The organism is Ferrovibrio sp. MS7 (assembly GCF_038404985.1).
Lineage (GTDB): Bacteria > Pseudomonadota > Alphaproteobacteria > Ferrovibrionales > Ferrovibrionaceae > Ferrovibrio > Ferrovibrio plantarum.
Window position 1 is genome coordinate 57,672 of the sequence record NZ_JBBKBA010000001.1, and the last position, 56,459, is coordinate 114,130.

General features: G+C 64.4%; 54 protein-coding genes. 21 read left to right on the forward strand and 33 right to left on the reverse strand.

What is annotated here, in order from left to right:
* Positions 1-90: 90 nt before the first annotated feature.
* The 6 genes from V6B08_RS00220 to V6B08_RS00245 form a co-directional block, all read right to left on the reverse strand.
* Positions 91-882: a succinate dehydrogenase iron-sulfur subunit gene (locus V6B08_RS00220; protein ID WP_341976886.1), complete on the reverse strand. Its 792-nt coding sequence runs from the start codon at positions 880-882 to the stop codon at positions 91-93.
* A gap of 12 nt (positions 883-894) precedes the next feature.
* Complete coding sequence (gene sdhA / locus V6B08_RS00225) at positions 895-2,682, reverse strand: succinate dehydrogenase flavoprotein subunit (RefSeq protein WP_341976887.1); 1,788 nt, start codon at positions 2,680-2,682, stop codon at positions 895-897.
* A 4-nt stretch (positions 2,683-2,686) separates the two neighbouring features.
* Positions 2,687-3,082, reverse strand: a complete 396-nt coding sequence (sdhD, locus tag V6B08_RS00230) for a succinate dehydrogenase, hydrophobic membrane anchor protein (protein ID WP_341976888.1) — start codon at positions 3,080-3,082, stop codon at positions 2,687-2,689.
* 10 nt (positions 3,083-3,092) lie between these two features.
* Positions 3,093-3,479, reverse strand: a complete 387-nt coding sequence (gene sdhC, locus V6B08_RS00235) for a succinate dehydrogenase, cytochrome b556 subunit (protein ID WP_341976889.1) — start codon at positions 3,477-3,479, stop codon at positions 3,093-3,095.
* Positions 3,480-3,733: 254 nt separating this feature from the next.
* Positions 3,734-4,789 (reverse strand): MaoC family dehydratase, encoded by a 1,056-nt coding sequence (locus V6B08_RS00240; protein WP_341976891.1) that lies wholly within the window; start codon positions 4,787-4,789, stop codon positions 3,734-3,736.
* A gap of 23 nt (positions 4,790-4,812) precedes the next feature.
* Positions 4,813-5,706 carry an HpcH/HpaI aldolase/citrate lyase family protein gene (locus V6B08_RS00245; RefSeq protein WP_341976892.1) on the reverse strand — a complete coding sequence of 298 codons (894 nt, stop codon included), beginning with the start codon at positions 5,704-5,706 and terminating at the stop codon, positions 4,813-4,815.
* 108 nt (positions 5,707-5,814) lie between these two features.
* Between V6B08_RS00245 and pdxY the strand changes: the two genes are divergently transcribed.
* Positions 5,815-6,696: a pyridoxal kinase gene (pdxY, locus tag V6B08_RS00250; RefSeq protein WP_341976894.1), complete on the forward strand. Its 882-nt coding sequence runs from the start codon at positions 5,815-5,817 to the stop codon at positions 6,694-6,696.
* Positions 6,697-6,939: 243 nt separating this feature from the next.
* Here the strand turns inward: pdxY and V6B08_RS00255 are convergent, their stop codons facing one another.
* Positions 6,940-13,710 carry a calcium-binding protein gene (locus V6B08_RS00255; RefSeq protein WP_341976895.1) on the reverse strand — a complete coding sequence of 2,257 codons (6,771 nt, stop codon included), beginning with the start codon at positions 13,708-13,710 and terminating at the stop codon, positions 6,940-6,942.
* Between the two features lie 251 nt (positions 13,711-13,961).
* On the opposite strand from V6B08_RS00255, the gene V6B08_RS00260 reads away from it, so the two are divergent.
* Positions 13,962-14,237, forward strand: coding sequence for a ribbon-helix-helix domain-containing protein (locus V6B08_RS00260; RefSeq protein WP_341976896.1), 276 nt, complete (start codon positions 13,962-13,964; stop codon positions 14,235-14,237).
* Positions 14,221-14,574 carry a type II toxin-antitoxin system RelE/ParE family toxin gene (locus V6B08_RS00265; protein WP_341976898.1) on the forward strand — a complete coding sequence of 118 codons (354 nt, stop codon included), beginning with the start codon at positions 14,221-14,223 and terminating at the stop codon, positions 14,572-14,574. The genes V6B08_RS00260 and V6B08_RS00265 overlap by 17 nt, the downstream gene beginning before the upstream one ends.
* A gap of 67 nt (positions 14,575-14,641) precedes the next feature.
* Here V6B08_RS00265 and V6B08_RS00270 read toward each other — a convergent pair whose 3' ends face one another.
* The 13 genes from V6B08_RS00270 to V6B08_RS00330 form a co-directional block, all read right to left on the reverse strand.
* Positions 14,642-15,667: an aspartate-semialdehyde dehydrogenase gene (locus V6B08_RS00270; protein ID WP_341976900.1), complete on the reverse strand. Its 1,026-nt coding sequence runs from the start codon at positions 15,665-15,667 to the stop codon at positions 14,642-14,644.
* A 181-nt stretch (positions 15,668-15,848) separates the two neighbouring features.
* Positions 15,849-17,558: an amino acid adenylation domain-containing protein gene (locus V6B08_RS00275; protein ID WP_341976902.1), complete on the reverse strand. Its 1,710-nt coding sequence runs from the start codon at positions 17,556-17,558 to the stop codon at positions 15,849-15,851.
* 21 nt (positions 17,559-17,579) lie between these two features.
* Positions 17,580-18,419: a MinD/ParA family protein gene (locus tag V6B08_RS00280; RefSeq protein ID WP_341976904.1), complete on the reverse strand. Its 840-nt coding sequence runs from the start codon at positions 18,417-18,419 to the stop codon at positions 17,580-17,582.
* A complete protein-coding gene (locus V6B08_RS00285; protein WP_341976906.1) occupies positions 18,416-19,468 on the reverse strand; it encodes a flagellar biosynthesis protein FlhF in 1,053 nt (350 codons plus the stop codon). Before V6B08_RS00285 ends, V6B08_RS00280 begins: the two co-directional genes overlap by 4 nt.
* An 18-nt stretch (positions 19,469-19,486) precedes the next feature.
* Positions 19,487-21,607 (reverse strand): flagellar biosynthesis protein FlhA, encoded by a 2,121-nt coding sequence (gene flhA / locus V6B08_RS00290; RefSeq protein ID WP_440588807.1) that lies wholly within the window; start codon positions 21,605-21,607, stop codon positions 19,487-19,489.
* Positions 21,608-21,663: 56 nt separating this feature from the next.
* Positions 21,664-23,061 (reverse strand): sigma-54-dependent transcriptional regulator FlbD, encoded by a 1,398-nt coding sequence (flbD, locus tag V6B08_RS00295; protein WP_341976908.1) that lies wholly within the window; start codon positions 23,059-23,061, stop codon positions 21,664-21,666.
* Between the two features lie 11 nt (positions 23,062-23,072).
* Positions 23,073-23,354: a flagellar motor switch protein FliN gene (gene fliN / locus V6B08_RS00300; RefSeq protein WP_341981549.1), complete on the reverse strand. Its 282-nt coding sequence runs from the start codon at positions 23,352-23,354 to the stop codon at positions 23,073-23,075.
* A gap of 57 nt (positions 23,355-23,411) precedes the next feature.
* Complete coding sequence (locus tag V6B08_RS00305) at positions 23,412-24,068, reverse strand: FliH/SctL family protein (RefSeq protein WP_341976910.1); 657 nt, start codon at positions 24,066-24,068, stop codon at positions 23,412-23,414.
* 61 nt (positions 24,069-24,129) lie between these two features.
* Complete coding sequence (fliG, locus tag V6B08_RS00310) at positions 24,130-25,143, reverse strand: flagellar motor switch protein FliG (protein WP_341976912.1); 1,014 nt, start codon at positions 25,141-25,143, stop codon at positions 24,130-24,132.
* Positions 25,144-25,160: 17 nt separating this feature from the next.
* Positions 25,161-26,858 carry a flagellar basal-body MS-ring/collar protein FliF gene (fliF, locus tag V6B08_RS00315; RefSeq protein WP_341976915.1) on the reverse strand — a complete coding sequence of 566 codons (1,698 nt, stop codon included), beginning with the start codon at positions 26,856-26,858 and terminating at the stop codon, positions 25,161-25,163.
* Positions 26,859-27,016: 158 nt separating this feature from the next.
* Entirely contained in the window at positions 27,017-27,367 is a 351-nt protein-coding gene (gene sciP, locus V6B08_RS00320) for a CtrA inhibitor SciP (RefSeq protein ID WP_440588782.1), read from the reverse strand.
* A 51-nt stretch (positions 27,368-27,418) separates the two neighbouring features.
* Entirely contained in the window at positions 27,419-28,102 is a 684-nt protein-coding gene (locus V6B08_RS00325; RefSeq protein WP_341976917.1) for a flagellar hook assembly protein FlgD, read from the reverse strand.
* Positions 28,103-28,123: 21 nt separating this feature from the next.
* Positions 28,124-29,665, reverse strand: a complete 1,542-nt coding sequence (locus V6B08_RS00330) for a flagellar hook-length control protein FliK (RefSeq protein ID WP_341976919.1) — start codon at positions 29,663-29,665, stop codon at positions 28,124-28,126.
* A gap of 262 nt (positions 29,666-29,927) precedes the next feature.
* Here V6B08_RS00330 and V6B08_RS00335 point away from each other — a divergent pair, with 262 nt between their 5' ends.
* Entirely contained in the window at positions 29,928-30,302 is a 375-nt protein-coding gene (locus tag V6B08_RS00335) for a hypothetical protein (RefSeq protein ID WP_341976921.1), read from the forward strand.
* Between the two features lie 47 nt (positions 30,303-30,349).
* On the opposite strand, the gene V6B08_RS00340 is transcribed toward V6B08_RS00335, so the two are convergent.
* Both V6B08_RS00340 and V6B08_RS00345 read right to left on the reverse strand, forming a co-directional pair.
* On the reverse strand, positions 30,350-33,169 hold the full coding sequence (locus V6B08_RS00340) for a [protein-PII] uridylyltransferase (RefSeq protein ID WP_341976923.1): 2,820 nt from the start codon (positions 33,167-33,169) through the stop codon (positions 30,350-30,352).
* Between the two features lie 29 nt (positions 33,170-33,198).
* Positions 33,199-33,978 carry an SDR family NAD(P)-dependent oxidoreductase gene (locus V6B08_RS00345; RefSeq protein ID WP_341976925.1) on the reverse strand — a complete coding sequence of 260 codons (780 nt, stop codon included), beginning with the start codon at positions 33,976-33,978 and terminating at the stop codon, positions 33,199-33,201.
* A gap of 38 nt (positions 33,979-34,016) precedes the next feature.
* Here V6B08_RS00345 and V6B08_RS00350 point away from each other — a divergent pair, with 38 nt between their 5' ends.
* Together V6B08_RS00350 and V6B08_RS00355 are read left to right on the forward strand one after the other, a co-directional pair.
* Positions 34,017-34,601 (forward strand): hypothetical protein, encoded by a 585-nt coding sequence (locus V6B08_RS00350; RefSeq protein WP_341976927.1) that lies wholly within the window; start codon positions 34,017-34,019, stop codon positions 34,599-34,601.
* 115 nt (positions 34,602-34,716) lie between these two features.
* Positions 34,717-35,178, forward strand: a complete 462-nt coding sequence (locus V6B08_RS00355) for a hypothetical protein (protein WP_341976929.1) — start codon at positions 34,717-34,719, stop codon at positions 35,176-35,178.
* Between the two features lie 2 nt (positions 35,179-35,180).
* Here the strand turns inward: V6B08_RS00355 and V6B08_RS00360 are convergent, their stop codons facing one another.
* From V6B08_RS00360 to V6B08_RS00370, 3 genes are read right to left on the reverse strand one after another with little or no spacing between them, the layout of a single operon-like run.
* The gene (locus tag V6B08_RS00360; protein WP_341976931.1) at positions 35,181-35,813 is read right to left on the reverse strand and encodes a LysE family translocator; all 633 of its coding nucleotides are present in this window, start codon (positions 35,811-35,813) and stop codon (positions 35,181-35,183) included.
* Positions 35,814-36,443 (reverse strand): LysE family translocator, encoded by a 630-nt coding sequence (locus tag V6B08_RS00365; RefSeq protein WP_341976932.1) that lies wholly within the window; start codon positions 36,441-36,443, stop codon positions 35,814-35,816.
* A 35-nt stretch (positions 36,444-36,478) separates the two neighbouring features.
* On the reverse strand, positions 36,479-37,054 hold the full coding sequence (locus V6B08_RS00370) for a dioxygenase family protein (protein ID WP_341976934.1): 576 nt from the start codon (positions 37,052-37,054) through the stop codon (positions 36,479-36,481).
* 121 nt (positions 37,055-37,175) lie between these two features.
* Here V6B08_RS00370 and V6B08_RS00375 point away from each other — a divergent pair, with 121 nt between their 5' ends.
* The 7 genes from V6B08_RS00375 (at position 37,176) to V6B08_RS00405 (ending at position 43,593) form a co-directional block, all read left to right on the forward strand.
* Complete coding sequence (locus V6B08_RS00375) at positions 37,176-37,796, forward strand: TetR/AcrR family transcriptional regulator (protein ID WP_341976937.1); 621 nt, start codon at positions 37,176-37,178, stop codon at positions 37,794-37,796.
* Between the two features lie 85 nt (positions 37,797-37,881).
* Positions 37,882-38,220 carry a DUF1127 domain-containing protein gene (locus tag V6B08_RS00380; RefSeq protein ID WP_341976939.1) on the forward strand — a complete coding sequence of 113 codons (339 nt, stop codon included), beginning with the start codon at positions 37,882-37,884 and terminating at the stop codon, positions 38,218-38,220.
* Positions 38,221-38,326: 106 nt separating this feature from the next.
* A complete protein-coding gene (locus tag V6B08_RS00385; RefSeq protein ID WP_341976941.1) occupies positions 38,327-40,348 on the forward strand; it encodes a TRAP transporter permease in 2,022 nt (673 codons plus the stop codon).
* A 22-nt stretch (positions 40,349-40,370) separates the two neighbouring features.
* A complete protein-coding gene (locus V6B08_RS00390) occupies positions 40,371-41,525 on the forward strand; it encodes a TAXI family TRAP transporter solute-binding subunit (RefSeq protein ID WP_341976943.1) in 1,155 nt (384 codons plus the stop codon).
* Between the two features lie 68 nt (positions 41,526-41,593).
* Positions 41,594-41,974, forward strand: coding sequence for a bleomycin resistance protein (locus tag V6B08_RS00395; protein WP_341976945.1), 381 nt, complete (start codon positions 41,594-41,596; stop codon positions 41,972-41,974).
* Between the two features lie 73 nt (positions 41,975-42,047).
* A complete protein-coding gene (locus V6B08_RS00400; RefSeq protein WP_341976947.1) occupies positions 42,048-42,563 on the forward strand; it encodes a DinB family protein in 516 nt (171 codons plus the stop codon).
* Between the two features lie 34 nt (positions 42,564-42,597).
* The gene (locus V6B08_RS00405) at positions 42,598-43,593 is read left to right on the forward strand and encodes a dienelactone hydrolase family protein (protein WP_341976949.1); all 996 of its coding nucleotides are present in this window, start codon (positions 42,598-42,600) and stop codon (positions 43,591-43,593) included.
* A gap of 1 nt (position 43,594) precedes the next feature.
* On the opposite strand, the gene V6B08_RS00410 is transcribed toward V6B08_RS00405, so the two are convergent.
* From V6B08_RS00410 to V6B08_RS00425, 4 genes are all read right to left on the reverse strand, one after another.
* Entirely contained in the window at positions 43,595-44,149 is a 555-nt protein-coding gene (locus tag V6B08_RS00410) for a PAS domain-containing protein (RefSeq protein WP_341976951.1), read from the reverse strand.
* Between the two features lie 182 nt (positions 44,150-44,331).
* Entirely contained in the window at positions 44,332-45,561 is a 1,230-nt protein-coding gene (locus tag V6B08_RS00415; RefSeq protein ID WP_341976953.1) for a threonine synthase, read from the reverse strand.
* Between the two features lie 14 nt (positions 45,562-45,575).
* Entirely contained in the window at positions 45,576-46,634 is a 1,059-nt protein-coding gene (locus tag V6B08_RS00420; protein WP_341976955.1) for a WD40 repeat domain-containing protein, read from the reverse strand.
* The gene (locus tag V6B08_RS00425) at positions 46,627-47,730 is read right to left on the reverse strand and encodes a CobW family GTP-binding protein (RefSeq protein ID WP_341976958.1); all 1,104 of its coding nucleotides are present in this window, start codon (positions 47,728-47,730) and stop codon (positions 46,627-46,629) included. Before V6B08_RS00425 ends, V6B08_RS00420 begins: the two co-directional genes overlap by 8 nt.
* Positions 47,731-47,859: 129 nt before the next feature.
* On the opposite strand from V6B08_RS00425, the gene V6B08_RS00430 reads away from it, so the two are divergent.
* The 8 genes from V6B08_RS00430 to V6B08_RS00465 all read left to right on the forward strand — a co-directional run bounded on the left by V6B08_RS00430 (position 47,860) and on the right by V6B08_RS00465 (position 53,177).
* Positions 47,860-48,090 carry an AbrB/MazE/SpoVT family DNA-binding domain-containing protein gene (locus V6B08_RS00430; protein WP_341976961.1) on the forward strand — a complete coding sequence of 77 codons (231 nt, stop codon included), beginning with the start codon at positions 47,860-47,862 and terminating at the stop codon, positions 48,088-48,090.
* Complete coding sequence (locus V6B08_RS00435; RefSeq protein WP_341976963.1) at positions 48,080-48,490, forward strand: PIN domain-containing protein; 411 nt, start codon at positions 48,080-48,082, stop codon at positions 48,488-48,490. Before V6B08_RS00430 ends, V6B08_RS00435 begins: the two co-directional genes overlap by 11 nt.
* A 61-nt stretch (positions 48,491-48,551) precedes the next feature.
* The gene (locus V6B08_RS00440) at positions 48,552-49,079 is read left to right on the forward strand and encodes a methylated-DNA--[protein]-cysteine S-methyltransferase (RefSeq protein WP_341976965.1); all 528 of its coding nucleotides are present in this window, start codon (positions 48,552-48,554) and stop codon (positions 49,077-49,079) included.
* A 105-nt stretch (positions 49,080-49,184) separates the two neighbouring features.
* Positions 49,185-49,883: a dienelactone hydrolase family protein gene (locus V6B08_RS00445; RefSeq protein ID WP_341976967.1), complete on the forward strand. Its 699-nt coding sequence runs from the start codon at positions 49,185-49,187 to the stop codon at positions 49,881-49,883.
* Between the two features lie 25 nt (positions 49,884-49,908).
* Entirely contained in the window at positions 49,909-50,880 is a 972-nt protein-coding gene (locus V6B08_RS00450; protein WP_341976970.1) for a quinone oxidoreductase family protein, read from the forward strand.
* Between the two features lie 124 nt (positions 50,881-51,004).
* A complete protein-coding gene (locus tag V6B08_RS00455) occupies positions 51,005-51,991 on the forward strand; it encodes a sodium-dependent bicarbonate transport family permease (RefSeq protein ID WP_341976971.1) in 987 nt (328 codons plus the stop codon).
* Position 51,992: 1 nt separating this feature from the next.
* Positions 51,993-52,307: a P-II family nitrogen regulator gene (locus tag V6B08_RS00460; protein WP_341976973.1), complete on the forward strand. Its 315-nt coding sequence runs from the start codon at positions 51,993-51,995 to the stop codon at positions 52,305-52,307.
* Between the two features lie 120 nt (positions 52,308-52,427).
* Positions 52,428-53,177, forward strand: coding sequence for a HugZ family pyridoxamine 5'-phosphate oxidase (locus V6B08_RS00465; protein ID WP_341976976.1), 750 nt, complete (start codon positions 52,428-52,430; stop codon positions 53,175-53,177).
* Positions 53,178-53,326: 149 nt separating this feature from the next.
* Here the strand turns inward: V6B08_RS00465 and V6B08_RS00470 are convergent, their stop codons facing one another.
* From V6B08_RS00470 to V6B08_RS00485, 4 genes are all read right to left on the reverse strand, one after another.
* Positions 53,327-54,127: a MetQ/NlpA family ABC transporter substrate-binding protein gene (locus V6B08_RS00470; protein ID WP_341976978.1), complete on the reverse strand. Its 801-nt coding sequence runs from the start codon at positions 54,125-54,127 to the stop codon at positions 53,327-53,329.
* A 70-nt stretch (positions 54,128-54,197) separates the two neighbouring features.
* Positions 54,198-54,851: a methionine ABC transporter permease gene (locus tag V6B08_RS00475; protein WP_341976980.1), complete on the reverse strand. Its 654-nt coding sequence runs from the start codon at positions 54,849-54,851 to the stop codon at positions 54,198-54,200.
* Positions 54,820-55,902: a methionine ABC transporter ATP-binding protein gene (locus tag V6B08_RS00480; RefSeq protein WP_341976983.1), complete on the reverse strand. Its 1,083-nt coding sequence runs from the start codon at positions 55,900-55,902 to the stop codon at positions 54,820-54,822. Before V6B08_RS00480 ends, V6B08_RS00475 begins: the two co-directional genes overlap by 32 nt.
* 75 nt (positions 55,903-55,977) lie before the next feature.
* Positions 55,978-56,349, reverse strand: a complete 372-nt coding sequence (locus V6B08_RS00485; protein ID WP_341976985.1) for a hypothetical protein — start codon at positions 56,347-56,349, stop codon at positions 55,978-55,980.
* Positions 56,350-56,459 lie beyond the last annotated feature (110 nt).

Genomic DNA, 56,459 nt, shown 5'->3' on the forward strand with positions numbered 1-56,459 from the left:
ATAAACCCAAATGTGACCAAAGCTGCAGCACCCACCCTATAAGTTGCCTCACCTCGGGCAACCTGCCCGATTGCGTGCATTAACCGTTGCTCAGCCCCGGCGCTCCACCATCTTCTGCTTGATTTCACCGATTGCCTTGGCCGGATTCAGGCCCTTCGGACAGGTATCAGTGCAATTCATGATAGTGTGGCAGCGATAGAGTCGGAACGGATCTTCCAGGTTATCCAGGCGCTCGCCGGTCATTTCATCGCGGCTATCGGCGATCCAGCGATAGGCCTGCAGCAGCACGGCAGGACCGAGATAACGGTCCGAGTTCCACCAGTAGCTGGGGCATGACGTGGAGCAGCAGGCGCAGAGGATGCACTCATAGAGGCCGTCGAGCTTCTTGCGGTCCTCGGCCGATTGCAGGCGCTCGCGCGCCGGCGCCGGGCTCTCGGACTGCAGCCACGGCTTGATCGAGGCATACTGGGCATAGAAGTTGGTGAGATCCGGCACCAGATCCTTCACCACCGGCATATGCGGCAGCGGGTAGATCTTCACCTCACCGTCCACATCCTCGCAGGCCTTGGTGCAGGCCAGCGTGTTGCGGCCATCGATATTCATGGCGCAGGAACCGCAGACACCTTCGCGGCAGGAGCGGCGGAAGGTGAGCGACGGATCGACCTCGTTCTTGATCTTGATCAGGGCGTCGAGAACCATCGGGCCGCAATCGTTCATGTCGACGGTGTAGGTGTCGACACGCGGATTCTGGCCGTCATCGGGATTCCAGCGGTAGACCTTGAAGGTCTTGAGATTCTGCTGGTGTCCGCCTTCGGCTTTCGGCGCGGGATGCGTCTTGCCTTGGGTGACGCGGGATTTGGTCGGCAGATTGAAAGCAACCATTGGGGTGGCCCTTCAGTAAACGCGCTTCTTGGGTTCGATATACTGGATCTCGTTGGTCAGCGTGTAGGTGTGCACCGGCCGGAAGTCGATGGTCACCTTGCCGCTGCGGTCGAGCCAGCTCAGCGTATGCTTCATCCAGTTTTCGTCGTCGCGGTCCGCGTAATCCTCGCGGGCATGGGCGCCACGGCTTTCCTTGCGGTTGGCGGCGCCATGCATGGTAACCACGGCCTGACCGATCAGGTTGTCCAGCTCCAGCGTTTCCACCAGATCCGAATTCCAGATCATGCCGCGATCGCTGACGGCGATATCCGACATCTGGCTGTTCACGACATCGATCAGCTTCACGCCTTCCTCCAGCACCTCGCCGGTGCGGTAGACGGCGCAGTTATTCTGCATCGTGCGCTGCATCTTGTCGCGGATCACCGCCGTGGGCGAACCGCCCTTGGCATGGCGGAAATGATCCAGGCGGGCCAGGGCTTCATCGCCGGCATTCTTGAGGTCGCGATGCTTGGCGTCCTTCTCCACCACCTTGGCGGCGCGGATGCCGGCAGCACGACCGAACACCACGAGGTCGATCAGCGAATTGGAGCCAAGGCGGTTGGCACCATGCACCGACACGCAGGCCGCCTCGCCAATCGCCATCAGGCCGGGCACCACGGTATCCGGGTTGCCGTCCTTCAGGGTCAGCACTTCGCCATGATAGTTGGTCGGGATGCCGCCCATATTGTAGTGCACGGTGGGCAGCACCGGGATCGGCTGCTTGGTCACGTCGACGCCCGCAAAGATCTTGGCGCTTTCCGAAATGCCCGGCAGGCGGTCTTCCAGCACCTTCGGATCGAGGTGATCGAGATGCAGGAAGATGTGGTCCTTGTTCTTGCCGACGCCGCGGCCCTCGCGGATTTCCATGGTCATGGCACGGCTGACAACGTCGCGCGAAGCCAGGTCCTTGGCCGAAGGCGCGTAGCGCTCCATGAAGCGCTCGCCGGCGGAATTCACCAGATAGCCGCCTTCGCCACGCGCGCCCTCGGTGATCAGACAGCCGGAGCCGTAGATGCCGGTGGGGTGGAACTGCACGAATTCCATATCCTGCAACGGCAGGCCGGCGCGCAGCACCATGCCGCCGCCGTCGCCGGTGCAGGTATGGGCCGAGGTGCAGGAGAAATAGGCGCGGCCATAGCCGCCGGTGGCCAGCACCACCATATGGGCGCGGAAACGGTGGATCGTGCCATCGGCCAGGTTCCAGGCCATCACGCCACGGCAGGCGCCCTCATCGTCCATGATCAGGTCGAGGGCGAAATACTCGATGAAGAACTCGGTCTCGTATTTCAGCGACTGCTGGTACAGCGTGTGCAGGATGGCATGGCCGGTACGGTCGGCCGCCGCGCAGGTGCGCTGCGCCGGGCCCTTGCCGTATTCCTTGGTCATGCCGCCGAAGGCGCGCTGATAGATCTTGCCTTCTTCGGTGCGCGAGAACGGCACGCCGAAATGCTCCAGCTCGATCACCGCCGGCACGGCCTCGCGGCACATGTATTCGATGGCATCCTGGTCGCCGAGCCAGTCCGACCCCTTCACGGTGTCGTACATATGCCAGCGCCAATTGTCCTCGCCCATGTTGCCGAGTGCGGCGGAGATGCCGCCCTGCGCCGCGACCGTGTGGCTGCGGGTGGGGAAAACCTTGGAGATGCAGGCGGTCTTGAGGCCGGCAGCGGCCAGGCCCATGGTGGCGCGCAGACCGGCGCCGCCGGCGCCGACCACCACCACATCGTAGAAATGTTCGGTGACGTTATAAGAGGCGGGCATGGGGTCAGGCTCCGAAAAACAGCTTCAGGATCGACAGGGCACAGAGCGCGCCGACCAGGAACACGGCAAAGGTGGTGCCGAGCTGCACAAGCAGCTTGGTGCCTTCGGTGTGGATGTAATCTTCGATCACCACCTGCAGGCCGAGCTTGAGATGCCAGAACACCGCCAGCACGCCGAGCAGGGCGATCACCGCCAGCAGCGGATGCTTGAAGGCGGCGGCGACAGCGGCGTGATCGGCAGTGCCGAGTTTCAGCAATGCGACCGCGAGGATCAGCACCAGCGGCACCAGGGCAACGGCGGTCACGCGCTGCAGCCACCAATGCTGCACGCCTTCCTTGGCCGAACCGAGGCCGCGCACACGCTTGAGCGGGCTGCGCATGGTATTCTTGCTATTGCTCATGATGCGCTCCTCACTTCCAGGCGTAGGCCAGGATCCAGGCCAGCAGGGTCAGCGCCACGGAGGCGATGATGACGATCCAGGCCGAGCGACCGGCAACGGCCTTCTCAAAACCATGGCCGAGATCCCAGGCGAGGTGCCGGATGCCATTGCAGAGGTGATAGAACAGCGCCCAGGTGAAGCCGAGTATGATCAGGCGGCCAAGCCAGGAGCCGAGCACCGCCTGGACCAGGGCGAAGTAATTCGGGCCGGCAGCGGCGGCGACCAGCCACCAGGCCAGCAGCAGGGTGCCGAGGCCGAGGCCGACACCGGTGATACGGTGCAGGATCGAGGTGATCGCCGTGATCGGCAACCGGTAGACCTGCAGATGCGGAGAAAGCGGTCGTTCGATATTCGCCATTTCATGCCTTCGATCTGGGGCGCGTGCCGGAGCGGCCGCAGGAGGCGGCAGGCCCGGCACCCGGAAAGCTGGGGGGATTGTAGGTTCCACCCCTGTCTAGTCAACGATTCCAGGGAGTTCTTACTCCCCACCCCCGCCAGTCGCAAGGGCATAAGCTATACGAATAAGACCGCGTTCTGGATGGCCTGACCGGGGCAGCTGGGCAAGGCTGCGGCCAAACCACAGCGGGAAGTGGTCCAATCCGTCGGAGCCGGCTATTTACGCGGCATCAGCACCCAATAATCGAGGTCCAGGACGACGCTGTCGAGGTATTTGCCCTCGGCATCCTTCTCCGGGAAGCCGTCAGCTGGGCGGTCCTTGAGCGCCACGGTGCGGACCCGGAGCGCGCCGACATCGGCGCGGCCGGGGATGCGGGCCTTGTCGAGAATTTCCGACCAGGCATAGACGGTGTGGCCGGCCAGCGTCGGGTTGACATGGCGGCCGCCATTGATGGCGGCGAGGAAAGCGCCATTGCCGAGCCCGTTGAAACTGAGCGAGCGGGCCAGCGAGATGATATGGCCGCCATAGATCAGGCGCCGGCCAAGCCGGTCCTGACCCTGGCGATACTGGTCGAAATGCACCTTGGCGGTGTTCTGGTACAACCGGGTGGCAAGCTGGTGCTCGGCCTCCTCGATGGTCATGCCATCGACATGGTCGATCTTTTCGCCGACGGCGTAGTCTTCCCAGCCATGCGGGCTGCCGGCGAGCGTCCAGTCATACTGGGTGAAATCCATGCCGGCGGGGATGCGGAGCTGGTCGGCGCGCACGGCAACGGCCGGCTGCGGCACACGCTCGGCGACCAGCGGCGCGTTCTCGTCGCGCTTCTTCACCATCACCCAGCGGACATAGTCGAGCACCAGTTCGTCGCCATCCTTGTAGCCCTGGCTGCGGACATAGACGACGCCGCTCTTGCGGTTGGAATTCTCCTTGATGCCGATGATGCGGCTGACGGCGGAGAGCGAGTCGCCGGGATAGACCGGGCTGAGCCAGCGGCATTCGGCATAGCCGAGATTGGCCACCGCGTTGAGCGAGATATCCGGCACGGTCTTGCCGAACACGACATGGAAGGTGAGCAGGTCATCCACCGGGGCGCGCTTGAGGCCGAGCTTGCGCGAGAAGCTGTCGGCCGAGGGCACCGGGAAGCGGCTGCCATACAGCGCGGTGTAGAGCGCCACATCGCCCCAGCCGACAGTGCGCGGCGTGGCATGGCGGATTTCCTGGTCGAGGCGGAAATCCTCAAGGAAATTGCCCAGATTGGTCTTGCTCGCCATGGTCCCTACCCCTTCCCCAACGCCTAAGCCTGACGCAGCTTGTCGATCGCGGCGGCCAGCGCGGTGAGCTTCTTGGCCTGCGCCACATGCAGATTCTCGATCAGCTTGCCATCCACCAGCACCACGCCCTTGCCTTCCGCCGTGGCGGCCTCGAAGGCGGCGATGATCTTGTGGGCATACTCGACCTCGGCGGCCGAAGGCGCATACACCGCATTGCAGGGCTCGACCTGCTTCGGGTGAATCAGCGTCTTGCCGTCGAAACCATATTCCAGACCCTGCTCGCAGGAGGCCTTGAAGCCGGCATCGTCATCGAGGTTGAGATTGACGCCATCGAGGATGGCCAGGCCATAGGCGCGCGCCGCCAGCAGGCAGAGCGACAGCGAGGCGGCGACGGGCAGGCGCAGCGGCGTGTGCCGGGCATTGAGGTCCTTGACCAGATCCGACGTGCCCATCACCAGGCATTCGAGGCGCGGATGCGAGGCGGCGATGGCTTCGGCGTGAAGAATGCCCTTGGGCGTTTCCATCATCGCCCAGAGCCGGGTGCGCGCCGGCGCGCCATGCTTGGTCAGCAAGTCAGCGGCTTGCTGGATCAGCGCCGCATTCTCCACCTTGGGCAACAGCACGGCATCGGGCCCGGCAGCGGCAGCGGCGGCCAGATCGTCCAGCCCCCAGGGGGTATCGAGGCCATTGGTGCGGATGATCAGCTCGCGACCGCCATAGCCGCCGGCCTTCACCGCATCGCAGACCTGCTGGCGCGCCACCGCCTTGGCATCGGGCGCCACGGCATCTTCCAGATCGAGGATCAGGCCATCAGCCGGCAGGGTCTTGGCCTTGTCCAGCGCGCGGGCATTGGAGCCCGGCATGTAGAGCACCGAGCGGCGCGGCCTGACACTGGTTTCCGAAAGGCTGCCCTGCATCGTCGATCCCCCATGCTGCACTGCGAAATGATTGCCGGCCACTATAATCCCCGGCCCACCCGTGGCAAGCTCCGGCACGACCTGCACGGGAAAGAGAAAGCCAGCGGCGTGACCATACTCGCCATCCAGAGCCAGGTGATTCATGGCCATGTCGGCAACAGCGCCGCCATGCTGCCGCTGCAGCGCCAGGGTTTCGAGGTGCTGGCGATACCGACCGCCGTGCTGGCCTTCCATCCCGGCAAGCTTTATCCCGGCCAGAGCGGCCCCGCCCCGGTGCTGACCGAGCCGGCCGCCATCGATGCCTGGGCCGGGGCGCTGGCCAGCCTGCCGCATTGGGGCCGGCTAAAGGGTGGCATCACCGGCTGGCTCGGCCGCCCGGCCATCGCCGAGGCCGCCGCCCGCGCCATGCTGGCAGCCAAGGCGGCCAGCCCGCATTTCCATTGGCTCTGCGATCCCGTGCTGGGCGACAACGATACCGGCCTCTATGTCGATGCCGGCCTGGCGGCGATGCTGCGCGATGAGCTGCTGCCCCATGCTACCAGCGCTACGCCGAACCGCTTCGAGCTGGAATACCTCACCAACCAGCCGGCCCAGACACTGCCGGAAGCGCTGGCGGCGGTGGATGCACTGCGCCGCCGCCTTGATCCCGGCGGCCCGCGTATCGTGGTGGCGACCAGCCTGGGCCGGCGCGATGGCGGCCAGGGCAAGGTGGAGGCGCTGGCGGTGAATGACGAAGGCGCCTGGCTGCTGGCCGTGCCCGATCTGGGCCCGGCTGTACCGAAAGGCGCCGGCGACCTGTTCGCCGCCCTGTTCCTGGCCCGGCTGCTGCGCGGCAAGAGCCTGAAGAAGGCCGCCGCCTTCGCCATGGCCGGCTGTCATGGGGTGTTGCGCCAGGCGGTGATGGCGGGCAGCCCGGACATGCTCTACGCCCAGGCCCAGGACGAAATGCACAACCCGAGCCGCGAACCGGCCATCGAGCGGCTGCGCTGAAATCGCCGATAACCCCGGTATTTCGCACTAAATCGTCTTATCCCGTGCTTATTCCGGCTTATTTCTTCTTATTTTTCCTTATTTCTTCTTATTTTTGCTTATTTCGCCTTAAATGAACGCCATTTTCCATAATAGTTCTGAATAAATTGGCACAATCAAAGACTTGAGCGAAAATTCAATTTCCGCCAGCCTAGTCGAAAAAAAAGAACATGTAAAGAACAAAGGCGGTGACGGGAGGCAGCCCTAGAGGCTGTAGATGAAGTCACCCGATTGCAGGTCTTCCAGCACCTGACCGACCAGGGTGATGGTGAAGCCGCTGCCGAAATCCAGCACCACGTCGGTATCCACCTGGGCGGCCACGGCCAGCACACCATCGAAATCCATTACGCCGACGGCATTGAGGTCGACGCGGTCGCCATCGCCGGCACCGCCGGAGAAATCCGTGATGCGGTCGGCGCCGCCTTCATAGACGAAAACATCGCTGGAGGCGCCGCCGGTCATGGTGTTGTTGCCGGCACCACCATAGATGCGGTTCTCGCCATCGCTGCCGATGATCCTGTCGTCGCCATCGCCGCCATAGATCTCGGCGGTGGTGATATCGCCAGTGGCGAGCGTGATGGTGTCGTTGCCGCCGCTGCCCTGCACGGTCTCGACATTGCTGATGGTGACAGTGTTGTTGCCGCCGACCAGCACCACGGTGTCGTTGCCATCGCCAAGATCGATACTGGCAACGCTGGCGCCGGAATTGAGCGTGACCGTATCGGTGCCGACACCGCCGAGAATGGTCTCGACATTCGACACCGTGACGCTATTGCCGCCATCGGCGAGCTGCAGCGTATCGAGGCCGGAGCCAAGATTGATCACCGCCTGCGGCGTGGCACCGATCAGGGTGATGCTGTCGGCGCCGCTGGAACTGGTGATGCTTTCGACATTGGCAACCGTGACCAGGTTGTTGCCTGCCGCCAGTACCAGCTTGTCGGCACCGATGCCGAGATCGATCACGGCGCCCTCGGCGCGGGTGAAGAAGGTGATGGTGTCGTTGTTGGTGCCGCCGACCAGCGATTCGACATTGCCGACGGTGACATTGTTGATGTAGTTGCCGAGCTTCAGCGTGTCGTCGCCATCGACGAGATCGACGCGGATATTGGTGGCGGCATTGGTGAAGGAAATGATGTCGTTGCCGTTGCCGCCAACAACCGTTTCGATATTGACGATGGAAACGATATTGCCGCCATCGGCCAGCACCAGCTTGTCCTGGCCGGCGGCAAGATCGAGCGTCTCGCCGTTGCTGAAGACGTTGGTGAAAACCACACTGTCGTTGCCACTGGCGCCAACCACGGTCTCGACATTGCCGATGGTGATGGTGTTGCCGCCGGTGGGCAGCACCAGGATATCGGCGCCACCGCCAAGATCGACCGCATAGGGCGAAGCCATCGGCGACAGCGTAACGATATCGGCACCAGCACCACCCTGCACGCTTTCGACATTGCCGATGGTAAGCTGGTTATCCTGATCCGCCAGCACCAGAGCGTCGCTGCCGCCCGCAAGATTCACCACCACGCCGGTGACACCTTCGGCGAAATACAACGTATCGGCGCCGGTACCGCCCTGCACCGTCTCGACATTGCCGACGGTCAAGCTGTTAGCGCCGGCCGCCAGTGTCAGCTTGTCATTGCCGGCACCGAGATCGACGCTGGCATCGGTTAGCACACTTGCAAAAGTGATAGTGTCATCGCCGCTGCCGGCGCTGAGTACCTCGACATTGGTCAACGTGACATTGTTGGTGAAATCGCCGAGCGTGACACTATCCTCGCCGGCACCGAGATCGATATTCATGCCAGCGGCGGCGGCGGTCAGCGTGATCACATCGTAGCCACTGCCGCCGACCAGGATTTCGATATTGGTCGCCGACAGCACATTGTCGCCATTGGCCAGGATCAGCTTGTCGGCGCCGTCGCCAAGATCGATGAATTCATCGCCGGTAAGCACGCTGCCGAGCGTGACGGTATCGGCGCCACGGCCACCCAGGATGGTCTCGAAATTGCTCACCGTGACGAAATTGCTGCCCGAGATCAGGATCAGCGAATCGCTGCCGGCGCCAAGATCGACGGTGACATTGGTCGAGGCGGCGGCCAGCGTCACCTGATCGTCGCCGCTGCCACCGTAGACAATTTCGGTATTGGCGATGGTCAGGCTGTTGTCGCCGGCAGCCAGCACCACCTTGTCGGTGCCGGCGGCCAGGTTGACCAGGATGCCGCTGACCGTGGTGTCAAGGTAGAGCGTATCGGCGCCGCTGCCACCGGTAATGGTCTCGATATTGGTGACGCTGAGGGTGTTGCCGCCATCGGCCAGGATCAGGCGGTCATTGCCATCGGCGAGATCGACGCTGCCATTGGTGAGCTTGGAGCCGAAAGTGATGGTATCGGCACCGCTGCCGGCGGTGAGTGTCTCGACATTGGTGACGGTGAGCGAATTGGTGAAGTCGCCGAGCGTCAGGCTGTCATTGCCGGCGCCGAGGTCGATGCGCAGGTTGTTGGCAGCATTGGCCAGCGTCACGTCATCGTCGCCGCTGCCGCCTTGCAAGGTCTCGACATTGGCCACCAGCAGCGTGTTACCGCCATTGGCCAGCACCAGCTTGTCGCTGCCGCTGCCAAGATCGACCTTGCTGCCAGCAGCCATGGTGGTGGCGAGCGTGATGCTGTCGGTGCCGGCAGCGCCGGTCACGGTCTCGACATTGCTGACCGTCAGGTTGTTACCGCCGGTGGCGAGCTGCAGCACGTCATCGCCATCGCCGAGGTCGATGGCAACACCGGTAGCGGCCACGCCGAGCGTGATGCTGTCATTGCCGATGCCGCCGGTAATGGTCTCGACATTGGCGACCGTGAGGCTGTTATCGCCATCGGCCAGGATCAGCTTGTCCAGCCCCAGCGCCAGATTGACCAGGACGCCGGTAACGGTTTCGGACAGCGTCACCGTATCGGCACCGCTGCCACCCTGCACGGTTTCGATATTCACCACCGTGACAGTGTTGCCGCCATCGGCCAGCGTCAGGCGATCATTGCCGGCACCAAGATCAACGGTGCCATCGGTGAGCTTGCTGCCGAAGGTGACGACATCGGCGCCGGTGCCGGCGGTCAGTGTCTCGACATTGGAAACAGTGACGTTATTGGCGAAATTGCCGAGCGTCAGGCTGTCATTGCCGCCGCCGAGATTGATCACCATGGCCGAGGTGGAAGCCGCCAGCGTGACATCATCGGCCCCGGCGCCACCAATTACGGTTTCGACATTGGCGATGGTGAGCACATTGCCGCCATCGGCCAGTTTCAACTGGTCGGCGCCGGCACCGAGATTGATCACCTCGCTGCCGGACAATTCGGTGAGCAGCGTGATGTTGTCGGCACCTGCGCCGCCGGTGATGGTCTCGACATTGGCCAGCGACACGGTATTTGTGCCGCCAGCGAAGATGATGGTGTCGGCACCATCACCAAGATCCAACGTCATGCCGGTGGAGCCGGCAGCCAGCGTGACGGTATCGGCATCGCTGCCGCCGGTCACGGTCTCGACATTGGCGACCGTGAGGCTGTTTACGGCATTGGCCAGCGTCAGCTTATCCTGGCCGAGGGCGAGATTGACGCTGGCATTGGTGACGGCGCCATCCAGCGCCACCACGTCGCTGCCGCTGCCGCCGATGATATTCTCGACATTGGCGAAGGTGACGGTGTTGTTGGCTGAAGCCAGCACGGCCTTGTCGCTGCCGGCGCCAAGATCGATGAAGGCATCGGAAAGCCGGGTGCCGAAGGTGATCTGGTCGGCCTGGTTGCCGGCGGTAAGCACCTCGACATTCGACACCGTGATCGTGTTGGCGTAGTTGCCGAGCGTCAGGCTGTCGGTGCCGGCACCAAGATCGATGCGGTATCCGGCGGCGGCGGCGCTGAGGGTGACGTAATCATCGCCCGAACCACCGGTGATGCTTTCGATATTGGCCAGCGACACGGCATTGCCGCCATCGGCAAGCGTCAGGCGGTCGATGCCGGCGCCAAGGTCGATGCTCTCGCTGTTGGTCATGGCGCTTTTCAGCACCACGGTATCGGTGCCGGCGGCGCCGGTCACCGATTCCACATTGGTCAGGGTGACGGTGTTGATGCCGGTGCCGAGAATGACCGTATCGGTGCCGTCGCCAAGGTCGATGCCGGCGGCGGAAGCGGCCGCGCCGAGTGAGATCACGTCATCGCCGGTGCCGCCAAGAATGGTCTCGGTATTGCCGATGGTGAGATTGTTGCCGCCATCGGCAAGCGTGATGCTATCAAGCCCGGTGCCAAGATTGACCAGGATGCCACTCACCGTATCGGCCAGCGTGATGCTGTCGGCGCCGGTGCCGCCATACAGCGTTTCGATATTGGCGGCAGTGAGACTGTTGCTGCCATTGGCAAGCGTCAGCTTGTCGTTGCCCTTGCCGAGATCGATCGCCGCATCGCTAATCGCCGAACCGAAGGTGACGGCATCGTCGCCGGTACCGGCCACCAGGGTCTCGACATTGGAAATCGACAGCGTGTTGTTGACATTGGCGAGCGTCAGGCTGTCGTTGCCGGCGCCAAGATCCATGCGCAGGTTCACTGCCGCGGCGCTGAGCGTGATGTAATCGTCGCCGCTGCCGCCAGTTACGGTTTCGGCATTGGCGATGGTGGCAATATTGCCGCCATTGGCAAGCGTCAGCTTGTCGCTGCCGCCGCCGAGATCGACCAGTTCGGTGCCCGACAGGGTGGTCAGCAGCGTGACGCTATCAGCACCGGAGCCGCCCTGGATGGTCTCGGCATTGGCCACCGTGACGGCATTGGTGCCGCTGATCAGGGTCAGCGCATCGTTGCCATCGCCAAGATCGAGGCTGTTGGTTGTGCTGATGGCGGCGAGGTAGACGATATCGTCGCCGGCACCGCCGGTAATGGTCTCGGTATTGCCGATGGTGAGGCTGTTGCCGCCATCGGCCAGCGTGACGCTATCGGCGCCAAGGCCGAGCAGCACCTGCACATTGGTGACTGAGGAGACGAAGGTGACAATATCGGCGCCGCTGCCGCCGATCACGGTTTCGATATTCGCCGCCGTCAGCGTGTTGCCACCATTGGCCAGCACCAGCTTATCAAGGCCATCGTTCAAATCGATGGTGCTGCCGGTAACCTGAGAGCCAAGCGTGACGGTATCCGCCAGCGTGCCGGCGATCAGCGTCTCGACATTGGTGGCAGTGATGTTGTTGACGAAATCCGACAGCACCAGGATATCGTTGCCGCCGCCGAGGTCGACGCGCATGTTGAACGCAGCGCCACCAAGCGTGACTTCGTCCGCGCCATTGCCGCCGATCACGGTTTCGGTATTCGCCACCGTGATGGCATTGCCGCCATTGGCCAGCACCAGCCGGTCGGCCCCGGTGGAGAGATCGATGGTCTGGTTCACCAGCGTGGTGAGGAAGGTGACGCTATCGGCGCCAAGGCCGCCGGTGAGCGATTCGACATTGCTCACCGTGACATTGTTGATGCCGGACGAAAGCACCAGGGTGTCGCTGCCATCGCCAAGGTCGATGCTGACATTGCTGGCGCCCGGATTGAGCACGATGTAATCGTCGCCGGTGCCGCCGGTGATGGTCTCGATGTTGGCCAGCGTCAATTCATTGCCGCCATCGGCCAAGGTCAGGCGATCAAGGCCGACGCCGAGATTGATCAGCGTGCCCATGCGGGTTTCGGCCAGCGTCACCACATCGTTGCCGCTGCCGCCGGTGATGGTTTCGATATTCGCCGCCGTCAGCGTGTTGCCGCCGGCGGAAAGCGTCAGGCGGTCTGCGCCATCGCCGAGGTCGATGGTGCTGTTGGTCTGCTTGGTCAGCAGCGTGATGTTGTCGTTGCCCTTGCCGGCAACCAGGGTTTCGACATTGCTGAGGGTGATGGTGTTTTCGACATCGTCCAGCACCAGCACATCGTTGCCGGCGCCCAGGTCAATGCGCATATAGCCGTTGGTGCCGGCCAGCGACACGGTATCGTTGCCACTGCCGCCATTGATGGTTTCGATATTGGTGACGGTGACGGTGTTGCCGCCGGCAGCGAGCGTCAGCTTGTCGGCGCCCTGGCCGAGATCGATGGTGGTGCCATCCAGCGTATTGCCGAAGGTGATCGAGTCAGCGCCCTTGCCGGCGGTGATGGTCTCGACATTGGTGATGGTGATCGAATTGGTGGTGGCGTTCAGGATGACGGTATCGTCGCCATCGCCGAGGTCGATCTTGACATTCACCGCCGAGACATTGATCGCCACGGTATCGTCGCCGGTACCGCCGGTAACGGTCTCGATATTGCCGATGGTGACGGTGTTGCCACCATCCAGCAGCACGAGCTTGTCGGTGCCGGAGCCAAGATCGACGACGACATCGGCGACCGTGTCGTTGAAGGTGACGGTATCGGCGCCGGTGCCGCCGGTGACGCTCTCGACATTGCTGAAGGTGACGGTGTTGGAGCCGTTGCCCAGCGTCACCTTGTCGGCGCCGGTGCCGCCGGCCACACTTTCGACGCCGGTGGCGGTGACGCGGTTGGTGCCATCGGCCAGCACCAGCGTGTCGCTGCCGCCGCCGAGATCGACGCTGACATTGGTCGCCGGGGCGGACAGCACCACGATATCGGCGCCAAGCCCGGCGGAAACCGTCTCGACATTGACGATGGTGACGGTGTTGCCGCCGGAGGCCAGCGTCAGGCGGTCGAGACCGCCGCCGAGATCCACCGAGGCGGCGCTGATCGGCTGGCTGTAGGTGACCAGGTCGGCGCCGGAGCCGCCGGTGACGGTCTCGATATTGGTGATGGTGAGGCGGTTGCCGCCATTGGCCAGCGTCAGGCTGTCTTCGCCCGCGCCGAGGTCGATCCTGCCGCCGTTATGGGTATTGGCGAGCGTGAGGACATCGTCACCAGTGCCGCCGATGATCGAATCAAGGGTGGCATAGGTGTGCGTGTAGCTGCCGCCGCTATCGCCGAGATTGACGGGCATTCTGCCAAGCGCCTCTGAAGCCCGCGGATTTCCGCAGGCTGGTGTGAAATTTCTACGGGCAAACTAGCCCAAATCCGGCGTCCCGGCACGTGAAATTTTACACATGGTTAACCCTGGGCAGGGGGTTAACCCGTTGACGTTGCATCATGGGCAATTGACCAGAGTATGACTGAGTAGTACCGTAATGAGATAGATTTCCTTCGCCACACCCAGGCAACCCCTGGTTGGCAAAAAGGTATGACGGCAAAAGCATGACGGTAAAATCCTCGATCTCCCTGACCGACGATCAGCATTCATTCGCCAAGACCCTGGTGGATGCCGGCCATTTCCCGAGCGTCAGCGCCGTGCTGCAACAGGGCGTCGAACTGCTGCGCCGGCAGATCGAGAGCGAGGCCATGCAGCGCGATGCCCTCGCGGCGGTGCTGGCGCAGCGCCGGACCGGGGAGTTCGTTTCAGGCACGGCAATGGATGATCGCCTCGCCCGGATGCTGAAGCAGAAACGCCGGGTACATGCCGTTCGCGGTTGAGTTCTCAGCCGAGAGTGAGCGCGATTTCGAGCTGATTTTCGACCATCTTCTCGAAAGCTATATCGGCTTTGGTGAAAACCCCAAGCTGGCGCTTGAGCATGCCGCGCAACGCATCATGGCCATCCGCCGGGCGGCAGACCGCCTAGCAATTTTTCCAATTCGAGGAACGCCCCGCGACGACATCTTACCGGGCGTGCGATATCTCGCCGTGGATCGCGCCATCTACTGGTTCGATGTTGATGAGTCAGCAGGAAAAGTCCGTGTGCTGGCCATCTTCTTTGGCGGCCAGGACCATGTCCGCCACATGCTGATCCGCCTGCTGCGGCAAAATGACTGAATAAAGAACTGAACGAAAAAGGGCGTCGGCGGGTGGCCGGCGCCCCTTGATGCGATCAGAGGATGGCTCAGGCGGCCTGCTTCTTCAGGAAGCGGGCGGCCAGCACCTCGGCGATCTGCACGGCGTTCAGTGCCGCGCCCTTGCGCAGGTTGTCGGAGACCACCCACATCGCCAGGCCGTTCTCCACCGTGATGTCCTCGCGGATGCGCGACACGAAGGTGTTGTAATCGCCGGCCGATTCCAGCGGCGTGATGTAGCCGCCGGGCTCGCGGCGGTCGAGCACCTGGATGCCCGGGGCGTCCGACAGGATGTCGCGGGCTTCCTCGGCCGAGAGCGGCTGCTCGAACTCGATATTGACCGATTCCGAATGGCCGATGAACACCGGCACGCGCACGCAGGTGGCGGTCAGCTTGATCTTCGGGTCGAGAATCTTCTTGGTCTCGGCCGTCATCTTCCACTCTTCCTTGGTAAAGCCGTCTTCCATGAAGACGTCGATATGCGGAATGACGTTGAAGGCGATCTGCTTGGTGAACTTCTGCTTCTCGATCGGATCGTTGACGAAGATCGCCTTGGTCTGGCGCTCCAGTTCCGTCACGCCGTCGTTGCCGGCACCCGACACCGACTGGTAGGTCGAGACCACCACGCGCTGAATCCTGGCGCGGTCATGCAGCGGCTTCAGCGCCACGACAAGCTGCGCCGTCGAGCAATTCGGGTTGGCGATGATGCCCTTCTTGGTGTAGCCGGCAATGGCATCGGCATTCACCTCGGGCACGATCAGCGGCACATCCGGATCCATGCGCCACTGGCTGGAATTGTCGATCACGATGGCGCCCTGAGCCGCCACGCGGGGCGCCCATTCCTTCGAGGTGGCGCCGCCGGCCGAGAACAGCGCGATATCGGTGCCACGGAAGTCGAAGTCTTCCAGCGCCTTCACCTTGATCCTCTGGTCGCCGAAATGGGCGTCCTTGCCGACGCTGCGGCGCGAGGCGAGCGCAACCACTTCCGAGACCGGAAACTTGCGCTCATGCAGGATGTTGAGCATTTCGCGGCCGACCACACCCGTGGCGCCGACCACAGCTACCTTGTAGCTCATCGTTGTTGCCTTTCAGTTGCCCCGGCAGGTCGACACCCGGCGGGATACGAACACATGGACTTCTCTTTGCCCGGCAGGTCAGCACCCGGCAGGCGGCGTGACATTTAGCGCCCTATTTCACGCCTGGCAAGGGCGGAATTGTCAGGGTGCAACCCCAGGTGAGTTGAAATGGGGGGCGTATTCAGACTTCCAGCGTCTGGTGCGGGCCGGGGCCAAGATCGAGGCCGGATTCGGCCGGCCAGGGGATCGGCGGCTCTCGGTCGTGGAAGCGCAAGCTGCCGGTCATGCCGGTGAGCGACAGCGCCTCGTCGAAAATCGCCTGCACGTCGAGTTTGAAGGCCGGGCCGAATTCATGCAGCGAACGCAGCACTAGGTCGAGGCGCTTATCGGCCATGTAGCCATCGAACTGCACCGGGCCGGTGCTTTCCAGGTTGAAATCCAGGATGAAGCGCGACTGGGTCTGGTTCTTCTTGCGGTCGCGGCGGCGGCGCATGAAGATCTGCACCGGCTCCACCCGGCCCTGCACCATCATCGGCAGGGTCAGCGCCTGCCAGTCGCTGTCGCCGCCGCGCTGGTTGAGCTTGCCGAGATCACGGAAATCATCATCCAGCTTGGCCAGCAGGTCGCCCTTGCCGGCCTCGCGCAAAGCCCGGCTCGCCTCGGCGCCGAGCCAGGCCTGGGCGCTGCCCATGGCGGCGGCGGCCATGAATTGCAGCGCATTGGAGGCCAGCCGGGCATTGGCCTGGGGCATCGCCTGAGCCAGCTTTGCGGCCAGATCGGGATGGCTCTGGCGCAGCGCGTCGATGGTGCTCTGCAACAGCGGCCAGCCGCCCTGCAGCCGCTGCAGGATGCCAGCCGCCGGCAATGGCGATAGCTGCGTCACGCTGGGCGCTGCCGGCCGCACCAGGGCGGTGAGTTCCAATGCAAGCTGGCTGCCGGCCGGCAAGGCTTGCGGCAAGTCCAGCGCCAGCATGCCCTGGGTGGTGCGCAGCAGGGTCTGGCCGGCGGCATTCTGGCCCGTCACCACACCGGCCAGCACGCTGCTGGCGCCCTGCGGCAACTGCGCCGCCAAGGTTGGCGGCAAGGCGGCCTTGGCGGCAGCGGCTGCCGTCGCCGTGGCTGGCAATTGCGCCCCGGGTTCGGCCGTGGCGCGCACCACGAGCTGCGCCTGGCTGCCCGGCGGCAGCGGGTTGCCGGCATTGGCCTCGACATGCAGCGCCGGCGTGGCGCCGGCCACCGCCTGCACCTGGCCCGCCCCCTGCACCACCGTGGCAGACAGTATCTGACCCTTGCCGGGCAGGGTGGCGGCCTGCGCCGCGGCACCAAGCGGCGCCACCGCCATGGCCAATTGCGCCGGGGTGGGATTTTGCAGCAGCACCGCCAGCGGCGGGGTGAGCGGCGTGCCATTGGCGGCAAGCACAGCGGCGGAGGGCGGCGTGCCGGGCTGCACCGCCAGGCGTAAGGCACTGCCCTGGCTCAGCACCGCCGCGAGCGTCGGGTTGGCGGCAATCACGAAAGTAGTGCCGCCCTGGCTGCGCAGCACGAAGGCATTGCCATCGCGCGCCACCACATTGGCATCCAGCGCCGAGCCGGACCGTGCCGCCTGGGCAAGATCGGTGGTGCGCACCTGATCGGCCGCAGGCTGCGGCGCCGGCGCGGTATTCGCCTGCTGCGGCCTGGTGGCACCAGGCTGCTGTGCTGGGCGGGCATCGAGGATGGTATTGGCGGCGCTGGCGCGATCAGCCGTCGATGTGGGCGCCGGTGTGGGCGCCGGGGTGGACGCTGGGGCTGGGGCAGGCGTCGCAGCCGGAGTAGAAGCCGGGGCCGGAGTCGAAGCCGGTGCCGGCGCTGGTGCCGGAACAGCAGGCGGGATGCGGCCGATTTCGCTCATCGGAGCCGCATGCCCATGGCATCAGCCGCGATGCGCCGCCATGCCGACCAGGCTGCCGGCGATGGCTTCGACATCGGCGGCGGCATCGCTCATCGGATGACGCGCCAGGATCGGCATCTGGTTGCGGATGGCGTCGCGCACCTTCTCGTCGCGGCGGATCACGCCGGCCAGCGGTGGCGTGTATTTCAGGAAATTCTCCGCCGCCTTGGCCAGCTTGGCATGGGTCCGCTCGCCCTCGCGGGTGGTCGGCGCAATATTCACCACCACGCGCACATCGGCATTGCGGTCGGCCATGCGGGCCAGCTTGATGAAGGCATAGGCATCGGTCAGCGCGGTCGGCTCGTCGTTGGTGACGACCAGCGTGACACCGGCGGCCTGCGACAGGGTGCGCACCACGGCATCGACGCCGGCACCGAGATCGATCACCACCTTGTCGTAGCTGCGCGCGAGCTGGCAGAGTTCATCGCGCAGACCATTCAGCGCCGCCTGATCCAGCGTCGCCAGCGAAGCGGAACCAGACTTGCCGGCGATGATATCGAAGCCGGCCTCCGATGGCATCACCGCATCGGCAAGGCTGAAGCGGCCGGCAATGACAGAGCCGAGATCGCGGTCTGGCATCAGGCCCAACTGGATATCGACATTGGCGAGGCCGATATCGCCATCGAACAGCAGGGTGCGGATACCCTGGCGCGCGAAGCAATGGGCCAGCGAGATGGAGAGCCAGGTCTTGCCGACACCGCCCTTGCCGGAGGCAACAGCAATGACATTGGCCTGCCGTGTGGGGGCAGCCGGATGGCGCAGCGGGCGCTGGGCGGCGGGCGGGATCGACGGCGTATTCGGGTTCATGGCGATCACAGTCATTCGGCAGCCTTCGAGGTCAGATTGGCGCTAGCACCGGTATCGGGGTCGCGCAAGAGCCAATGAGCGAGTTGCAACGGATCGAGCCGCTCGAAGCCCTTGCCGACGAAGGGGCTGCAGCCGGCATCGGCGAAGGCAAGCCCGGCTGAATCAGCGGCGGCGAGCAGGCCCCCCAAGCGGCGGCTGGCATCGAGGCGGGTGGGCAGGAAACGGCGGCAGCCGAGGCTTGCGAACACGGCGGCGACTTCCGCCGCCTCGCCCGGATCGCCGCCAGCCGGCATCACCAGCACGGGTTCCGCGCCGGATGCCAGGATCAGTTCCTTCAGCGGCCCGCGTTCCTTCGCCTGGAAGGGATTGAGGCCGGTGGTATCGATGATCACCTTGGCATCGCCGGTATGCGCCATCATGGCGGCAAGCTCGGCGCCATTGGCGGCCTCGGTGAACGGCAGCGCCATGACACGGCACAGCGCGGCAAGCTGCTCGCCGGCGGCGGCACGGGCGGTATCGCAGGAAATCACATGCGCCCGGCGCTGCTCGATCACGGCGCGGGCGGCAATCTTGGCGGCGGCAATCGACTTGCCGGCTCCGGCCGGGCCGACCAGCAGGACCGGGCGGTTGTCCATGGAAAGGCCGGGGAAACGGAAATGCTCGTCCAGCGCTTCTGCCAGCGCGCCGGGCATGTCGTCCAGGCCAACCTTGAGTGCCGATTGCGTCAGCCGCTCGGCCAGCCGTGCCGGCACGCCATGCCAGGACAGCGCGCCCTGCAAGAGCGCGGCGAATTCATCGGCATAGCTGTCATCACCAGCGGCGAAATCTTCCGCCGGCACGAAGCCGCGCGTGCCAGCGCCATAGCGGGCAGAGTCGCGCAACGCCTGGGCTTCCGGCGTGGCGAAATCATCCGGGCTGTCGCTTTCGACCGCCGCCGTGATCTCGACGCCGCCGCTTGCGCGGCTCTGGCTGGTCGAAACGATGATGGCATCCTCGCCCAGCTGGCTGCGCACCATGTCCATGGCTTCGGCCATCGAGGTAGCGGTGAAGGTCTTGAGGCGCATCTCCTAAGGCTCCCCGTCCTAGATCTGGGCCAGCGTGCGCAGCTTGGCCTTGGGATGGACCTCCTGCTGCGACATGACGACGGTGGCCGGCCGGAAGCGCTCGATGATCGAACGCACATAGGGCCGGATGCCGGGACTGACCAGCAGCACCGGCACATAGCCATCGCCGCCCAGGCGCTCGAAGGTCTGGCGCACGGCGGCGATGAAATCCTGCAGGCGCGACGGCGCCATGGAAAGCTGGCGGTCCTCGCCCTGGCCGATCAGCGATTCCGCGAAAGCCTGCTCCCAGCCGGGCGACAACGTCACCAGCGGGATGAAGCCATCGGCGCCGACATTGGCATTCGAGATCTGCCGCGCCAGGCGGGCGCGCACATGCTCGGTGATCTGGGTGATGCTCTGGGTATAGCCGGTGGCTTCCGCCACCGCTTCCAGCACGGTGGCAAGGTCGCGGATCGAGACGCGCTCGGCCAGCAGGTTCTGCAGCACGCGCTGGATGCCGTTGACGTTGATACGGTTCGGAATCACTTCCGTCACCAGCTTCTCGTTGTTCTTCTTCAATTCGTCGATCAGCTTCTGCGTCTCGGCGAACGAGAGCAGGTCGGCCATGTTGTCCTTCACCACTTCGGTGAGATGCGTGGTGATGACGGTGCCGGGATCGACCACGGTATAGCCGCGGAACATGGCTTCGTCGCGCAAGCTCTCGTCCACCCACATGGCCGGCAGGCCGAAAGTCGGTTCGATGGTTTCCTCGCCTTGCAGCGCGATGCGCTCGCCGCGCGGATCCATCACCAGGAGCATGCTGGGCCGCACCTCGCCGCGCGCCGCTTCCACTTCCTTGACGCGCACGACATAGGAATTGCCCGGCAACTGCATGTTATCCAGGATACGCACGCTGGGCATGATGAAGCCCATGTCGATGGCGATCTGGCGGCGCAGCGCCTTGATCTGGTCGGTGAGGCGATAGCCGCGTGCATCGTTGATCAGCGGCAACAGGCTGAAGCCAAGCTCAAGCCGCAGATCGTCGATTGCCAGGGCATTGGTCACCGGCTCGTCCAGCGGCGATACCACGGGCGGTGGCGGTGGCGGTGGCACGATGGCGGCAACTCGGCGCCTCTCCTCCTGCTGCCGCGAGAAATAGGCCAGGGCACCGAAAACCAGCGACAGCAGCATGAACGGGAAGAACGGCATGCCCGGAATCAGCGCGAAACCAAGCGCCAATACCGCCGACATGCCAAGCGCCTTGACGCTGGAAAGCTGCTTGGCGAGCGCCTGGTCGGTGGTGCCGTGTGCGGAGCCCTTGGACACCATGAGGCCGGCGGCGACCGAAATGATCAGCGCCGGGATCTGCGACACCAGGCCGTCACCGACAGTGAGGATCGAGTAGGTGTTGGCGGCCTGGGAGAAGCTCAGGCCCTTGTCCAGTACACCGATCAGGATGCCGCCGATCAGGTTGATGAAAGTGATCAGGATGCCGGCGATGGCATCGCCGCGCACGAACTTCGAGGCACCGTCCATGGCACCGAAGAAGCTCGACTCGTCCTCCAGCTCCTTGCGCCGCATGCGGGCGGTATTCTCATCGATCAGGCCGGCGGACAGATCGGCATCGACCGCCATCTGCTTGCCGGGCATGGCATCCAAATTGAAGCGCGCCGACACTTCCGCGATACGGCCGGAACCCTTGGTGATAACCACGAAGTTCACGATCACCAGGATGGTGAACACGATGATGCCGATGACCAGGCTGCCGCCCATGACGAACTGGCCGAAGGCCTCGACGACATGGCCAGCCGCATCGGTGCCTTCATGGCCACTGCCGAGGATCAGGCGCGTGGTCGCGAGGTTGAGTGACAGGCGCAGCATGGTTGTGATCAGCAGCACCGTCGGGAAGGCGCCGAATTCCAGCGGCTTGGTGACGAACAGGCAGGTCATCAGCACCAGCACCGACGAGGTGATCGAGATCGCCAGCGCGATATCGAGCAGTACCGGCGGCATCGGCAGGATGAGCACCGACAGCACCAGGATGACGCCGATGGCGAGCATGATGTCGCCATGACGCCCCATCCGGCGCATCTGGTCGAGGAATGACGGACCGCCGGCGCCGCCAGCGGCGCCTGCCGTACCCGTTTCGCTCGGAACCATCTCAGTCATGTCAGCCCTGGCTCACTTGAAATTCAGTTCGGCTGCGGCGCACGGCATCAGGCCGGCACGCGCGAACCATCATTGGCCGACGGCACGGCAACGCCTTCGTCGGTATATTGCTTCAGCTTGTTGCGCAGCGTGCGGATCGAGATGCCGAGAATGGTGGCGGCATGGGTCCGGTTGCCGAGGCAATGCTTCAGCGTATCGATGATCAGGTCGCGTTCGACATCGGCCAGCGCACGGCCGACCATGCCGGTGGCATTGATGCCCTGGGCCTGCTCCGGCGCACCCGGCTGCTGTGCCGCAGCCGGCGTGGCGGCGGCCGGCTTGGCGCCGATGGCTTCAGCCAGGCCGGTGCCATCGGGCAGCCGCACAGCTTCCACTTCAATCTGGTCGCCGGAGGCCAGCAGCACGGCGCGGTGCATGGTGTTTTCCAGCTCGCGCACATTGCCGCGCCATGGCGCCTGCTTCAGCGCCACCAGCGTGGTCGGCGCCAGCGGGCGGACAGGCACGCCGTTCACATCGGCGTATTTCTTGACGAAATGGCCGGCCAGCAATTCGATATCCGCCGGGCGGGCCCGCAGCGGCGGCAGTTTCAGGTTCACCACGTTGAGGCGGAACAGCAAGTCTTCGCGGAAAGTGCCCTTGGTCACTTCCTCGGCGAGGTTGCGGTTCGAGGTGGCGAGTACGCGGATATCCACCTTCACCGGCTTGTTGCCGCCGATGCGGTCGATCTCGCGCTCCTGGATGGCACGCAGCAGCTTGGCCTGCAGGCGGATATCCATTTCGCTGATTTCATCCAGCAGCAGCGTGCCGCCATTGGCTTCCTCGAACTTGCCGATGCGGCGGGCCACGGCGCCGGTGAAGGCGCCCTTTTCATGGCCGAAGAGTTCGGATTCCAGCAGGTTTTCCGGAATGGCGGCGCAGTTGACCGAGACGAACGGCTTGTCGGTGCGCGGGCTGCGGTTATGGATGAAGCGCGCCATTACTTCCTTGCCAGTGCCGCTTTCGCCGGTGATCAGCACGGAGGCAGAGGATGGAGCGATCTGCTCCGCCAGCTTGACCACGCCGGCCATCGCCGGATCGCGGAACAGCATGGCATGGCTTTCTTCCGCCACGGCTTCCAGCACGGCGGCGATCAGTTCCGCATCCGGCGGCAGCGGCAGGTATTCCTTGGCACCGGCGCGGATCGCGGCAACGGCGGCGCGGGCATCGTTGCCGATACCGCAGGCCACCACCGGCAGATTGATGCGCTCGGCCTTGAGACTCTCCACCAGCAGCTTCACATCCAGCGCCACATCGACCATGGCCAGATCGGCACCACGGCCCGAGCGCAGCAGGTTCATTGCCGCCTCGATATCCTCGACCTGCGACACCTTGGCGCCGCGCTGCAGCGCGATGCGCGTGGCGGCGCCGATCTGTCCGTTCAATGTGCCGATGATGATAAGCCGCATCGATCCGACCCTTAACCCCTGCCGCCCTTGATGATTTCCGTCATGGTCACGCCCAGGCGGTCTTCCACCACCACCACTTCGCCGCGCGCCACCAGGCGATTGTTCACATAGATGTCGATAGCTTCACCGACCTTGCGGTCAAGCTCGATCACCGCGCCGCGACCAAGCTTCAAGAGCTGGCTCACCTGCATGTTGGCCTTGCCGAGCACGGCGGAAACATGCACCGGGATATCGAACACCGCCTGCAGGTCCGCCGCTGTGCGGGCCGCATTCGGATCATCTTCCTCGGGCATGGTGCCCGCGCCGATATCCTTGAGTTCGAGATCGTCGCCAGTATCAGCCATGGCTCATCATCCTTCCTGGGCAGCGGCTTCGGATTGCAACGCGGCTAGATAACGCTGCACCGCCTGGTCCACTTCCTGTTCGATCTGGGCCTGATTGCGCTCGGCCGAGCCATCGGCCCAGTCGACGCGGCAATCGGAGGCGGCCAGGCTGTTGTCAGGCACCAGCATCACCTTGCCGCCGAAGCCCGATTGCGACACCAGCGCATCAATCCTCTCGTCCAGCAGCCGCACCACGCTGTCATTGGCGCGCAGCACCAGGCGCGGCTCATCACGCATGTCATCCATGCAGCGCAGCACCAAAGCTTCGATCTCGCGCAGCGGTTCGCGCGCCATCAACTGCGTGGCCAGCTTGCGCGCAATGGCAGCGGCAAGCGTCACCGCTTCCGAACGCGCCTGGGCCTGGCTCTGCTGCAGGTTGTCGCCAAGCTGCGCCATGCGCTGCTCGATGGCATTCAAGGCCTGCTCCACGGCAGCCGCATGTTCGGCGGCGGCAGCTTCGCGGCCGGCCTGCTCGCCAGCGGCAAAGGCCTGCGCCTTGGCGGCTTCCACCTCGTCCATATTGAACTTCGGCGGCGGCGCCTTGGGGCGGAATATCGACGGGTCCGATCGCGGCTTGGTGCCATCGAACGGCTGGTCGAAGAGAAATTTCGCCTTACCCGCCATGAAACGCGTTCAACCCCTGTGCTGCTGTGCCAATACCGCCGGCATCAGTAGATAAGCCAAATCAATAGATCAGTTCGTCGTCGCCCTTGTTGTCGGCCAGCATGATATCGCCCTTGGCCGCCAGTTCCTTGGCCATGTTGACCATGGCCATCTGGGCTTCGTCGACATCCTTGAGGCGGACCGGCCCCATGCTCTCCATTTCCTCGCGCAGCAGCTTGGAAGCGCGTTCGGACATGTTGGAGAAGAACAGGTCGCGCAAGGTTTCGGAAGCGCCCTTCAGCGCCAGGCCGAGCTTGTCCTTGTCGACCGACTTCATCAGCGTCTGTACGCCGCTCGGATCGAGCTTGATCAGATCCTCGAAGGTGAACATCAGTGCCTTGATGCGCTCGGCGGCATCGCGGCTGCGTTCTTCCAGTGCCGCCAGGAAGCGGGCTTCCGTGTTGCGGTCGAGGCTGTTGAAGATTTCCGCCATCATTTCATGGCTGTCGCGGCGGTTGGTACGCGCCAGGTTCGACATGAACTCGGTGCGCAAGGTCTGCTCCACCTTGTCGAGCACTTCCTTCTGCACCGATTCCATGCGCAGCATGCGCATCACGACTTCCATCGAGAATTCTTCCGGCAAGGCCGCCAGCACGCGGGCGGCATGTTCCGGGCGGATCTTCGAGAGCACCACGGCAACGGTCTGCGGGTATTCGTTCTTGAGATAGTTGGCCAGCACCGACTCGTTCACGTTGGCCAGCTTGTCCCACATGGTACGGCCGGCCGGACCGCGGATTTCCTCCATGATCTGGGTGACGCGGTCGGCGGGCAGGGCCTTCATCAGCAAGCGTTCGGTGCTGTCGAAGGTACCGGAGAGCGAACCGGTGGAGGAGAAGTTGTTGACGAATTCGAGGAACAGCTTTTCCACCGTCTCGGAATTCACCGAGCCGAGGTTGGCCATGTTCTGCGAGATTTCCTTGATCTCTTCGTCGTCGAGCAGCGGCCAGATCTTGGCGGAATGTTCCTCGCCCAGCGCAAGCATCAGGATCGCCGCCTTGTCGGGGCCCTTGAGCTGTCGGTAATCCTTGTCGGCCATCGCTTAAGCTCCTGCCCTTACGTGGTCTGGTACAGCCAGTTGCGGATGATCGAAATCGCCTCTTCCGGATGCTTGTCGACGATCTCGCCGATCTTCTTCAAGCTGGAGGCCTTCACCTGACCCTCGATGCGGGCGATGTCGATCATGGATTCGATGCCCGGCGTTGCCATCGGCGCCATGCCATCGGGCGCGGCGGGCAATTCGGCAATGGGGGCGGAGCCAACCACCAGCGGCACGCCCGGCATGCTCGGGGTCAGCATGCCCGGCGGCACGTCGTCGGGGTTCTGCGACGCCTCGATGATGCGGCGCACGATCGGGCGCACCACCAGCAGCAGGGCCAGCAGGGCGGCAAGCAGATAGCCGGCGATCTCGCCGATGCGGAACAGGTCGCGCTTGTTCAGGCCGAGGAACAACGGCACGGAATCGGGATCGACTTCCTCAGGAATATCGCCCGGCTCGGCGAAGCGCATGGAGACGACTTCGACATTGTCGCCGCGCGCCTGATCGAAGCCGATGGCGCGGCGCACCAGGTTGTTGATCTGCTGCAATTCCTCCGGGCTGCGCGGCTGGTAGCCACGCTTGCCTTCGCCATCCACCGTGGTGATCTGGTTGACCAGCACGGCGGCATTGACGCGCTTGACCACGCCGCCTTCGCGCACCTGGGTACGGATGGTCTTGGAGATTTCGTAGTTGATCGTCTCCTCGGTGCGCTGGCCGCGCGAGGTCGCCTGGTTGGCGCCCTGGCCCTGCGCTTCCGGCAGATTGTTCTGCACGGTGACGTTCTGCTGGCCTTCCTGGCTCTGGTTCTGCTCATTCACCGTCTGGGTCGAACGCACCACCTGCTGGTCGGGGTTGAACGATTCCTCATTGGTGGTGACGCGGTCGAAATCCATGTCGACGGCCACTTCGGCACGCACATTGCCGACGCCGACGGAACGCTCGAGCAGCGCCTCGATGGCCTTGCGCAGGCGGTCTTCCGCCTGGCGGCGCATCTCCACCATCTTGGTGGCGGTGGCGGCCATCGGATCGGCTTCCTCGTTCGAGGTGCCGGCGAGCAGGTTGCCGCGATCGTCGACGATGGCGATGCGGGTCGGCTTGAGGTCAGGCACCGCAGCGGCGACGAGATTCTGGATCGCGCGCACCTGCGGCTGGTCGATGCGGCCGCCACGCGTCTTGATCACGATGGAAGCCGACGGCTCGCGCTGTTCGCGGCTGAACACCTCGCGGCGCGGCAGCACCAGATGCACGCGCGCCGAGGCAACCTGATCGATCGAGCGGATGGTGCGGGCAAGCTCGCCCTCCAGCGCGCGCAGATGATTCAGGTTCTGCATGAAATTCGTGGCCGAGAGCGCGTTCGCCTTGTCGAACAGCTCATAGCCGCTGGTGCCGCCGCCAGAGGGCATGCCGGATTCGGCGAGCGACATGCGGGTGCGCAGCACACGGTCTTCCGGCACCAGGATCTGCGCGCCATTGGCGGCGATCTGGTAGGGGATTTTCTGCTGCTCGAGGCGGGCGACGATGGCCGCCGAATCGGTCAGGTCGAGGCTGCCATAGAGCAGGCTCATTTTCGGCTGTGTCACCTTCATACCGATGAAGATGAAGAAGCCAATGAGGGCTGCCGCCGTGACGCCTAGCATGGCGAGGCGGGCGGGACCCAAATTACGCAGCAATTGCATCAGACCGTTCACGGCATCACCCCATGCGTTTCCACGCACCTGGACATTCTCACTGTCAGGGTAGGGAGCGGGGATGAAGAAGAGGTTAACACCCCGGCAAAATTTGCCTAGCGGTTTGTTAACCTTTTCGCGCCGATGCCCGGGCTGGCTACAAAGCCCGGGACGCGCCGAAACAGCCGTTTACCGGGAAAGCTGGCTCAGGGCCGGAAACTCGCCTTGGCTGGCAGCGGCTTGACCTGGCCGGGGCGGTATTCCTGCAGCCGGGTGGTGCGCAGGCCAGGCAGGCCATGCTGCTCGATGGCGCGCTGCCAGGAGAGGAACTCCTCCACCGTGAGGCTGTAGCGTTCGCAGGCTTCATCCAGAGTAAGCAGACCGCCGCGAACCGCCGCCACCACTTCCGCCTTGCGCCGGATCACCCAGCGCTTGGTGCCGGGCGCGGGCAGGCTGTCGCGGGTCAGCAACTGGCCCTCGGGTCCGACAATACTGGCGATGGGGCTCTCGCGGCTGAACATACGCCCTTCTGGCTTGATGATTTCTGTACGATGCATGCTAGAGCCTCGCGGTTTAAAAAAGACCTAAGCGCGCTGGTTAACGAGCGGTTAGCTGGCGGCCTGCGGCATGCGCACCGCCACCACGTCGTTGGCATCCATGCGGTTGCCCTTCACCACCAGATATTGCGCGCCATCCTCGAATTCGACGCTGTCCACCGTGCCGGTGGTATAGGTCTTGGGCGAGGTCATGGCCTTGCCGGTGGTGTCGGTGGCGACGATTTCGAGTGAATAGGTGCCGGGCTTCGCGGTGGTGCCGGCGCTGGTGGAACCATCCCACTGCACCGTGGTGCGGCCGGCGCTGGTGGAAAGATTCTTGGTCTGCACCAGCTTGCCGCTGGAATCGTAGATATTGGCCTTGACCACGGCGGCGCCGGTCGGGACGTCCGTCATCCAGTCGATCTTGCCGCCTTCGGTAAGCGCGGCCTTGTTGCCTTCCACCACCACTTCCTTGCCGATATAGCCGATATTGGTGTTGGTGGTCTGAGCCTTGTACATGCCGATCAAGGTCTCGAGGTTCTTGTTCTGATTGATCTGCTGTTCGACCTGCGAGAACTGCACCAGCTGATTGGTGAATTCCTTGGTGTCCATCGGCGAGGTCGGATCCTGGTTTTTGAGCTGCGTGGTCAGGAGCTTCAGGAAGGTGTCGAAATTCTTCGCCAGCGACACCGCCGAGGTGCCGGAAGCCGACGTCGTGGTGGTGTTGGTGGAAGTACCGGTGACCGAGGTGACCATGGCGGATTCTCCTAGCCTGGCTCAGATGCGGATATCGAGGCCGCCACGGGCGGCGGCACGTTGGGTATTGGCGGCCTGTGCCGCGAGGCGGGCATCGCCGCCTACCGCACCGGCATCGCCGTATTCATCGCCACCCCGGCCATAGCCGCGGCGGCCCTGTTCATTGCCGGCGAAGCCACGGCCATCCTGGCCCTGGTCGCGCAACTGGAAATTCAGCGAGTCCTGGCTGGCCTTCATGCCGCTTTCGCGCAAAGCCTGCTCCAGGGCACCGGCATCCTTCTGCAGCAGTTGCAGGGTTTCCGGCTTGTCGGCAGCGATCACCGCCATCAGGCGGCCATCCTGGCTGACCTCGAGCGTCACCTCGACCTTGCCGAGATTGCCCGGATCGAGCTTGATCGAAATCTTGTCGGCGCCTTCAGCCACCGCCTTCTTGATCTGCACCGCCACCTGCTCGCCCGGCGGCACCAGCGCCGACGGGTGACGCGCTGCCTGGGCCTGCGCCACATGGCCGGCATTCACCGGCTGGCTCTGGCTGCTGGAGGCAGCGGCAATGCCGGTGAGGCTGTTGTTGCTGCCCTTGGCGGCTTCAGCCGCCGGGCTGGATGCCGGCGCCGGTTCCAGCGCCAGGGCGAAATTCGCGTTCAGCAGCGCCTGGTTCTCAAGCTTCGCGGCCTGCAGGTCGGCGCCGAGCTGCGCCTGGCCTTCCAGGCCCTCGCCCATCATGCCTTCCTGCTGCGCCAGGAGATCGGCGAACATCGCCGCCGGATCAACCAGCGGCGCCGGCGCGTTGCCGTTCACCACGGTCTGCACGTCAATCTTTCCGGCCTTGCCATTGCCCTGGCCCATGGCGGCCTGCTTGGCCGCCTCAAGCATCTGCTGCTGTGCTTCCGGCGACAGCACGGAAGCCTGCATCTGTTGCAAAGCCGCATCGGCGGCAGTCGCCTGCGCCGTATTCTTGCCATCCACCGCGACACCAGCTTGGGCGCCATTCTGTGTCCCGTTCTGGGACGCGGTGCCGGCCTGAGCCGACACGGCCGCCTGGGCGGCGGGGATGAACAGGTTGAGGATCAGATTCGGATCAATGGCGGCTTCTGCTGCCTGCTTCTCCTTGTCCTTGCCCTCGCTCTCGGCTTGTTCCGGCGTTGCACCGGTCTTGTCGGTCGCTTCTGCGGCCTGGCTTTCTGCCGGCGCCACGGTTTTCGTGGCGCTGTCTTCGGAAACGGGTTGCTCATCGGCCTTGGTTACAGCCGGCTTCTGCTTCGGCTCGTCCTTCGGCTTCGGTTTGTCGGCGGCATGGTCAGCAGCGCGGGTCTCGTCGTTCTGACGCGGCTCCTGCGGCTGATAGGCGTCGGCTTTCGGTTCCGGCTGGCGCGGACGCTCGGCCGGAGCGGCGGCTTCCGGGCCCTTCAGCTCGGTATGCTGCTTCGCGCCGCTGGAAAAGGCGGTGGCCAGCACATTGGCGAAGGCCTTGGCGGCCTTGAAATCGTCGGCAGCGCCCGCATCGGCCTGGCCGATGGCGTTCTGGGCGATCTGGGTGTTGGCGTTTACCGAACCGATCTGCATGACGAACCTCAGTAACTGGCGGATGGGGCCTTCTGCCCCGGCTTTGCGCTTCTTGGTAGCAAGCCCGATGCCAACTCTGGATTTCGCCGTAAGCTATTGATTTATATTGGGTGACGATTCGTGTCTGGCTGGGGAACCCTTGCCCACCCGGAATCTTTTGCCGGGCCGGACAGGGTTAATTCGTCCTAGCCATAAGGCCATCAGGCCATAAGAGGTGGAGCCGGCCCGGCAAGCGCCTATATAATCGGGCAGGAGGTGTCCCATGCCCCGTCTGACCGCCCTGTTGCTTGGCGCCCTGGCCCTGGCTGCCGCTATGCCGGAACCGGCTGCGGCCCAGTCATCAGCCTTTCAGTCAGCTTCCGGCTTCTCCTTAGGGGTCGGCAGCGCCCGCCGCATGGCCGAACCGGCTCAGCCGCCCTCCCAGACCCAAAGTCAGGACATGACACAGCATTACTATACGCTGCGGGACAGTTCCGGCCGCCCGGTGGGCAGCGCCGAGCCGCTGCATTCCGGCCTGTGGGTGGAACGCGACCTCTATGGCCGCCGCCTCGGCACCTGGGAAACAGGCGTGGGGAGCGAACTGATCCAGCGCGACGCCACGGGGCGCCGCAGCGCCATCCTGGAACGGAAATTCTGACATAAAACGGGTGCCGGCTTTTGCCGGCATGACGAGCTATAGCAGCCCTAAGCCGCGTCCTTGCGGGCGGCGGGCTTTGGCGCCGCCTTGGTGCCAGCGGCGACCTTGGTCGGCGCCGCCTTCTCTTCCACCTGGGTCAGCAGTTTCAGCAGGTGGCGCTCGATCTGCCGCAGCCGCGCCTCATCGTGAATCTTCTGGCCCGTCAGGTCCTGGACATAGAAGACGTCCACGGCGCGTTCGCCATAGGTGGCGATATGGGCCGAGCGGATCGAGAGATTGAGATCGTAGAGGCCACGCGTCACTTCGTAGAGGAAGCCCGGGCGGTCGCGGCCATTCACTTCCACCACGGTGTGGCGGTTGGAGGCGTTGTTGTCGATCAGCACTACCGGCGCCACCTTGAACACGCGGGTGCGGCTCGGCAGGCCGGGCTTGTCGCCGCCCAGCACCAGGCGCGGGCGCAGATCACCTGCCAGGGTGCGCTGAATCGCGGTGGAAAGCCGCGCCAGCTTGTCCGGGCGGTCGAAAGCCTTGCCCTCGGTGTCCTGGACAAAGAAGGTATCCAGCGCCATGCCGTCGGTGGTGGTGAAGATCTTGGCATCCACGATATTGCCGCCGGTAGCGGCGATGGCGCCGGCAACGCGGGCGAACAGGCCAGGATGATCCGGCGCGTAGAGCGTCAGTTCGGTAACATCGCGAAAACCATCGACGCGGGTTTCGAGCGTCAGTGTGCGCTTCTCCTTATCCGCCACGCGCATCAGCCGAGCATGGCGCAGGATGGTCTCGGCATCATTCGAGAACCAGTAATTCTCGTAATGCCGCTTGAGCAGTTCGTCCTGCTCCTTCACCGGCCAATCCGGCAGCCGGGCGCGCACGGTCTGCTTGGTCTCGGTGATGCGCTGCTCGCGGCCACGGGTGGAGAAGCCGCCGGAGAGGAATTCCTCGGCGCGATAGTATAGCTCGCGCAAGAGCTGGCCCTTCCAGCCATTCCACACATTCGGCCCCACGGCGCGGATATCGGCCACCGTCAGCACCAGCAGCAGGCGCAGGCGCTCCGGGCTCTGGATCAGGTTGGCGAAATCCACCACGGTCTTGGGATCGGCGATATCGCGCTTGAAGGCGGTGGCCGACATGGCGAGATGCCAGCGGACCAGCCAGGCGACGGTTTCGGTCTCGGCCGGCGACAGGCCGAAGCGCGGCCCGAGTTTCAGCCCCACCTTCTCGCCGAGAATGGAATGGTCGCCGCCCCGGCCCTTGGCGATATCGTGCAGCAACAACGCGACATAAAGCACGCGGCGCGACACGATCTGATGGATCACCTGCACCGCCAACGGATGCTCTTCGGCCAGCGCGCCGTTTTCAATGCGCGAGAGCAGGCCGATGGCGCGGATGGTATGCTCGTCCACGGTATAGACGTGATACATGTCGTGCTGCATCTGCGCCACGACACGGCCGAAATCCGGTACGAAGCGACCCAGGATGCCGGCTTCGTTGAGCCGCCGCAGTGTTGTCTCCGGGTCGTTCTTCGAGGTCAGCATCTCGATGAACAGCCGGTTGGCTTCGGCATCGTTGCGCAAGGCGGCACCGATCAGCTTCAGATTCTGCCGCACCAGGCGCAAGGCATCGGGATGGATATCCAGCCCCTGCTCCTGCGCCAGATGGAACAGCCGCAGCATCTTCACCGGCTCGGCGATGAAAAGCTGCTGATCCTGAAGATTGAGCCGGCCGCCTTCGTTGACGAAGCCATCCATCGCCTTGGGGCGGCGGATTTTCGATTTCAGCACCGCCAGCGGTTTCTTCTTCTTGTGCCGCTCCTCAAGCGCCGCGGCGAAGATGCGGGTGAGGTCGCCAACTTCCTTGGCCGCGAGATAGTAGCGCTTCATGAAGCGCTCGACATCCTTGCGCCCCGGACGGTCGGCATAGCCCATCGCCTTGGCGATCTCGGTCTGCAGATCGAAGGTCAGGCGCTCCTCGGGCCGGCCGGCGAGGTAATGCAGGTGGCAGCGCACGGTCCAGAGGAATTCATTGGCCTGGGTATAGCGACGGTATTCTTCCGCCGAAAGCAGGCCACGCTCGATCAGGCCATCGAGATCGGCGACACCATAGACATACTTGGCGATCCACAGCAGCGTGTGCAGATCGCGCAGGCCGCCCTTGCCTTCCTTGATATTCGGCTCGACCAGATAGCGCGAGTCGCCCATGCGCTGATGCCGGTCGTCGCGTTCGCCGAGCTTCTTCTCGATGAAGTCCGGGCCAGTCTTGGCCATCACCTCGGTCTGGAAGCGGCGCCAGAGCGACTGCGCCAGATCCTGCTCGCCCCAAATCCAGCGCTGCTCCAGCAAGGCTGTGCGGATGGTGAGGTCGCCCATGGAAAGCCGGAGGCATTCCTCCACCGAGCGCGTCGAGTGGCCGACCTTCAAGCCCATATCCCAGAAGAGATAGAGCATGTATTCCACCACCTGCTCGCCCCAGGGGGTCTGCTTGTAGGGGAACAGGAACAGCAGATCGACATCCGAGAACGGCGCCATCTCGCCCCGGCCATAGCCGCCGACCGCGACGATGGAGAGCTTTTCCGCCGCCGTGGGATTGGGCAGGCGGTAGACCCGCTGGGTGGTGAAATCGAAAGTGAGCCGGATGATCTGGTCGATCAGGAAGGCCTGGGCCCGGCGCGTCACCAGCGCGCTGGCGCCGGCCAGGAAGCGGGCGCGGATCGCCTCGCGGCCATGATTCAGCGCTGCTTTCAGCAGCACCAGAGCCTGGGCGCGCTGCTCAGTGGCGCCGTTCTTGCCCTCGGCGGGCAAGGCTTCGAGCTGCAACAGCAGGCTCTTGCGGTCGATAATGGCGCGGCGGTCGGGAATCGCGTTCAGCATGGGCTTTATATATCGCGGCGCGGGCCGGATTACACGCTTTGCATGTTGATCATGCCGCCGCCGTCGATCACCAGGGTCTGGCCGGTGGTGAAGCTGCCGGCCCGGGAAGCCAGGAACACGGCGGCGCCGGCAATCTCGTCGGGGTCGCCGATGCGTTTCAGCGCATAGCCCTGGGTTGCGCGCTTGGCGATATCCGGATTCTCCCATAGCGCGCGGGCGAAATCGGTCTTGATCAGACCCGGCGCGATGCAGTTGGCGCGAATCTGGGCCTGGCCCCATTCCACCGCCAGGTTCCGCGCCAGGGCCATGTCGGCTGCCTTGGAAATGCCATAGGCGCCGAGCAGGCTTGAGCCGATCAGGCCGCCGATGGAGGAGATGATGATGATGGCGCCGCCCTCACCGCGCTCGGCCATACCGGGCGCCACCATGTTGCAGAGCCAGTGATTGCTCTTGATGTTGCATTGCATGATCTTGTCGAAGGCATCATCGGGGATATCGCGCGACGGCCCGAAATACGGATTCACCGCCGCGTTGCAGACCAGCACGTCGATGCGGCCCCAGGCCTTGTGCGTGGCATCGACCAATGCCTGCAACTGCGCCTTGTCGGATATATTGCACGGCACCACCATGGCCTCGCCGCCGGCCTCGCGAATCTCTGCGGCCACCTTCTCGCAGGCTTCGGCCTTGCGGCTGGACACCACCACGCGCGCGCCATGCTGCGCCAGGCGCAAGGCGATGGAACGGCCGATGCCGCGGCTGGAACCCGTGACCAGGGCCACCTTGCCGCGCAGATCGAACAGGCTATCCATATCCCTTCCTCCCTTTTATGCCCCCGAGCTTAGACGCCATGATGACCCAAGCCTATAGTGACGCCATGCGCAAATTCGCCCTGCTCTTGCTGCCCCTCTTGCTGCTCGCCGCCTGTTCCGAACCGGCGTCACGCCAGCCGACCGGCCCGTCATCAAGCGCGCCGCCGCCTCCCCCGCCGCCGCCGCCGCTTGCCGCCGCCGCCCGCATCGAGGGCGACTGGCTGGGCATCCGCGTGCGCGGCCCGGCTGCGATCGAAAGCGCCAGCCTGGTCGATCCCGATGGCCGTGCCCATGCCGCCAGCCGCATCACCTTCCCGGCGCTGTCGAGCAGCGGCAGCGGTGAGACGGAAAGCCGGGTCGGGCGGCCGAGCGTGGTGCTCGGCGGTTCCGGCGGTTCCTCCAGCGGCATCGATGCCGGCATCGGCCTGAGCCTGCCGATCCAGAATCCGTTTTCCTCCTCCAGCCGGCCGGCCCGCCCGCCCATGGTGCTGAGCCAGGCGGAATTCACCCTGCCGGCGCCGGTGCTGGCACGCTACCGCGCCGATATGGGCCAGGGCTGGCGCCTGCGGCTCAGCCATGGCGGCCAAGGGGAAATCCTGCCGGCGCCCGCTCCGGATAACTGAGACGGCCCGGCAAGTTCTGCCGGTTAACTATTTTATAATGCCGAAAAACAGGCAAAAATAAACTGGCACACGGCCTGCATTAACCCTCCCGAGACATCGCAGGAGGATACCGACCATGGCCATTGCATTGCTGTCGTTGCGCCAGGCCCAGAAGGCCGAGCCGCGCTTGAAGGCTGCCCTCAATATCGACGGCGAGCGCCTTGAGGCGCCGCTTACCGCGCGCGAGCGCATGGAGATGCGCGAAGGCATCCCGAGCGGCCTGACCCCGCGCCAGTATGTGCAGGGCCTCTCGGCCAAGCTGCGCGAGCAGAGCCGCGAGCAGATGGCCTGGGCCTTGGGCCGGGTGGAAACCGCCGAACTCGATACCCTGGTACGCCAGATCGCCAAGATGAAGGGCCGCTACGCCACCCTGCTGCTGGAATATGCCCAGGGCGACCGTCCGATGCGGCCGACCGCTGCCGCCGAATTGAAAGGCCTGCGCGAGCAGATCGCCGAAATGGAATACGGCTTCGAGATGCTGAAGGAAGCGATCCTCGAAGGCACCGCCGAGGTGATCGGCGTGCGCGCTGTGGAATAAACTCAGCGCCGAATGTCAAACGCCAGGCGCAGCGCCAGGCCGGCCATGATGGTGGCCATGGCGCGCTGCTGCCAGAGGATGATTTTCGGGTGGCGTGACAGCCACTCACCGATACGGCCGGCAGCCTGCACCAGAAGGAGCAGGATGCCGGCCGCTATCACGCTGTAGACGGTGGCCAGCACCAGCACCTGCGCCATCACCGGGCCGCGCTCCGGCGCGACGAATTGCGGCAGCAGCGCGAGAAAGAACAAGGCGGTTTTCGGATTGGTGAGATTGGTGATCAGCGCATCGCGCGCGATGCGCCACAGATCGCTGCTGCCCTGGCGTGCCGGATCAAGCGCGAAGGCCCCGGTGCCGCGCCAGGCCTGCCAGGCGAGATAAAGCAGATAGGCGGCGCCGATGGCGCGCACCACGTCATAGCTCCACGGCACTTCGCGCACCAGGGCGGCAAGACCGATGGCGGTGGCGAAGGCATGGCCATACCAGCCGAGGATCAGGCCAAGCACGGAAGCGACACCGGCGCGGCGCCCCTGGCCGACGCTGCGCGACAGCACGAACAGCACATTCGGCCCTGGCGTGACGGCAAAAACCGCGACGGCAGCGGCAAAGGTGATCAGCGTGGTGAGCGACAGCATTCAGCGCCGCGCATCGAAGGCAAGGCGCAACGCCAGGCCGGCAAAAACCAGACCCAACAGGCGGTTCTGCCAGGCGAGGAAGCCTGGGCGGCGGCGCAGCCAGTCGCCGAAGCGGCTGCCCAAGAGGCTCACCGGCACCAGCACGATGGCGCCGGCGACATTGAGAATGCTGGCGAGGATGAGCGCCTGCTGCAACGCCGTGTCCGGGCGCGGCTCCATGAATTGCGGGAACAGCGCCAGGAAGAACAACGCCACTTTCGGGTTCAGCACATTGCAGAGGAAGCCCTGACGCAAAACCGCCCAGAAGGAAATCGGCGCCACCGTGCCTTGCTCAAGCTGCAGGCCGCCGCTGCCGCGCAGGGCCTGAAAGGCGAGCCACAGCAGATAGGCGGCGCCGGCATAGCGGATGGCATCGAAGGCGAAGGGGGCGAGCAAAAGCACGCCGCTCAAACTCAGGCCCGCGACCACCGCATGCACATAGCAGCCGAGCGAAATGCCGAGCGTCGAGACCAGGCCGGCCATGCGGCCTTGCGCCACGGCGCGGGTCAGCACCATCAGCATGTCGGGGCCGGGCGTGACCGCCAGCGCGAGCGCGGCGGCAGCGAAGGTGAGCAGGGTCGCGGTTTCCATGAGGGCAGAGTGGCGCCGCCACCCATGCCGGTCAACTAACCGCCAAGGATGAAATTGTAGCGGCCCAATCGACCCTCCGGCGTCTGTGTCATCTGCAGCAGCAGCCGCACATCGAACAGGCTGTCGCGGTCGTTGCCGGCCTCGCCGGGAAAATAGAGCTGCGTGGTGAGCGGGCGGGCCTGCGGCGTGGCATAGACCTTCACATGCACATGCCGGGTGCGGCCGCCATAGGCGCCGGGCAGGATGGTATCGAGGCGCCATTCGCCTTCGCCATTGGCCATGACATGGCCGCGCAGACGGAAACCCTGGTTATCGTATTGCCCCGCCGCATCGGCCTGCCAGACCTCGATCTTGGCGCCGACCAGCGGGCGGCAGCGCGGATCCAGTGCCCGGCCTTCCAGCCGCAGCGCCTCGCCGTCCATGCCGGGTTCGCGCAAAGAACGCTTCAGCGGCGCGCGCGGGGTGAAATACGGTCCCGCCGTCTGGCGCGGGGTGGCCGGGCCGCAGCCCGGCGTCGGCTGCGCTTCCGCGCTCGCCCCAATCAGGCAGGCGGCACCGCTGCCAAGCAACGGCAGGCCGGCAGCGGCAAGCAGAAAGTGACGGCGGCGCATGGTCTTATTCCCCCGGATTGGCCCAAGCTACTGCACGGCCGAAGCGGCGGATTCCTGTTTCACAACTCGGTGTTCAAACTTGCCGCTTGACTTTTAGTACGACCGTTCGTATCTTGTGGCCATGAGCAAAGGCGCACGCACCAAGGAAACCATCGTCTCGGAGGCCATGAAGGCCGCGAGCGTGGAGGGTTTCAACGGCCTCTCGATCGGCGGCCTGGCGACCAAGCTGGGCATGTCGAAGAGCGGGCTGTTCGCCCATTTCGGCTCCAAGGAGGAATTGCAGAAGGCGGTGATGGATGCCGCCACTGCCCGCTTCCTGGAAGCCGTGTGGAAGCCGGCGCGCGCCGCGCCGCGCGGCCTGCCGCGCCTGCGCACCATGTTCACTGCCTGGCTGGAATGGACCGGTTCCAACCCCGACCTGCCAGGCGGCTGCATCATCACGGCGGCAGCCACCGAGATGGACGACAAGCCCGGCCCGGTGCGCGACAAGCTGGTAACGATGCAGCAGGAATGGCTGGCGACGCTCGCCCGCTCCGCCGAACTGGCGGTGCGCGAGGGCCATTTCCGCGAGGATCTCGATTGCCCGCAATTCGCCTTCGAACTCAGCGGCATCGTGCTGAGCCTGTCTTTCTATAACCGCCTGCTGCGCGACCCGCAGGCACGCGGTCGCGCCGAAGCGGCCTTCGACGATCTGGTCGCCCGCGCCGCCGCGAAACCCGGCGGCGCCGCTAACGACCATTGATTGCTGATTTTCAGTCAGTAGCGTCCCCAGACCAGCTTCCCCAGTAGCTTCCTCCCGACACAAGCGTTCCACTAAGGAGCCCGTCATGACCTACCAACCCAATCGTCAGCAGATTGCCGCCGTAAAAAAGCACGAACGGTCGGTTTTACGCCAATGGGAACGTGAGCTGGACCTTTCCTGGCTCAGCGGCGCCGAATTCCCCAGCCTTGCCGCGCTCGGCCTGCCCTGGTGGCAGTTGCTGCCGCTGGCCGCCTACACGCAGTTCCGCATCTGGCGCGAACGGGTGGCGGCACGGCAGCGGCTGGCCGATCTCGGCCGTGGCGCGCTGCATGACCTCGGCATTGATCCAGGCCAGGCCGCCTTCGAGGCCGAGCAGCCGTTCTGGCGGCCACATCTGCTGCAGCGCGCCCGCGACAACGCCTGAGCCGATAACGCCTGAGCCAGATTCACCCGAGCGAAACCCGCGCTTGGCCGCGCGCCCGGCAATGCTATGCTTCTCCCCATAAAAAAGTATCAGGGGGAAAGCGAGCATGGCCGGGAATGCCACGCCGGGCGTCATTTCAGGTGAACCGAGTCCAGATGAGCGGATGGTGGAAGATCTCGCCTACCGTCGCCATCGTGCCCCGGTGCAGGTGTTGTTCTGCCTGCTCACCGTCGCCGCCATCCTGCTGGTGCTGAACCAGCAGTTCAATCTCGCGCTGTTCAGCGGCATCGTCTTCATCGACAACCTGTATCTTTTCCTGCTCGCCGCCTTCACCTTGCCGCTGGTATTTCTCGCCTATCCGCCGAAGACCGGCATCGAGAAGCGCGGCCTGATCCTCGGCGTGCCCGCCTATGATTGGCTGCTGGCTATCGTGGTCGCCGCAGCCCTCATCTGGTTCTCGTTCAAATCCAACGCCATCCTGGGTGAAGGCTGGGAATTCGCCGCCCCGATGCCCGCCAAGATCCTCGGCTTCGTGCTCTGGGTACTGATCCTGGAAACCCTGCGCCGCACCGGCGGGCTGGCCATCACCATCATCGTGTTCGTGATTTCGCTCTACCCGGTTTTCGCCGGGCTGATGCCAGGCCCAATCCAGGGCATTCAGCAGAGCTTCGCCGACACCATGGCCTATCATATCGTTTCGGCCGAAAGCGCCTTCGGCATTCCGATGCGTGCCTTCGGCGAGGTGGTGATCGGCTTCATCGTGTTCGGTGTGGCGCTGAACCATACCGGCGGCGGCAAGTTCTTCAACGATGTCGCCTTCGCGCTGGTGGGCCGCTGGCGCGGCGGCGCGGCCCAGGTCGGTGTCATCTCCTCGGCCCTGCAAGGCTCGATCTCGGGCAGCGTGATCTCGAACGTGATTTCGTCCGGCGTCGTCACCATTCCGGCGATGAAGCGCACCGGCTTCCGCGCCGATTATGCCGGCGGCGTCGAGGCGGTAGCCTCCACGGGTGCCGTGCTGATGCCGCCGGTGATGGGCTCCACGGCTTTCGTGATGGCAAGCTTCCTCGGCATCGCCTACACCGATATCGCGCTCGCCGCCGCGATTCCGGCGCTGCTGTTCTACTTCGGCCTGATGGTGCAGATCGACGCCTATGCCGCGCGCCTCGGCCTGCGCGGCATGAAGCCGGAGGAATTGCCCAGGCTCGGCGAGACGCTGAAGCAGGGCTGGCTCTACATCCTGGTTTTCGTGGTGCTGGTGTTCCTGATGGTGAACGAGCAGCGCGAGGCCACCGCGCCCTTCGCCGCCACCGCTTTGCTGCTGGTGATCAACCAGTTGCTGCCGCGCAACCGGCTGACCTGGGCCGCCTTCGTCGAACTGCTGGCCGCCACCGGCCGCGCGCTGGCCGAACTGGTGGCGATCCTGGCCGGCGTCGGCTTCATCATCGGTGCCTTCTCCGTCACCGGCCTGGCCGGCACGCTGGCCAACGACCTGGTCTATCTCGCCGGCGACAACGCCCTGATCCTGCTGCTGATGGGCGCGCTGACCAGCTTCATCTTCGGCATGGGGATGACGGTGACGGCCTGCTACATCTTCCTCGCCATCGTGCTGGCGCCGCCGCTGGTGAAGGCCGGTCTGGATCCGCTGGCGGTGCATCTCTTCATCATGTACTGGGGCATGATCTCCTTCATCACGCCGCCGGTGGCCCTGGCCGCCTTCGCCGCAGCGCCGCTCGCCCGCACCTCGCCTTTTGCCATCGGCTTCCAGGCAGTGCGGCTCGGCGCCATCATATACATCGTGCCGTTCTTCTTCGTGCTCAATCCGGCGCTGATCCTGAAAGGCAGCCTGGCGGAAGTGATCGAAGTGCTGATCACCGCCTTCCCCGGCGTGGCGCTGATCGCTTCCGCCCTGCAAGGCTATGTGCTGTGGGGCGGCAAGCTGGATGGCGACACGCGGCGCTGGCTCGCCCGCCTGCTGCTGCTGGTCGGCGGCTTCGCGCTCGCGGCGCCGGGCGGCCGGCTGATCCCGGTGGACAATACGCTGCTGGCGGTGATCGGCATCGCCTGTGCGGCAGCGGCGTTTCTGTTGCTCAAACTGGCCGGCGGCAGCAATCCGCCGGGAAAATTATAAGCAACCAACAGGAGGAACACCCATGCGCGTAGCAATGAAGACGATGATGGCCAGCGCGGTGCTGGCCCTGATGGCTGGCGGAGCAGTAGCGCAGAAGCTGCCCGACCAGCTCACCTGGACCGCCTATGATGTCGGCTCCGGCGGCTATAACCAGGCGGTTGCCATCGGCAATGCGCTGAAGAACAAGCATAACGTCACGCTGCGCGTGCTGCCGGGCAAGAATGACGTGTCGCGTACCGTGCCGTTGCGCGAAGGCAAGGTGCCGTTCTCCGCCAATGGTGTCGGCGGCACCTACATGGCGCAGGAAGCGGTGTATGAATTCGGCGCCAAGGATTGGGGGCCGCAGCCGGTGCGCTCGCTGCTGCTGAACAATTCCGACGCGCTGCTGACCGTGGTGGCGGCGAAGGATACCGGCGTCAAGACCATGGCCGACCTGAAGGGCAAGCGGGTTGCCTGGGTGATCGGCGCGCCGTCGCTGAACCAGAACATCACCGCCCTGCTGGCCTATGCCAACCTGACCTGGAATGACGTGCAGCGGGTGGAGTTCGGCGGCTTCGGCCAGGCCATGACCGGCATCATCAACAATCAGGTGGATGCCGCCTTCGCCTCGACGATTTCCGGCCAGGCCTACCAGATTGCATCCAGCCCGCGCGGCATCACCTATCCCACCGTGCCGCATAATGATGCCGAAGGCTGGAAGCGGCTGAAGGCCAAGGCGCCGTTCTATGTGCCCTTCTATGGCGCCGAAGGCCCGGAGATGAGCGCCACCAACCGCGTCGAGGGCGCCACCTATCCCTATCCAGTGCTGATGACCTACGCCAATGTGGATGCCGGCCAAGTCTATGCCATGACCAAGGCGATGGTGGAACTCTACAACGACTACAAGGATGCCGCGCCCGGCAATATCGGCTGGGATATCAAGCGCCAGGTGTTCGACTGGGTGGTACCGGTGCATGAAGGCGCGGTGAAGTATTTCAAGGAAATCGGCGTGTGGAAGCCGGAGTATGACAAGAACAACGCCGCGCTGATCGACCGCCAGAAAACCATGGCCGATGCCTGGGCGGCCTATACCAAGAGCGCGCCGGCCGATGAAGCGGCCTTCGCCAAGGGCTGGATGAAGGCCCGTGCCGATGCACTGGCGGCGAAGAAGCTGGACGTGTTCCTCACCGAGTGGTAAGCCGCAGAAAATGAAGCCTAGAGCGGCCCGCCGGGCAACCGGCGGGCCGTTTGCTGTAAGGAAACATCATGCTGCCCGATCTCGCCATCCCGATGCTGCCCTCCAGCGACCTCGATGCCACCGAGGCCTTCTATGCCGCGCTCGGCTTTCAGGCCACCGGCCGCTATCCCGATTACCTGCTGCTGCGGCGCGGCGCCCTGGAACTGCATTTCGCCTGGCTTGGCGACGATCCCGAGATGGAATTCGATGCCCGCAGCAATTTCGCTGGCGCCTATCTGCGCGTGACCAATGCCGATGCGCTGCATGCCGAATGGGCGGCGGTGCCGGCGACCACCGAACGCATGGACGACATCGAGGACAAGCCCTGGGGCCTGCGCGAATTCCATGTCGTCGATCCCGATGGCAACCTGCTCCGGATCGGGCATGTCATCGACAACAATGTAGCCTGACAATTCTCCGCTTCGGCGTCGGCCTGGCCTGGATTTATTATGGCCGCGTCCGCGCCGCCCCCGGAGCAAAGCCATGTCGATCCTGCCAAATCAGGTGCGCCAGTTCGCGCGCTACAATCAATGGGCCAATCGCCGCCTCTATGCCGCTGCCGGCGCACTGCCGGCGGATGTCTATCACGCCGAACGCCCAAGCTTCTTTGGCAGCCTGCATAACACGCTCAATCATGTGCTGGTCGGCGACAGCGTGTGGTTCGGCCGCTTCATCGGCCAACCGACACCGCATATCGAGAAACTGAACCAGATCCTGCACCCGGATTTTGCCGGCCTGCGCAGCGCGCGCGAGATGATGGACGAACGCATCATCGCCTTCGCCGACAGCCTGGAGGATGCCCAGCTCGAAGCGAAGATCGACTACGCCAATATGAGCGGCAAGCGTTTCCAGCATCCGCTGGCGCCGCTGCTGGCGCATTTCTTCAATCATCAGGCACATCATCGCGGCCAGGCGCACCAGTTGCTCAGCATGTGCGTGCCGGGCCAGGAGCCACCCGAGCTGGACCTGATCTTCTATCTGCGCGAAAGCGGATTATAGGGATAGAATACCCGCACAACCGATGGAGGCCGGCATGCGGGGAATGGCGGGACCGATCTGGGCAATCCTGGCTTTATCAGCCGGCACGGCACTGGCGCAGCCGCAAAGCCCCAAGGGCGGCGAAACCCTGGTTTTCGATGCCCCGAGCTATGCCCATTTCGGCGACTTCCGCCAGGGCAGGGCGAAGCCGGAAAAAGCCTCGGTGACACTCTGGCTGCCGCCCGGAGAAGCCAGAGTGCCGGCGGTGATGATCGCCCACACCATCGGCGGTTGGCGCGATAACGGCGAAGGCAAGTATGTGCAGCCGCTGCTGGATGCCGGCTATGCCGTGCTGGGGCTGGATCACTTCACCGGGCGCGGCATCACCCGCGCCGCCGATGTCGCCGGTGCGATCAGCCCGATCTCGCCGGCCAGCGATGCCCTGCTGGCCTTGCAGCGCGTGGCGGATCATCGGCGGCTGGATGCCGGCCGCATCGCCCTGATCGGCTTTTCCATGGGTGGCGTCACCACCGAACTCGCCGCCAACGAATTCATCCGTGGCCGCATCCTCGGCGGCAGCCTGCGCTTCGCGGCCCATGTCTCGGTCTATGCGCCCTGCTCCTACATCTTCAGCAATGGCAGCAGCCGCATGACCACCGGCGCCCCGTTGCTGCGCCTGCAGGGAGAAAAGGATGAAACCGCGCCGGCGGAGAAATGCGCGCTGATAGAAACGCTGGTGAAGCAGGCGGATCCGGCGGCACAGCGCCGCACCATCATCTATCCCGGCGCCTATCATGCCTGGGACCAGCCATTTTTCAACACGCCGAAATACCACCCCAATCATGTCAACGCGCGGCTATGCCCGGTGGTGGATTTCGGCGCGACGACACGCTTCTTCAAGCCAGACGGCAGCATCCGGCCCTTCGATCCAGCCGAATTCGCGGCCTGTCTGAAGGCCAGCGCCGGCTACACCATGGGCTACGACGCCGCCGTGACACAGCAGGCCGGCGCCGACATGCTGGCGTTCCTGGCGCAGCAGCTCAAACCGTGACTTAGCAGGCGCGCTTCATCGCGCTATAGGGCAGGCCCTGATTGCGCATGCCATAGGGCATGCTGGGGGCATCGGCGGGATAGATCTGCGCCGTGATCAGCCGCTCGATCTCGCCTGAGGGACCCGCCAGCGGCAGGGTGAGATATTGCACCCGGTAGAAACCGCTGCCGATCTGACGCCGCAGCGTGGAATAGACCGGCTGGCGCTCATCCGCCGCCAGGCCGCAAGCCCTGATCGCCGCCACGACGAAAACCTCTTCGTCATGCTGGTGCAGGAAACGGCCGGTGTAATCCTTGCCGCGCCGGCTGACGATATCGGTGCCGATCAGGCGGTAGCGGTAAGCCCGATCGCCCATGGCATCATAAGCGACATCAAGCAGCACCAGGGAACCAAGCAGGTAGCGCAGCCGCAGCGGATCGGCGAAGTCGAAGCCGGGTACACCATCAGAAGCAACCCTGGCGGCGGCATGCCAATCCTGCAGCAGCCGCTGCAATTCCGGCTGCGGCAATTCGGCTCCAGGCGCAAGCTGTTGCAATGTGAAGTCGGTGGATTTCATGTCCACAGGATACCGGCAATGGAAAAAGACGCCTGTTAGTTTGCGCTAACGCTTTGACTGATAAACGCAAACTAAGACCCGTCAGAATGCGCGGCATTTCTCGCTCCTGCCGCGAACAGGTCGGCGCAGCAGCACCACGCCAGCGAGGATTCCATCACAAAGCGCCGCAATTGCGCGATTGTTCAGAGGCGCGCGTAGTCAATGCTACCATGGCGGTCGAGCGGCTGGCCGCCATCGGCCATCGGGTATTTCAGTCCCGTCGCGCAATTGAACAAAACCACGCGGTCGCTCGGGCGAATGCGCTTCTCGGCCAGGGCCTGCTTGTAGGCGGCATAGGTGGCCGCCCCTTCCGGGCAGAGCAGCAGGCCTTCCTGGCGCGCCACGTCATCCAGCGCCTGGGTGATCGCCGCATCTTCCACGGCAATCGCGAAGCCGTTGGAATTGCGCACCGCATCGAGGATCAGGAAATCGCCGACCGCCGCCGGCACGCGGATACCGGCCGCCACTGTGTGGGCATTCTCCCAGAGCTTGGCGTGGCGCTCGTTGCCTTCCCAGGCGCGCACGATGGGGGCGCAGCCGGAAGCCTGCACCGCGATCATCTTCGGACGCTTCGAGCCGATGAAGCCGATGGCTTCCAGTTCATCGAAAGCCTTCCACATGCCGATCAGGCCGGTGCCGCCGCCGGTGGGATAGAAGATCGCATCGGGCAATTCCCAGCCGAGCTGCTCGGCCAGTTCCAGCCCCATGGTCTTCTTGCCTTCGATGCGGTAGGGCTCCTTGAGCGTCGAGGTATCGAACCAGCCGGCTGCTTCCTTGCCCGCGCCCACCAGCTTGCCGCAATCGTTGATCAGGCCGTTGACCTTGTAGAGCCGTGCGCCCTGCAGGGCGATCTCGTTCATATTCACCGCCGGCGTATCGTCGGGGCAGAACACCACGGTCTCGATGCCGGCGCGGCTGGCATAGGCGGCAAGTGCTGCACCGGCATTGCCGTTGGTCGGCATCGCCATCTTCTTGATGCCGAATTCCTTCGCCATGCAGACGGCCAAAGCCAGGCCGCGCGCCTTGAACGATCCGGTGGGCAGGCGGCCCTCATCCTTCACCAGCAATTCGCCGCTGGCACCGAGCGAACGGGCCAGGCTCGGCAGCGGGATCAGCGGCGTCACGACCTCGCCGAGGGAGACAATATTCTCGGTCTTTCGGACCGGGAGCATCTCGCGGTAGCGCCACCAGTTCCAGTCGCGCTCGCGCAGCTTCTCCTTGGTGAAGGCTTTTTTCACGCCTTCGAGATCGTAGCGCACCAGGATCGGATAGCCCTTGGGCGACAGGTTATGCACTTGGCCGGCATCGAGCCTTTCGCCGGTCATGCCGCATTCGAGGTGGGTGACGAAGGTCGGCAGATCGGGGAAGCGCATATGATCAGGTCCTGTCAGCTTTCAAAATCAATCAGGGCGGCGGCGCCATCCTCGCAGCCGATGGCGAGCCAGCGGCCATCGCGGCTCCAGCCCATGGCGGCTACCGGCGCGCGGCCGATCTTTTCCAGCGGTATGCTGCGTTCATCGGAAATACGGCCCAAGGTCAGACCGCCCTCGGCATCGCCCGAGGCAACGATGTTGAGCTTGGGATGGAAAGCCACCGCCATCACCAGATGGCCGCGATTGATTTCCAGCGGCATCGAGCCCATCGGCCCCTTGCCGGCGCAATGCCAGCAGATCACGCTTTCCGCACCGCTCGAGGCGAGCCATTTGCCATCGGCGGACCAGCTTAAACAACGCGGCTTGGCCGGATAGCCGCTCATGCGCATGTCGGCGAAATCATCGGTGCGCCAGCCATGCAGTTCGTTTTCCTGCGTCGCGGTCATGATGAAGCGGCCATTCGGGCTCCAGGACAAAGCCACATGGCTGCCGCTCCAGGTCAGCCGCTTCGGCGTCTGCGCGCCGTCCCGAGATGCGCTCTGGGCCCACCACAACGTGACGCCGTTGTAATGCGCCACCGCCAGCCGCTTGCCCTTCGGGTTGAAGGCCAGGCCGGCGACCGTGCTGGGATGATCGGTGAGCGAGGCATTGACCTTGCCGCGCAGGTCGACCAGGCCGGCTTCCTTGCCCGCGCCGAAAGCAATCAGCCCGCCTTCAGGGGCAATCGCGATCTGCTCGATCCATTTGCGCGGCCGTTCGGCCAGCAGGCGCGGCTCACCGCCTTCGAGCGGGGTATAGACCAGCTTGCCGTCATCGCCACCGGAGATGAAGCCCCGGTCATCGGGCGCGGCGGCGAAACTCAGCAGGCCATTGGCGTGCGGCCGGCGCCGTTCGCTGACCGGCTTGTCGGGTGCCGACAGGTCACGCAGGCCGATGCCGCCATCGCCGAGCCCGAAGCCGGCAATACCATCCAGCACGACCGCGCCGATCACCGGCGCGTCGAAATTCCACAGGTAAGCTTTATAGCCGAGCTTGGGGGCAGCGGCCGGTGCTTCAGACGCGATGTCAGGCACAGCAGGCCTCGAAACCGGCCTTCAGCTTGGCGGCATCCAGCTTGCGGCCGATGAACACCACGCGGCTGATGCGCTTCTCGTCCGGCTTCCACGGCCGCTGGAAATCGCCGTCGCGGATCATGTGCACGGCCTGGAACACGAAGCGGTCTGTCTCGCCCTGGAAATCCAGGATGCCCTTGGCACGCAGGATATCCGGCCCCTGGTTGGCCAGCAGATCGCTGATCCAGGCATCGAACTTCTTGGTATCGAGCGGCTTATCGACGGTGAAGGAATTGCTGATCACCGAGAGATCATGGATGTGGTCGTGCCCGTGGTCATGATGATGATGATCGTGGCCGCAATGCTCGTCATGCACATGGTTGGGATCATCGCAATGATCGTGATCATGGCCATGGTGGTGGTGATCATGATCGTGCCCGTGGTCATGCCCATGATCGTGGCCGAGTTCCTTCGACAGGAAGCCCGGCTCCAGCGCCAGGATACGCTGCAGGTCGAAAGCACCACGGTCCAATATCGTGTCCAGCGCGATTGAGCAGCGCTCGGTGCGATGGATCGGCGCCAGGCTGTTGATGGCGCGGATGCGGCGCTCCACCAGGGCCAGCTCACCCGGCGTTACCAGATCGGTCTTGTTCAGCAGGATCACATCGGCAAATGCAATCTGCTCCTGCGCCTCGCGGCTATCGGCCAAGCGCAGCAGCAGGTGGCGCGCATCGACCACGGTGACGATGGAATCGAGCCTTGTGCGGCGCGACACGCCATCATCGACAAAGAAGGTCTGCGCGACGGGGCCGGGATCGGCGAGGCCGGTGGTCTCGACGATGATGCCGTCGAAGCGATCCTTGCGCTTCCACAGGCCCTCGATGATGCGGATCAGGTCGCCGCGCACGGTGCAGCAGATGCAGCCGTTGTTCATCTCGAACACTTCCTCGTCGGCATCCACCACCAGGTCGTTGTCGATGCCGACCTCGCCGAACTCGTTGATGATCACGGCGTATTTCTTGCCGTGCGGCTCGGTGAGGATGCGGTTGAGCAAGGTGGTCTTGCCGGCGCCGAGATAGCCGGTGAGGACAGTGACAGGGGTGAGGGCTTCGGACATGGGAACCTGCGGGTAAAATCGGTGGCCCCTATATAGGCCCCGGCCCGGCGGGAGAAAAGCCGTGCTTGCCCGCAGGCCCGGGCCGGCTTAGGATATACAAAACCCTTTATGTATATCCAGGAGTGCGTGATGCGTGTGGCGAAATGGGGCAACAGCCTGGCCGTGCGGCTGCCCGCCTCGGTGGTGGAGGCCCTGAACCTCAAGCCCGGGGATGACCTGAACATTCATGTCCGGGGCAAGAACGACCTGGCGCTGGAGCGCAAGATGACCCGCGAGGAGGCGCTGGACATCATGCGCAAGCTGCGCCGCCCCTTGCCGCCCGGCTTCCGATTCAATCGCGAAGAGGCCAATGAGCGCTGAACGCGCCTTTCTCGACACGAATATCCTTGTCTATGCCTATACCGACGATCCCCGTCGCACCGGCATAGCGGAAGCTCTGATGCTGGCTGGCGGTCTGGTCAGCGTGCAGGTGCTGAACGAATTCTGCGCCGTGGCACGAGGCAAGCTGAATCTGCCCTGGAACCGCATCGAAACCGCGCTCGCCAGTATCCGATTATTCTGCGGCGAACCGCTGCCACTGAACAGCGAAACCCAGGAACGCGCCTTTTCCCTGGCCTGGGGACATAATCTGCATATCTATGACGCCAATATTGTCGCCGCCGCACAGCTTGCCGATTGCAGCATCCTCTACAGCGAGGACCTGCAGCATGGCCGCCGCTTCGACCGCCTGGTGGTGAAAAACCCCTTCGCCACGGCTTAAGCCAGCAGGCATAAAAGTTATCCACTGGCTTTTTTCCTATCGGAAGGCCAGAATCGGGACCATGGAAAGCTCGATTCGCCGGCTGGTGACGCAATCGCCCTTCGGCCCCCTTACCCTGACAGAGCGTGAGCAGGCCGTGGTGGCGCTGGATTGGGGCCGCCTGCCGGAAAGCGATGGCCAGAGCAGCCTGCTGCGCGAGGCCGCGGCGCAACTGGAAGACTTTTTCGATGGCCGGCTGAAGCGGTTCGATCTGCCGGTGGCGCCGCGTGGCACCGATTTCCAGGTGCGGGTCTGGCGCGCGCTGCAGGCCATCCCCTATGGCGAGACCATGACCTATGGCGAGATCGCCCAGAGCCTGAAGAGTTCGGCCCGCGCCGTCGGCATGGCCTGCGGCGCCAACCCGCTGCCGATCATCGTGCCCTGCCACCGGGTGACGGCGGAAACCGGACTCGGCGGCTTTTCCGGCCTCGGCGGCATCGCCACCAAGCGCCGCCTGCTGGCGCTGGAATGCGATGGCGCCATGCCGAAGCGCCAGCCCTCGCTGTTTGACCTGCCGCTGTTTTCCTATTCCGGCGCGCCCGCACTCTGAAGCGCCCGCCCTCTGAAGCGGCTGTAAGAATCCCGTCCCTTGCGGCGCCTGCTATCGACACGATAGCATCCCACGCAGCCGCAACGATGAGCCGGGAGGAATACCATGCCGCGCATGATCAGCATCGCCGCCAAGGATGGCGGCAGCTTCAACGCCTATCTTGCCGAACCCGCCAACCGCCAGGGCCCCGGCGTGCTGGTGATCCAGGAAATCTTCGGCATCAACACGGTGATGCGCGGCATCTGCGACGACCTCGCCCGCCAGGGCTATTTCGCGCTCTGCCCGGACCTGTTCTGGCGCATCGAGCCGGGCCTGATGCTGGATGACCGCATCGAGCCGGACCTGCAGCGCGCCTTCCAGCTTTTCGGCCAGTTCGATCTCGACAAGGGTGTCGAGGATCTCAAGGCCTGCCTGCCTGTGCTGCGCGGCCTGCCCGGCGCCACCGGCAAGGCCGGCGCGGTCGGCTATTGCCTTGGCGGCCGCCTGGCCTACCTGATGGCCACCCGCAGCGACGTGGATGCCGCCACTGGCTTCTACGGCGTGTATCTGCAGAACCATCTGGACGAAGCCAGGAACATCAAGAAGCCGCTGCTGCTGCATTGCGCCACCGAGGACAAGTTCGTGCCCAAGGATGCGCAGGCGCAGATCGCGGAAGGCCTCAAGGGTAATGCATTGGTGACTCGCCACGATTATGTCGGCCAGGACCATGCCTTCGCCCGCGTCGGCGGCGAGCATTACGACAAGGCCTCGGCCGATCTCGCCAACCAGCGCACCAGCGCCTTCTTCAAGCAGCATCTGTCGTAATCGCCACATTCAGGAGTTCGAGACCATGGTGAAGGCAATCCGCATCCACAAGACCGGCGGCCCCGACGTAATGCAGTGGGACGATGTCGAGGTCGGCAAGCCCGGCCCCGGCCAGGTGCGGATCAAGTCCACCGCCGTAGGCCTGAACTATATCGACACCTACCACCGCTCCGGCCTCTACCCGCTTCCCCTCCCCGCCGGCATCGGCATGGAAGGCGCCGGCGTGGTGACCGAACTCGGCGAGGGCGTGACCGGGCTGAAAGTAGGCGACCGCGTCGCCTATGGCTCGATCCTCGGCGCCTATGCCGAGGAGCGCGTGGTGCCGGCCGACAAGCTGGTGAAGCTGACCGATGGCGTTTCCGACAAGGTGGCCGCCGCCATCATGCTGAAAGGCATGACGGCGGAATACCTGCTGCTGCGTACTTTCAAGGTGAAGCCGGGCGACACCATCCTGTGGCACGCGGCAGCCGGCGGCGTCGGCCTGATCGCCTGCCAATGGGCCAAGCATCTTGGCGCCACGGTGATCGGCACGGTGGGCAGCGACGAGAAGGCTGCGCTGGCCAAGGCACATGGCTGCGACCATGTGATCAACTATTCCAAGGAGAATTTCGTCGAGCGGGTGAAGGAGATCACCAAGGGCGCCGGCGTGCCGGTGGTCTATGACTCGGTCGGCAAGAGCACCTGGCCGGCCTCGCTCGACTGTTTGCAGCCGCTCGGCATGATGGTGTCGTTCGGCAATGCCTCCGGCCCGATCCCGCCGGTGGAAGCCGGCATGCTCTCGGCCAAGGGCAGCCTGTTCTTCACCCGCCCGACCTTGATGACCTATACCGCGCGCCGCGACTGGCTGGAGGCGTCCGCCGCCGCCCTGTTCGATGTGGTGGCCAAGGGCATCGTGAAGATCGAGATCAACCAGACCTATGCGCTGAAAGACGCCGTGCAGGCGCATATCGACCTGGAAGGCCGCAAGACCACCGGCTCGACGGTGCTGCTGCCGTAGCCGGCAAAAGGTAACAGCTTACCGAGGCGGGTAATTCGATACCTCGAAATGCGCTTTTGGCGCTGATTTCGAGGTAAAAGAATACGCATTTCGTTTTTTGGCGCGGTGCGTATTTTGCCGCGCCATGAGCGACTTCATCTCCCTTGCCGCCGGCAACCTGATCTCCCCGATGATCCTATGCTTTGCGCTGGGAGCCATCGCCGCCCTGCTACGCTCCGATCTGGAAATCCCGGAAGGTGCGGCCCGCGCCCTGGCGATCTACCTGATGTTCGCCATCGGCTTCAAAGGCGGCACGGCAATGCAGGGCGCGGCGGGCGGTTCGGTGGCGCTGGGCCTGCTCGCCGCCCTGACCCTGAGCTTCGCCCAACCACTGCTCGCCTTCCTGCTGCTGCGCGGGATATGGCGGCTCGACCGGCTGAATGCCGGCGCCATCGCCGCGCATTACGGCTCGGTCAGTGTCGTCACCTTCGTCACTGCCGCCGAATTCCTTCGGAGCCGCGATGTCGCCTTCGAAGGCCATCTGGTAGCAATGCTGGCGCTGATGGAAACGCCCGCGATCATCAGCGGCCTGCTGCTTGCGGGTGCCGGCCGCAGCCAGTCCGCCAGCGCCCCCCAGCATGAGCATGGCAGCTTCCTGCGCGAGGTGCTGGTGAATGGCTCGGTGATGCTGCTGCTTGGCGGTTTCGTCATCGGCTGGATCACCGGCGACGCCGGCATGGTGAAGGTAAAACCGTTCGTGCAGGACCTGTTCAACGGGGCGCTCTGCCTGTTCCTGCTCGATATGGGCCTGGTGGCGGTACGCCAGGGCCGCGCCGCGCGTGGCCTGAAACCAACCCTGTTGCTGTTCGGCATCATCATGCCACTGCTCGGCGGTGCGCTTGGCCTTGGTCTCGGCAAGCTGCTGGGCTTGAGCCTGGGCGGCGCGACGCTGCTCGCGGTGCTCGGTGCCTCGGCCTCCTACATTGCCGTGCCTGCGGCACTGCGCCTGGCTTTGCCGGCAGCCAACCCGGCCCTGTCGGTGACGCTTTCGCTCGCCGTCACCTTTCCGTTTAATGTGGCGATCGGCCTGCCGCTCTACTTGAGCGCGGCACGGATCGTGGTGGGAGGCTGAGATGAGCACGGAAATTCATCGCCGGCGCAAAATCGAAGTGATCGTGGAAGCGCCGCTGGCACGCGCTGTGATCGATTGGCTGGGTGAGCAGGGCGTGCGCGGCTACAGCATGATCCCGCGCGTATCCGGCGGCGGCCATCATGGCGAACGCCAGGGCGACGATGTGACCCGCGTGTTCGAGAATGTGCTGATCATCGCCATCGCGCCGGAGGATATGGCCCGTGCCATCCTGACCGGCTTCCACGCCCGATTTCCCAACGCCACCGGCATCATTTACCTGTCGGACGTCGACGTGGCTCGCTCGGCGCATTTTTAAGCCGATGAATCCGTCTTTATTCCCGCTCATTCATTTCGGCCGGCGCGGGGGCTTGGCCGGCATCCATTGTGTGCGCTAGATTATTTGAGAATCACTCTCAATTGACCTTAAGGAGTCGCGATGAGCGATCCCGCAGCGCCTCAGCCCAAGCCCTCGCCCGCCTTCCAGGCCCGCGCGGTTGCCCGTGCCTGCCGCAAGGCGGTGCTGGCGACGACGCTTGCTGGCGAAAACCCGACGCCCTATGCCTCGCTGGTGCTGGTGGCCTTCGACCATGACGCCACGCCACTGCTGCTGATCTCCCAGCTTGCCGAGCATACCCGCAACATCGCCGCCGATGCCCGCGTCAGCCTGCTCTGCGATGGCACCGATGGCTATGCCGAGCCGCTGACCGGCCCGCGCGCCACCCTGCTGGCGGAAGCTGAAGTGACCACCGATCCGCGCCACCGCGCCCGCTTCCTGGCACGCCATCCGGGCGCGGCGATGTATGCCGATTTCAAGGATTTCGCCTTCTACAAGCTGAAGGTCAGCCGCGCGCATATCGTCGCCGGCTTCGGCCGCATCCACTGGTTCGACGATTACCGCTATGGCGGCGGCGACGGCAGCGATTGGGCCGGGCTGGCGGAAGCCGAGGCCGGCATTGTCGAGCATATGAACAGCGACCACGCCGACGCTGTGCAGCTCTATGCCGGCAAGCTGCTGGGCCTTTCCGGCGAGGGCTGGACGCTTTGCGGAGTCGATCCGGAAGGCGCCGACCTGATCCGCGAGGGCGTGCTCGCCCGCCTGCCCTTCGACAAGCCGGTAAGCGATGCCGAGGGCGCCCGCGTTGAACTGGTGCGCCTGGTGAAGCGGGCACGGCAACAGGCCGCCTGAACCTCTGCCGCACAAAAAAAGCCCGCCGATCCGGGTGGGGGGATCGGCGGGCAGTTCAAGGCTGAACAATGCTCAAGCAGTGAGCCGGGAATTCAGCCTTTCACGCCGTCTGGGGAGGAAACCAAGCAGACGACGGAAACACGGATGATTTACCAGCTCGCCACCACGGCCTTCTGGTACTTCTGCTCGACGAACGCCTTCACTTCCGCCGACTGATACGCCTTCACCAGCTTGGCGAATTCCGGCTTATCCTTGTCCTGCGTGCGCACCGCGATGATGTTCACATAGGGCGACTTCGGCGTCTCGATGGCGATGGAATCCTGGGTCGGCTTGAGGCCGGCGGGAAGCGCGTAGTTGGTGTTGATCGCGGCGGCATCGAGTTCGTCCAGCGCGCGCGGCAACTGCGCCGCATCCAGCTCGACGATGCGGACCTTCTTCACATTCTCCACCACATCCAGCGGCGAAGCCTTGAGGCCGGCATCGGCGCGCAGCTTGATCAGGCCGGCGGATTCCAGCAGCAGCAGGCCACGGCCGCCATTGGTCGGATCATTCGGGATGCCGACGCGGGCGCCATTGGGCAGCGCAGCCAGATCCTTCACCTTCTTGGAATAGACGCCCATCGGGAAATTCACGGTGTAGCCGATATTGACGATCTTGTAGCCGCGATCCTTCACCTGGGCTTCCAGATAGGGCAGATGCTGGTAGGAATTGGCATCCAGGTCGCCGGCATTCAGTGCCGCATTCGGCTGCACATAATCGCTGAACTCGACGATCTGGATTTTCAGGCCATCCTTCTCGGCAACCTTCTTCACCACTTCGAGGATTTCAGCATGCGGGCCGGCAGTGACGCCGACCTTGATCGGCTTGTCCTGGGCCTGAACCGGGGACTGCACGCCGAGCGGCAGCGCCAGCAGCGCGGCAGCAGCGATAAGCGAACGACGATTAAGCATGGGAAGCACCTTTCTGTTTGTAAGATGGGTCTGTTTGCGAGACGTGTTTTTTGCGAGACGGGACTGGAACTCAACGATGCGCCAGGCGGCGGACAAGACGGTCGCCGAGCGACTGCACACCCTGGACGAAGACGATCAGCACCAGCACCACGGCGGCCATCACTTCCGGCAGGAAACGCTGGTAGCCATAGCGGATGCCGAGATCGCCGAGGCCGCCGCCGCCAACCGCACCAGCCATGGCGGAATAGCCGATCAGGCTGACCAGGGTGATGGTGAGGCCCGCGACAATGCCGGGCATCGCTTCCGGCACCAGCACCTTGGTGACGATCTGCCACGGCGTGGCGCCCATGGCTTCCGCCGCTTCCACCAGGCCGCGCGGCACTTCGCGCAAGGCGGTTTCCACCAGGCGGGCGATGAAGGGCACAGCGGCGATGGTAAGCGGCACCACAGCGGCGAGCGTGCCGATGGAGGTGCCGACGATGAGGCGGGTGAAGGGGATCACCGCCACCATCAGGATGATGAAGGGCGTCGAGCGCGTGGCATTGACGATGATGCCGAGCACGCGGTTGACGGTCAGGTTCTGCAGGATATGGCCGCGATCCGTGACCACCAGCACGACGCCGAGCGGCACGCCGAGCAGGGTGGCGATGAGGCCGGAAATACCGACCATCACCGCCGTTTCGATCAGGGCATCAACCAGCAGCGCGATCAAGGCGGACGACATCGCCGGACTCCTGTTCGTAATTCAGACTCTCGACGCCAAGCTGCTGCGTGGCGAGGAATTTGGTGGCGGCATCGAGCTTGGCCGGATCGCCGAGCAGCTCCACCACCAGGTTGCCGAAGGGCCGGCCCTGGATTTCATCCAGGCGGCCATGCAGCAGGTTGAAATCGAGATCGAAACGCCGCGCCAGCGTCGACATCACCGGGCTTTCCGCAGCGCCGCCGGTGAAGCGGATGCGGAGCACACGGCGCCGTGTCGGATCGGTGGTCGCGGTATCATTGGCAATCTGGCGCAGCAGGCTTGGCGGCAGGTCGCCGCCGACCAGTTCGCCGACGAAGCGGCGCGTGGTTTCGGCGCGCGGCCGGGTGAATACATCATAGACCGGCCCAAGCTCGATCACCTTGCCCTGCTCCAGCACGGCGACGCGGTCGGCCACTTCCTTGATCACGCTCATCTCATGGGTGATCAGCACGATGGTGAGGCCGAGGCGGGCGTTGATGTCTTTCAGCAAAGCCAGGATCGAGCGGGTGGTTTCCGGATCGAGCGCCGAGGTGGCTTCATCGGAGAGCAGCACGCGCGGCTGGGTCGCCAGCGCGCGGGCGATGCCGACGCGCTGCTTCTGGCCGCCGGACAATTCCGATGGATAGCGCTCGCGCTTATCGGTCAGGCCGACCAGGTCGAGCAGCGGCTCCACTGTGGCGCGGATGCTGGCCTTGCTCTCGCCGCGCAATTCCAGCGGCAGGGCGATATTCTCGAATACCGTGCGCGTGGCAAGCAGGTTGAAATGCTGGAAGATCATGCCGATTTCCTGCCTTGCGCGGCGCAGCGAGGCCGGCGGCAAGGCGGTGAGATCGCGGCCGGCGACGCGGACGCTGCCCTGGTCGGGGCGTTCCAGCAGGTTGATCAGGCGGATGAGCGTCGATTTGCCGGCGCCGCTCTTGCCGATGACGCCGAAGATCTCGCCCTCGCGAATGCTGAGGTCGATGCCTTCGAGCGCGGTCACTGTGCCTTGCGGCGTGGCATAGCGCTTGGAGATGGAGCTGAGTTCGATCATGACGGAATGATGCCGGCGGCCAGCCTGGGCCGCCGCCGACAGGATGTCTCCTCGTTAGGGCGATAGCGGGGGAGGTTAGCGGTCGAACGGCAGGAAGGACAGGCTCATCACGCTGGCTGTGCCATGCCAATCCGGCGGCAGCGCCAGCGGATCGACCAGCGAACCGGCGTGTGAGTCGTCCTGCCGGTCATCACCTTCGCGGCGCTGCTGCGCCACCTGCAGGCGGGCCTGCGTCAGCAATTCGGCGGCGGCGCGCTCGGCCTCGGCCGGGCCACGGAACAGCTTGTTCTCGATCGCCGCGAACAGGCCATGGGCCGCGAAAAAGCGGAAACCGCCGCGCTCGCGGCGCACCAGGCCGGCCTCGACCTTGTCGGCTTGGCGGCCATAGGCGCCGCGATCATTCCGGGGATAGATACTCGTGGCTTCGATGATGTAGGCATCACTCATGATTGCACCTCTGAAGAAAAACTTGCGGCTCGACGGTTGGGGTCAGGCGCGGCAACAACAGAGGCGGCTGGGAGTGGGCTGGCTGGCAACGGCGGTTTTGTAAGCGGGAC

Coding starts and splice junctions, on each gene's coding strand:
- V6B08_RS00390 (WP_341976943.1), top strand. CDS start 40,371: ATGCGCGTAGCAATGAAGACGATGATGGCCAGCGCGGTGCTGGCCCTG.
- V6B08_RS00415 (WP_341976953.1), bottom strand. CDS start 45,561: ATGCGCTTCCCCGATCTGCCGACCTTCGTCACCCACCTCGAATGCGGC.
- V6B08_RS00465 (WP_341976976.1), top strand. CDS start 52,428: ATGAGCGATCCCGCAGCGCCTCAGCCCAAGCCCTCGCCCGCCTTCCAG.
- V6B08_RS00395 (WP_341976945.1), top strand. CDS start 41,594: ATGCTGCCCGATCTCGCCATCCCGATGCTGCCCTCCAGCGACCTCGAT.
- V6B08_RS00375 (WP_341976937.1), top strand. CDS start 37,176: ATGAGCAAAGGCGCACGCACCAAGGAAACCATCGTCTCGGAGGCCATG.
- V6B08_RS00260 (WP_341976896.1), top strand. CDS start 13,962: ATGACGGTAAAATCCTCGATCTCCCTGACCGACGATCAGCATTCATTC.
- flhA (WP_440588807.1), bottom strand. CDS start 21,607: ATGGTTCCGAGCGAAACGGGTACGGCAGGCGCCGCTGGCGGCGCCGGC.
- V6B08_RS00430 (WP_341976961.1), top strand. CDS start 47,860: ATGCGTGTGGCGAAATGGGGCAACAGCCTGGCCGTGCGGCTGCCCGCC.
- V6B08_RS00475 (WP_341976980.1), bottom strand. CDS start 54,851: ATGTCGTCCGCCTTGATCGCGCTGCTGGTTGATGCCCTGATCGAAACG.
- V6B08_RS00335 (WP_341976921.1), top strand. CDS start 29,928: ATGCCCCGTCTGACCGCCCTGTTGCTTGGCGCCCTGGCCCTGGCTGCC.
- flbD (WP_341976908.1), bottom strand. CDS start 23,061: ATGCGGCTTATCATCATCGGCACATTGAACGGACAGATCGGCGCCGCC.
- V6B08_RS00435 (WP_341976963.1), top strand. CDS start 48,080: ATGAGCGCTGAACGCGCCTTTCTCGACACGAATATCCTTGTCTATGCC.
- V6B08_RS00480 (WP_341976983.1), bottom strand. CDS start 55,902: ATGATCGAACTCAGCTCCATCTCCAAGCGCTATGCCACGCCGCAAGGC.
- V6B08_RS00325 (WP_341976917.1), bottom strand. CDS start 28,102: ATGGTCACCTCGGTCACCGGTACTTCCACCAACACCACCACGACGTCG.
- V6B08_RS00450 (WP_341976970.1), top strand. CDS start 49,909: ATGGTGAAGGCAATCCGCATCCACAAGACCGGCGGCCCCGACGTAATG.
- fliG (WP_341976912.1), bottom strand. CDS start 25,143: ATGGCCGACAAGGATTACCGACAGCTCAAGGGCCCCGACAAGGCGGCG.
- V6B08_RS00340 (WP_341976923.1), bottom strand. CDS start 33,169: ATGCTGAACGCGATTCCCGACCGCCGCGCCATTATCGACCGCAAGAGC.
- V6B08_RS00275 (WP_341976902.1), bottom strand. CDS start 17,558: ATGAGCGAAATCGGCCGCATCCCGCCTGCTGTTCCGGCACCAGCGCCG.
- V6B08_RS00220 (WP_341976886.1), bottom strand. CDS start 882: ATGGTTGCTTTCAATCTGCCGACCAAATCCCGCGTCACCCAAGGCAAG.
- V6B08_RS00245 (WP_341976892.1), bottom strand. CDS start 5,706: ATGCAGGGCAGCCTTTCGGAAACCAGTGTCAGGCCGCGCCGCTCGGTG.
- sdhA (WP_341976887.1), bottom strand. CDS start 2,682: ATGCCCGCCTCTTATAACGTCACCGAACATTTCTACGATGTGGTGGTG.
- V6B08_RS00285 (WP_341976906.1), bottom strand. CDS start 19,468: ATGCGCCTCAAGACCTTCACCGCTACCTCGATGGCCGAAGCCATGGAC.
- V6B08_RS00380 (WP_341976939.1), top strand. CDS start 37,882: ATGACCTACCAACCCAATCGTCAGCAGATTGCCGCCGTAAAAAAGCAC.
- sciP (WP_440588782.1), bottom strand. CDS start 27,367: ATGCATCGTACAGAAATCATCAAGCCAGAAGGGCGTATGTTCAGCCGC.
- V6B08_RS00385 (WP_341976941.1), top strand. CDS start 38,327: ATGGCCGGGAATGCCACGCCGGGCGTCATTTCAGGTGAACCGAGTCCA.
- V6B08_RS00460 (WP_341976973.1), top strand. CDS start 51,993: ATGAGCACGGAAATTCATCGCCGGCGCAAAATCGAAGTGATCGTGGAA.
- V6B08_RS00345 (WP_341976925.1), bottom strand. CDS start 33,978: ATGGATAGCCTGTTCGATCTGCGCGGCAAGGTGGCCCTGGTCACGGGT.
- V6B08_RS00270 (WP_341976900.1), bottom strand. CDS start 15,667: ATGAGCTACAAGGTAGCTGTGGTCGGCGCCACGGGTGTGGTCGGCCGC.
- V6B08_RS00355 (WP_341976929.1), top strand. CDS start 34,717: ATGGCCATTGCATTGCTGTCGTTGCGCCAGGCCCAGAAGGCCGAGCCG.
- V6B08_RS00455 (WP_341976971.1), top strand. CDS start 51,005: ATGAGCGACTTCATCTCCCTTGCCGCCGGCAACCTGATCTCCCCGATG.
- V6B08_RS00410 (WP_341976951.1), bottom strand. CDS start 44,149: ATGAAATCCACCGACTTCACATTGCAACAGCTTGCGCCTGGAGCCGAA.
- V6B08_RS00405 (WP_341976949.1), top strand. CDS start 42,598: ATGCGGGGAATGGCGGGACCGATCTGGGCAATCCTGGCTTTATCAGCC.
- V6B08_RS00485 (WP_341976985.1), bottom strand. CDS start 56,349: ATGAGTGATGCCTACATCATCGAAGCCACGAGTATCTATCCCCGGAAT.
- fliN (WP_341981549.1), bottom strand. CDS start 23,354: ATGCCCGAGGAAGATGATCCGAATGCGGCCCGCACAGCGGCGGACCTG.
- sdhC (WP_341976889.1), bottom strand. CDS start 3,479: ATGGCGAATATCGAACGACCGCTTTCTCCGCATCTGCAGGTCTACCGG.
- V6B08_RS00440 (WP_341976965.1), top strand. CDS start 48,552: ATGGAAAGCTCGATTCGCCGGCTGGTGACGCAATCGCCCTTCGGCCCC.
- V6B08_RS00240 (WP_341976891.1), bottom strand. CDS start 4,789: ATGGCGAGCAAGACCAATCTGGGCAATTTCCTTGAGGATTTCCGCCTC.
- V6B08_RS00400 (WP_341976947.1), top strand. CDS start 42,048: ATGTCGATCCTGCCAAATCAGGTGCGCCAGTTCGCGCGCTACAATCAA.
- V6B08_RS00280 (WP_341976904.1), bottom strand. CDS start 18,419: ATGACTGTGATCGCCATGAACCCGAATACGCCGTCGATCCCGCCCGCC.
- V6B08_RS00350 (WP_341976927.1), top strand. CDS start 34,017: ATGATGACCCAAGCCTATAGTGACGCCATGCGCAAATTCGCCCTGCTC.
- V6B08_RS00470 (WP_341976978.1), bottom strand. CDS start 54,127: ATGCTTAATCGTCGTTCGCTTATCGCTGCTGCCGCGCTGCTGGCGCTG.
- V6B08_RS00265 (WP_341976898.1), top strand. CDS start 14,221: ATGCCGTTCGCGGTTGAGTTCTCAGCCGAGAGTGAGCGCGATTTCGAG.
- V6B08_RS00305 (WP_341976910.1), bottom strand. CDS start 24,068: ATGGCGGGTAAGGCGAAATTTCTCTTCGACCAGCCGTTCGATGGCACC.
- V6B08_RS00365 (WP_341976932.1), bottom strand. CDS start 36,443: ATGGAAACCGCGACCCTGCTCACCTTCGCTGCCGCCGCGCTCGCGCTG.
- V6B08_RS00330 (WP_341976919.1), bottom strand. CDS start 29,665: ATGCAGATCGGTTCGGTAAACGCCAACACCCAGATCGCCCAGAACGCC.
- sdhD (WP_341976888.1), bottom strand. CDS start 3,082: ATGAGCAATAGCAAGAATACCATGCGCAGCCCGCTCAAGCGTGTGCGC.
- V6B08_RS00360 (WP_341976931.1), bottom strand. CDS start 35,813: ATGCTGTCGCTCACCACGCTGATCACCTTTGCCGCTGCCGTCGCGGTT.
- V6B08_RS00370 (WP_341976934.1), bottom strand. CDS start 37,054: ATGCGCCGCCGTCACTTTCTGCTTGCCGCTGCCGGCCTGCCGTTGCTT.
- V6B08_RS00255 (WP_341976895.1), bottom strand. CDS start 13,710: ATGCCCGTCAATCTCGGCGATAGCGGCGGCAGCTACACGCACACCTAT.
- V6B08_RS00425 (WP_341976958.1), bottom strand. CDS start 47,730: ATGTCCGAAGCCCTCACCCCTGTCACTGTCCTCACCGGCTATCTCGGC.
- V6B08_RS00445 (WP_341976967.1), top strand. CDS start 49,185: ATGCCGCGCATGATCAGCATCGCCGCCAAGGATGGCGGCAGCTTCAAC.